The sequence below is a fragment of the Streptomyces lothianensis genome (assembly GCF_047779955.1).
Taxonomy (GTDB): domain Bacteria; phylum Actinomycetota; class Actinomycetes; order Streptomycetales; family Streptomycetaceae; genus Streptomyces.
Window position 1 is genome coordinate 1 of the sequence record NZ_JBLMKT010000030.1, and the last position, 56,054, is coordinate 56,054.

Genomic DNA, 56,054 nt, shown 5'->3' on the forward strand with positions numbered 1-56,054 from the left:
GGATCCGGGTCCGGGGAAGGCGACGGATCCGGGTCCGGGGAAGGCGACGGATCCGTGCAAGTCGGCAGGTCGCCGTTGAACGGATAGGCGTGCAGCTCCTGCCCGCCCCCGCCCCCTTCCCGCGACGTGTGCGTCAGCGAACCGGCCGTGAAGAACCGCCCGTTCACCCCGGGCAGCGACAGCGTCGTCGTACTGCCCGCGTTGCCCACCAGCACGCTGCCCGCGAACTGCCCGGTCCCGGTCAGCTCGACCGCGGTCGCGTCCGGGAAGTTCCACAGCGTCCGCTCACGCAGCCCGTCCGGGAGCCCCGCGATGTAGGTGTTGATCGTCCGTGCCTCGCCGGTGAGGTTGACCAGGACGGTCGCACCCTCCGGGATGTCCTCGAAGGCGAACCCCTGCTGGCCGCCGCTGCCGCTCGCCAGGTCGAAGTCCACGTTGAAGACCTGGATCGCGGAGGTGCCGTCACCGGTGAAGACGGTCGTGTCCCCGTTGTTGACCGCGGTGCCCGTCGCCTTCCTGGGCTCCCCGTTGTCATACGCGTAGCACTGGCTCGCCGCCGTCAGGTCGAGCCGCAGCTGCTGGTACGGATCCACCGCGCCGGGATCCGACACCGGCTCCGGCACCACGGTGCCGGACAGGCTCCCGCCGTACCGGACGACTCCGGAGGCGGAGGCGTCGCTCGCCAGCAGCCGCTGCCCCGACGCGACGCTCAGGTCGTCGCCGACGGTGAGGAAGTCCGTACCGTCGTCCGGCGGAACCCGGGAACCCACCCCCGCGACCCCCACGTTGTACACCTGCGAGGCCGTGGCGGCCTTGTCCATGTCGAAACCGCCGAGCACCACCACCTTCCCCTCGGCCTCGGCGGCGGCCTGCCGGACGAGGAAGTCCCCGCCGACGAACACATTGATGTTGTTGTCCCGGCCGGTGATCGACCCGTTGTTGACGTCCGGATAGGGATCGGGGCAGTTGTCGCCCAGGCATGGCCCGAGCCCGCCCGGCAGCGGGTCCGCGAACCCCCAGGAGGAGGAGAGACCGACGAGTACGGCCGCACAGGCCACGGCAGCCGACGCCGATACGGCTCTTCGGCGCGTGACAGTTCCACGGCGCGTTGAACGCACATTATTCATAGCTGAAAATATGTATAAACCGGACGCCTGTCGACGCCCGGACACGCCACGAACACCTCACCCCACCCGCGACACGCCGCCGAACGGCAGCTCACCCCCGGCCGGCATCACCCCGATGGCGGTCAGCCGACCTCAGTCGGCGGGTCTCAGCGAGGGAAGCGGCCGGTGTCGATGTCGGTGCTCAGCGGCTCGCCCAGCGAGAGCGTCTCCCCGAAGGGAATCCGCTCGGTGTGCTTGTACGCGCCGTTGAGCGGCTCGGTGCACACGGTCGTGGTGGGGCCGTGCTCGTCGAAGCGGTCGATCAGCACGTAGACCGGGACCGGCGCGTGCGCGTACGCCCACAGCTTCTTCGTACGGTCGTCCCTGGCGTTGCCCTTCGAGGTGATCTCGACGACGAGCAGTGCCTCGGCCGCGTCGACCGGGTCGTTGGTGTCCGGGTCGGCGTTCGCGGTCAGCTCCCACGGAACGACGACCAGGTCGGGCACGTAGAGCTTGTCCAGCGGTGCGATGTGCAGCCCGAGGGTCTGGTAGATGCCCAGATCATCGGGGAGGTTCCGGTAGAGCCCACGCTGCACCATCTCCGCGATGTGGTTGTGCAGCGCATGGGGCGGTGGTACCAAGGCGATCTGCCCTTCGTCGATCTCTGCGCGCCAGCCCTCAGGCGCGTCCACCTCGCGCCATGACTGGAGCAGGTAGTCCCACGGGCGACCCTGAGGCGTCTGGTCGGGCTCGACCATCGCAGCGGTCATCGCGAGTCCCTCCTTCACTGGCCTGACGCGGCCGAACGTAGATCGACGCATACGCGGCCCGCAGCCGCACTCCCCAGCGTCCCACGATCGTGTGAGCACCGCACCGAACCTCGCCCTCCGCGCCTCGCCGCCACACCCTGCTCCACTCCCGGCGGGCGCACGCCTCCTTCATGGACGCCCCCTCCGGTTGGCCTCCCGCACCCGCGCCTTCAGCACATCTTCGGGCGCGGCCGCGACGTTCCCCGGCGGACAGTCCCACTCCCTGCCCCCGCCGGGCGGACGCAGTTGCACGTAGCCGCCCTCGCGGCCCATGACCCGGCCGACCGCACCGGTCCGGCTGTCCACGGCATACGCCCCGACGCGGGGCACGGGCGCACCCTCGTTCACCGCGCCCCCTTGAGGACGGCGGTGAGACGGCGCGCCGTGTCGACGTCACACCGCCCCAGGTCGATCAACGGACGCGGGTAGACCGCCGCGAGGCTCGGTCCGTCGAGCCGCAGCGACGGCAGGGTCACGCCCGCCGCCCGCAGCTGCGCCGCGAGTTCGCGTACGGCCTCCTCGGCGGCGCGGGTGGGGTCGGGTCCCGTCATCGTCATGAGCACCTCTCCTCGGTTGCACGGGTTGTTCCGTTCTGCTCACCCAGCGTGGCCGTATGCGGCTACGCTCGGTAGGGACGGCGTCCCAACAAACCGCTCTGCTGGACGGGGGTTGAGCCCATGGGCAAGCCACGAGATCCCGACCCGTCGTCCCGGCGCATCCTGATCGGTGAAGAACTCCGCCACGCCCGTGAAAGGGCACCCCTCACCCAACAAGCTTTGGGTGAGCTGCTGTTCGTCAGCGGCTCGTATGTAGGGCAGATGGAATCGGGCGCGCGGCGCATCCTGCCCGACATGGCTCGGAGGATCGACGAGGCGCTCGACACGGGTGACTTCTTCTTTCGCCACTGCACCAAGGCGAACAAGTCGCCGTACCCCGAGCGATTCGCGGAGGCGGCGGAAGCGGAAGCGCTCGCCATCGAGATCAGGCAGTACGGCGCGATGCTGATCCCCGGCCTTCTCCAGACCTCCGACTACGCGCGCTCACTCTTCCTGGACTACCAGCCCACCGCATCGGATCAGGCCATCGAGGACCTGTTGACCAATCGGCTGGAGCGCACGCGGCTCCTCGACGATCCAACAAAGCCGTTGTTGTGGGCCGTTATCGACGAGGCCGCCCTCCGCAGACCGGTCGGGGGCACGTCCGCCATGGCCGACCAGTTGGATCACGTCGCCCGGCTGATCCGCTCGCGCCGGGTCATCGTTCAGGTCCTGCCGTTCACGGCGGGCAGCCACGCCGCTCAGCACGGCCCCCTGAAGCTGATGTACTTCGACGACGCCCCTCCACTCCTCTTCGTGGAAGCGCCCATGGCAAGTCGGTTGCTGGATGATCCAGCGGCGGTCGCCAGGATGGAGCTGTCCTACGATCTGGTCCGGGCCGCCGCGCTCACCCCGCGCCAATCTCTGGCCTTGATCGACTCGCTGGCGGAGGATTACGCCCATGAACCCCAAGAGCCAACTCTCTGAGCAGAGCACAATCGCTTGGCGCAAGTCCACGTACAGCGACGGCGAGGGCGGCGACTGCCTGGAAGTCGCCGACGATCACCCCGGCCTCGTCCCCGTACGCGACTCGAAGAACCCCGACGGCCCGAAGCTCGTGTTCCGGGCGGCGGCCTGGTCCGCCTTCGTCGACGACCTCAAGTAGGCCCGCCCGGGGCTCAAGCTCCGAGCCCCGAGCCCTGCTTGTTCGGAATGGGTGTGGGCCTCAACCCACCCTCCCTCCCTGCGAGTTGGCAGCCGAGCACACTTTTCGCGTTCGACTTGCCACGCAGTGTGATGACGCTCTAGCGTGCCCAGATAACGAACAACCCCCGCCAGGTGCTGACAACACCTGCGGGGGTTTGACCAACAAGATCGAAAGCGACTCGATCCCATGGCTGACGCCAACTTTAGTGCTGCCGCGCCCTCCGCGCATCCCACCCCGCACCCGATGTCCTCCCCGGGCTACGGAAAACGCTCCGCACCGGACCAACTTCCGCGCGGACGCGAAGATTTCACGCACCTTCCGAAGCGCGAGCGCGCGATCGCCGGGTACATCGACCGGCTGCCCGACGGGTCCGACATCTCCGTGAAGACGCTGGAGAAGCACCTTCCGTACGGGCAGTGCGCGCTGAGGACCGCCCTCAACAACCTCCACCGGGCCGGGCACTTGAGGCGCGGGCGCGAACACGTCCGCGGATCGGGCAGCGCCCAGTGGGTCACCCGTACGTGGTTCTCCCGGACGGCGCGTGACGACGCCTGGTGGACGGCGTTCGTACGAGGCGACGTACCGGCCGGGCCGACCGCGGACGGCGGGTCCGCGTCCGCACGGCAGCCCGACACCACCGCCGAGCGCAACGCTCCCCCCACCCTCAACCGCGCCTACGTCCTCCTCGCCGCCCTCGGCCACACCGCCCCGGCGCTCTCCCTCTCCCACAGCGAGTGCCTGCGCCTCGCACCCCTCGTCACCGAGTGGTTCGAGCGCGGCGCCACGGACGCGGACCTGAACCGGGCGCTCACCGCCGGGCTCCCGTCCCCCGTCCACAGCCCGGCCGGACTGGTCCACCGCCGCCTGACGGACAAGCTGCCGCCCGAGCCCGTACCGCGCCCGGTCCCGCACGTCCTGCGCATGGCGGAATGCGCCAAGTGCACCGCCCCGGCCCGCCCGGAGGCCCTGCGGGGCGGCATGTGCGCGCAGTGCCTCGGCGAGGCCCCACCACCCACCGACACCCCCTCCCCGCTGCCACCCACGGCCGTACGCGCCCACGCGGCGAGGATCCGCGCGGCTGCGGCCACCCCGACACCTGCCAGGAGCCGCACATGAGCCTTCTGCACATCCGTCGCCGCTGCGGGGCACGATGGAGGGGAGGAGGCGATCCGATGACCCCCAGCGCCACTGACCGCCCTGACATGTCGATCGAAGAGTTCGAGGAGCTCGCCCGCAGGGCGCCCGAGACGGTTTCGCTCGAATTCATCAACGGGCGGGTCGTGGTCAAGCACGGCCCGATCGATGTCGACGACTTCGAAGAGCTCGCCCGGAAGGCGCCGGAGACCGTGACGCTGGAACTGATCGACGGAAAGCTGAGGGTCAAGCCCGTGCCCGACCTCCTCCACGGGGCCATCGTCATGTGGCTGATGCGGCAGTGCATGCAGCAGCGTCCCGAACTGGCGCTTTACCCCGAGCAGGGGCTCCACGTGAAGACCTACCGCGCGGGGCGGGCCAGAGCGGACGGTGCGCTCGCACCTCTCGACCTTTTCGTCGGGCAGGAAGGCGAGTGGGGTTCCACCGAAGGCGTCCTCATGATCGTCGAGGTCACCTCCCACGACAGTGACACCGACCGCCGCGACAGGATCGAGAAGCGCCGCGCCTACGCGGAGTCCGGGATCCCCGTCTACCTGCTCATCGACCGCGACGCCGACAGCCTCGTCGTCTTCAGCGAGCCCCGCGACGGCAAGTATCAGAAGCATCCCAAGTACGCGTACGGCGCCACCGTGCGGCTCCCGTCCCCTGTCGCCATCACCCTCGAAACCGAGAAGCTCAAGGACTACGCCGAATGACGCTGACCGGTGCCACCGGCTCGGTGCACCCACCCTTCAGCCGCCGCGACACCGCCCGCACCCGCCCCTAGCCTGGTCTCATGGCCAAGGTTCAGGTCGGAGGCGTGGAGGTCGGCTACGCGTGCGTGGGGGAAGGGCCGCCGCTCGTGTTCGTGCACGGGGCGGGGCTCGACGGGCGGATGTGGGAGCCGCAGCTCGTGGATCTGGCCGACGAGTTCACCGTCGTGGCCTGGGACGAGCCGGGCGCGGGGCGTTCCTCGGATCTGCCGCCCGGTTTCACGCTGGCGGACTTCGCGCACTGCCTGGCCGCCGTGATCGAGTCGCTGCGGCTCGGTCCGGCGCATGTCGCCGGGCTCTCCTGGGGCGGGACGGTCGTGCTGGAGCTGTACCGCCAACATCCGGAGCTGGTCAGGACGCTGATCCTGACCGATACGTACGCCGGGTGGAAGGGTTCGCTGCCGCCGGAGGAAGTGGCGGCCCGGGTCGAGGGGACCGAGCGGATGCTGGCGGTGCCCAGGGGGCAGTTCGATCCGACGGTACCGGGGCTGTTCGCCGGGGATCCGCCCGCCGCGTTCGTGCCGCTGCTGGAGGCGATGGCCCGTGACGTGCGGCCGGAGACCATGGGGGCGCAGCTGTTCATGATGGCCGAGACGGACCTGCACGATCTGCTGCCCGCGGTCACGGTGCCGACGCTGCTCCTGTGGGGCGAGCTCGACGCGCGGTCCCCGTTGGATGTCGCGCATGCCTTCGAGGCGGCGATCCCGGACACCGAGCTCGTGGTGCTCCCTGGTGCGGGGCATATGAGCAACCTCGAAGCGCCGGAGGGGTTCAACGAGACGGTGCGCGCGTTCTGCCGCGCCCACGGGTGAGCGGGGCGGGCCCTCTTGCCCGCCCCGGCCCACCCAGCCCGCCGAGTCCGCCCAGCCCGTCGGCTCCGCCGAGCCCGTCGGCGTATAAGCAGGGGCGGCCCCCCGTCGGGGAGGCCGCCCTTGTGCTGGTGCGAGAGGTCCGTCAGCGCGAGGCCGCCGAGACCTTCTCGTGCGCCGCGTCCGCGGAGTCGGTCGTGGACGCGTCCGCGCCCCAGACCGAGACGCCCCTGAGGCCCGGCACCCGGTCCACGGTGAAGACCGGGTCGAGGCCCGCGCGCCGCTGTGCCTGGTAGTCGTCCAGGAGGCGGAAGGCGATCACCGACAGCGGCAGGATCGCGAGCAGGTTGACCAGGACCATCGCGCCCATGGTGACGTCCGCGAGGCTCCAGACCAGCGGGACGGAGCCGACGGCGCCGAGCACGGCGCAGGCGAGGACGACCATCCGGTACGAGGTCATCGCGGCCTTGCTGCGGGTGATGAACTCGATGTTGGACTCGCCGTAGTAGTAGTTACCGATCATGGAGCTGAAGGCGACCATGAACACGACGAAGGTCAGCAGGTGTCCGGCCCAGTCGCCCAGCGCGCCGCTGAACGCGGACTGGGTGACGTCCGCGCCGCCGCGGGTGCCCAGCTCCGGGTTGGCGGAGAGGATCACGAAGGCGGTGACGGTGCAGATGACCAGGGTGTCGAAGTAGACGCCGAGCGTCTGGACGAGGCCCTGCTTGACCGGGTGGGTGGTCTCGGCGGCGGCGGAGGCGTTCGGGGCGGAGCCCATACCGGCCTCGTTGGAGAACATGCCCCGGCGCACACCCTGCAGGATCGCGGTACCGACCGCGCCACCGGCGATCTCGCGGAAGCCGAAGGCGCCGCCGATGATGTCGGCGAGCATGCCGGGGATGCTGCCGAGGTTGAGCACCACGACGAGCAGGCCCATCACGATGTAGAGGCCCGCCATCGCCGGGATCAGGACCTTGGTGACCTTGGTGAGGTGCTTGACGCCGAAGAAGACGGAGAGCCCGAGCAGTACGGCGAGCACGATGCCGAGGGCCGGGGCGAACCAGGCGGCGTCGGTGTCGAGGGAGCCCTTGGTCGCCACGGTGATCGTGTTCGACTGGACCGCGGTGAGCACGAAGCCGAAGGTCAGCGTGATCAGGACGGCGAAGACGACACCGAGCCAGCGCTTTCCGAGCGCGCGCTCCATGTAGTACGCGGGACCACCGCGGTAGGTGCCGGCCTCACGGCCGCGGACCTTGTACAGCTGCGCCAGGACCGATTCGACGAACGCCGAGGCGCCGCCGATCAGGGCCATCATCCACATCCAGAAGACCGCGCCGGGGCCGCCCATGGTGATGGCGGTGGCCACACCGGCGATGTTGCCGGTGCCGATGCGGGCGGCGGCGGAGATGGTGAAGGCGCCGAAGGGGCTGACGCCGGAGGTCGTCTTGTCCTTGAAGACCCGGAACATGTCCGGGACAAGCCGGAGCTGCGCGCCCTTGGAGCGCAGCGTGAACCAAATGCCGGCCACTGCCACCAGCGGGATCAGGAGATAGGTCCAGAAGACATCGTTGATGTCGATGACCCAGGTTTCCAGCGTGCTCATCATGGGGGGAATCCCGGTTCCTCGTGAGTCGGGGCATCGGCCCGGTGGCACACCCGTGTACGGATCACGTACGGGAGGGGGAGGCGCCGCCGGGCGCGAAGTGAGCGGAAGGCAGGCTTCCGTCGACCGTGAGGACCCTAGACAAGGACTTTGGTCCCTGCCCAGACCTTCAGGCGGTGCAGAATCTCACAATCCGGGCACCTCAGATCCTGCTCAGAACCCCTTGACGTGCGCTTTCACCGGGGTCAGGGCCCGGCGGGGGCGCAGGAGCTGCTCGTGGAGCAGGAGGAGGGCGGCGCAGACCGTGATCAGCCCGCCGGCCAGGAACGTGCCGCGCAGGCCGATCAGGGAGAGCAGCAGACCGCCGCCGAGGGCGCCCGCCGCGACACCCACGTTGTAGGCGGCGGCGTTCGCCGCGAGCGCGGTCTCCGTACGGCCGGGCGCGACCTGCATGACGTGGGACTGCGTCGCCATGAAGACCGGGCCGAGGGAAGCGCCGAAGAGCACCAGCATGAGCACGGCGACGGCCTGGGAGCCGCCCGCCACGTACAGGCCGAGCAGTGCCAGGGCCAGGGTGGTCACGGGGAGGGTGAGGGTCGCCTGCGGGAAGCGGTCGAGCAGCCGCCCGTAGACCGTGACGCCGAGGATGCCGGCGGCTCCGAGGAGCAGCAGCAGGCTGCTGACGGCGGAGGCGGCGAAGCCGCTCTCGTCCACGAGGAAGGAGGCGATGTAGGTGAAGCCGGCGAAGGCGCCGGTGACAGCGAGGCCGGTGACGGCGAGGACCACCACGAAGCGGCGGCCGTCCGGTGCGACACCGTACGCCGCGTGTCCCTCCTCCGGGCGGGAGCTCGGCAGCAGGGTGGCGATGACCACGAGGCAGGGGACGGCCAGCGCACCCACCACCAGGAAGGGCACCTGCCAGCTCGTGTGCTGCCCCAGCCAGGTGCCGCCGGGCACGCCCAGGACGACGGCGAGGGAGCCGCCCACGGTCAGTGCGCCGATGACGCGGCCGCGCTGCTCGGGCGGGAAGAGGGTGGCCGCCGCGGGCCCCATCACCGCCCAGTACAGCGCCTGCGCCATCGCGGTGACCAGGCGGGCGGCCAGCAGCACCCCGTACGAGGGGGCCGCGGCCGCCGCCAGGCTGGACAGCAGGAGCACCGCGAGGAGCACGCACAGGACGAGCCGCCGCGGCACCGACCGGGTCACCCTGGCCAGCGGCACCGAGACGACGGCGATGGTGAGCCCGTACCCGGAGACAAGCAGGCCGACCGCGGTCAGCGACTGGTCCAGATCGTCCGCGATCAGCCCGAGCACGCCGATCGGCAGGCTCTCGGTCGTGTTGAAGGCGAACGCACCCAGCATGAGCGCGCCGACCACGGCGGCGGGGCGTAGGCGGCGTGCTGCGCCGCGTTCGGCCGTAGACATCCGGTGTGTGCGTGTTCCTCGTGGCGACGCGTGGCTACGCGTGGCTTCTCGTAACTCCTCGTGCCTCCGTCAGCTGAGCGTCTGCAGTGAGGCCGCGTCGTAGGCCGCCAGGGCGGAGGTGCGGCCCGTGAGGACCTTCTGCGCCCACTGCGGGTCCTGGAGCAGGGCCCGGCCGACCGCCACCATGTCGAATTCCTCGCGCTCCAGGCGGTCCAGGAGGTCGTCGATGCCGCGCAGCGAGGAGCCCTGGCCCTGGAAGGCGTTGACGAACTCGCCGTCCAGGCCGACCGAGCCGACGGTGATCGTCGGCCTGCCCGTGAGCTTCTTCGTCCAGCCTGCCAGGTTGAGGTCGGAGCCCTCGAACTCCGGCAGCCAGTAGCGGCGCGTGGAGGCGTGGAAGGCGTCCACACCCGCGGCCGCGAGCGGGGCGAGCATCGCCTCCAGGTCCTCGGGTGTCTCGGCCAGCCGGGCGGTGAAGTCCTGCAGCTTCCACTGCGAGAAGCGGAAGAGGACCGGGAAGCTCTCGGAGACGGCCGCGCGCACCGCCGCCACGATCTCTGCGGCGAACCTGGTACGGGCGGTGACGGAGCCGCCGTAGGCGTCCTCGCGGTGGTTGGTGCCCGACCAGAGGAACTGGTCGAGGAGGTAGCCGTGGGCGCCGTGGATCTCGACGCCGTCGAAGCCGAGGCGCTCCGCGGAGGCGGCGGCCTCGGCGAAGGCCGCGATCACGGCGTCCAGGTCGGCCTGCGTCATCGCCTTGCCGGTGGGTTCGGCGCCCGGCTTGTACAGGCCCGAGGGCCCCATCGGCTCGGCGTCGGCGAACGGCGGCTCGCCCGCCTTGCGGACCATGCCGACATGCCACAGCTGCGGAACGATCTTCCCGCCCGCCGCGTGCACCGCGTCGGCCACGCCCTTCCACCCCGCGAGCTGCTCCGCACCGTGGAACCGCGGAACCCTGTCGTTCTCCCCGGCGGACGGATGCCCGACATACGTGCCCTCGGTGATGATCAGCCCGACCCCCGCGGCGGCCCGCCGCGCGTAGTACCCGGCCACGTCCTCGCCCGGGACACCGCCCGGCGAGAACTGCCGTGTCATCGGCGCCATGGCGATCCGGTTCGCGAGGTTCAGACCGTTGAGCGTGACGGGCCGTGCGAGTACGTCCGCCGCACGGGATCCGACGTCGGTCAGGGCTGCGGCTTCGGTATCGGCATCGAGTGTCGTATCGGCATCGAGTGTCACGGGAGCCTCCTGGATGGGGAGCGGATCGGTCACCAAGGTCGCCAACTGCCTTGACCGGTCCGGCATTCCACGGATCCGATGTGATCCCTTGCACGTCCGCTCGCGCCCTCGTCCCGTCCCTGGCCCTCCCTCACCGCCCTGGATAAGATCAGCCGGGCCTTGGCCCGTGCCTCCTTCCGGGCGGGCCCAACTTCGTCAAGGGGGCGGCACGTTGGGGACTCCACTGGAGTCGGACGATCCCGAGCGGATCGGCGGGTACTGGCTGGCCTCGAGGCTCGGCGCCGGCGGTCAGGGAGTCGTCTACGAGGCGTACGACGGCCAGGGGTCGCGGGTCGCGCTGAAGGCGTTGCACCGGGGCGCCGAGGACTGGGTGCGGGAGCGGTTCGGCCGCGAGGCGGCGGCCGCGCGCAAGGTTGCCTCGTTCTGTACGGCCCGGATCCTCGATGTCTCCGCGGGCGACGGCGTTCCGTTCATCGTCAGCGAGTACGTGCCCGGCCCGACCCTCGCCGAGCAGGTCCGCGGCCGCGGCCCCCTCGCCTCCGATGCCGTCCTGCGGCTGGCCACCGGCGCCGCCACCGCACTCGCGGCGATCCACCACGCCGACGTCATCCACCGCGACCTGAAGCCCGGCAACATCCTGCTCGGCCCGGACGGCCCGCGGATCATCGACTTCGGGATCGCCCGCGCCCCCGACATGTCGCTCACCGCGACCGGCGCCCTGCTCGGCACGCTCGGCTACATGGCACCCGAGGTGCTCTCCGGTGCGCGGGCGACCGCCGCATCCGACGTCTTCGCCTGGGGTGCGGTCGTGCTGTACGCGGCGAGCGGCGACGAGCCGTTCCGCGGGGAGCACATCGGGGAGGTCGCACACCGCACGTCCTCCGTGGACCCGGACCTGTCGGCGATACCGGCGCGCATTCGGCCCCTGATCGCGGCGGCCCTCGCCAAGGACCCCGGCCTGCGGCCGACCGCGGCGGAACTGGTGCTCGGGCTGGTCGGAGAGCTGCCGCAGACGGCGGATCCCCGGCAGGCGCTGCTTGAGGCCGGGGCCAGGCGGGCGGCGGGCCCCGGTGAGGACGCGGGCGGCTCGGGGGAAGCAGGCGCATCGGGGGAAGCGGGCGGATCCGGGGAAGCGGGCGGCTCGGGCGAAGCGGGCGGCAACCCCGGCACTGCGGCCCCCGCCGCCGCTGCGGCCCCCGCACTCGGTGAGCGCGCCGAAGCCGCCTTCGCCGCGCTCGCGCCCGACGCCCAGCTCGCCGCCCAGCAGCTCATGCTGCGCATGGTCGTGCCGGGCGAGGCGCCGGACGGCTCGCAGGACTCCGTACGGACGGTGGACCGGGCCGAGCTGTACGAGGGCCGGCCCGACAGCGAGCAGCGCCCCGCGCGCCTCGCGGTCGACCGGCTCCTGGAGTCCGGGGCGCTGACGGGCGCGGACGACGGATCCGTCCGCCCGGTGAGCGCGGCGCTCGTCCCCGCGTGGCGCCGCCTGCACGACTGGGTCGCCGCCGACCGCGCAGGCCTGGTGCTGCACCGCTCGCTGGGCCGGGCGGCGCGCGCGTGGGCCGTGCACGGCGAGCGCGCGGACGACCTGCCGCACGGCACGGCGCTGCAGGACTTCCTGACGTGGCTGCCGACCGCCCCGTTCCAGCTGCGCCCGAACCCGCTGGAGGTCCGCTTCCTCGCGGCGGCCCAGACGGAGTCGGCCCGCGCGGCGCGGCGCAGGCGGCGGCTCCTGTCGGGGCTTGCGGGGCTGACCGCCCTCGCGCTGCTCGGCGGGGTCTTCGGCGTGTTCCAGGCGCGCGAGAGCAGTCGGCAGCGCGAGACGGCGGAGCAGCGCCAGGCGCAGGCGACGGCCCGTTCGGTGGCGCAGGCGGCGGAGAGCCTGCGCAACACCGAGCCGGACACGGCACTGCTGCTGAGCCTGGCGGCGTGGCGGATCGCCGAGGTGCCCGAGGCACGGGCGGCGCTCGCGGCGGGGGCCACGCAGCGGGCGTTCAGCGCGATCCCGCTGCCGGAACAGGCCTTCGGTTCCGCGTCGGGCGAGCTGCTGCTGGGCTCGGCGGACGCTCTGGTGTCCTACCGCCCCGGAGAGGCCAAGGTCTGGGATCTGACGAAGGGCGTGGCGGGCGCGGAGAAGCCGCGGGTCACGTTCCCCAACGGTCTCACCGATCCCCGGAGCGACAATCCGCCGGCGATCAGCCCCGACGGGCGCCTCGTCGCGGAGCCGCAGGAGGGCGCCCGTACCTACCGGCTGGTGTCCACGCGGGACGGCAAGCCCACGGGTGCAAAGTTCACGAGACCGGACGACACCCGGCTCGCCGCGCTCAGCAACAAGGGCCACGCGCTGTTCACCGACAGCGGCGTGCACCAAGGTCCCAAACGGAGTGTGCTCCTGGGACCGGACGGCCGGATACTCGCGGAGTGGAACGCAATCGCCGGCCATGTGCTGTCCCCGGACGGCCGCTACGTGGCGTACTGCGACATCGCAGGCAATGCGCCCTTGGCGGTCTCACGCATCACACCGACCGGCATCCTGCCCGCCTTCGAGGCCGCGAGCGGGCGGAGCGGGTGCGGCGGCGGTGTCTCCTTCAGCGCGGACAGCTCCAGGGTGGTCATGGCCGGTACGCAGGGGGTGCACGAGGTCTGGGACACCGCGGAGGGAACGCGGGTCAACGAGGTCTCGCTGGGCAGTTCCAAGGACCGCGTGGGATGGAACGCCACGCTGTCCTCCGACGGCAGCCGCCTCTTCGCCTACGCGCCGCAGCGCGGCGACATCAAGCTCGTGGATGTGGCCTCGGGCAGCGTTCTGCTGCACATCCCGAGCGGCATCGGCGAGGACTTCGACGGCACGCTGATCCGGCACGCGGTCCTCGACGAGTCCTCGAAGACCCTCGCGTACGTGACCTCGTACGGGAACAGGGTCATACGGCTCGACGTATCGGCGGCTCTCGACGGCGGGGCGCAGCGCACCGGTACGTACGGCGTCGCGGTCTCCCCCGACGGGACCGTCGGCCTGGTGACGACGGAGGAGAACACGTTCCCCGTGTACCACCAGCTGATCGACCTCACCACCGGCGAGGTGAAGGGCGAGCGGATCCCGCTGCACATTCCCGAGATGCAGGTGGCGATTCCCCGCAGCCCGCAGACCCTGTCCACCGGCGGCCGCTTCGCCGCGTTCTTCGACATGGACGCGGACATCAACCAGTTCGTGACCGTCTGGGACACCGAGAACAGCCGCAAGCTGTGGGACGTCCCGGTGCCCCAGGGGCGCGATGTGCTCGACATCGGCCTCTCCCCGGACGGCAGCCATGCCTACGCCCTGCACGAGGCGGCGGGGCAGTCCTCGGGTGAAGGCTCCGACCTCGACGTATGGGACGTCCGGGCGCGGAAGAAGGTGCACAGCTTCCGGAACATCTCCTGGGCGCCCGCGTTCCGCCCGGACAGCCGCAGCCTCGTCACGGACCGTGGCGATGTGCTCGACCTGGACAGCGGGAAGGTCCGCGAAGTCGCCGGGTTCGACCGCGACACCACCGGCGCCCTGCTCTTCTCGCCGGACGGGAAGACCCTCGCCGTGCTGAAGGAGTCCGGCTGGCTGGAACTCTGGGACGGCGAGGTACGCGAGCGACTGGCGCGTGTACCGGGCAGCACCGTGCAGGGCGGAACGCACCACGGCAAGGAGATCCGCCTTCCCGCCTTCTCACCGGACGGCAGGTTCCTCGCGGCCGTCGTCGGCAACAACGGAGGCGCGGTCCAGCTCTGGGACCTGGAGAGCCGCTCCGGCCTGGGCAAGCCCATCGATCCGACCGGCATCGCCATCTCCGCGCTCGGCTTCCGCGGCAGCACCCTCGTCGCCCTCAACGGCAGCCGCGTCCACGCACTCGACCTGGATCCCGGTTCGCTCGCCGAGACGATCTGCGAGAAGGCGGGGCGCGACATCACGCGGGAGGAGTGGCAGCTGTACGCGGCGGACGTGCCGTACCGCAGCGTCTGCTGAGGCCGCACGCGGCCACGGGGGCGGTGGCCCTGTACACCACGGCCACGGCGGCGGTGGCCCTGCGCACCACGGCCACCGCCGCCGCACACGCGCCAGGGCGGCACCCCCGTCATACGGGAAGTGCCGCCCTGGTACTGCGTACTGCTCTGCGACTGCTGCGCGCAGCCGGTGAACGTCCAATCCGCGAGGATCAGAAGTCCATGTCACCGCCCGGCATGCCGCCCGGAGCGGCCGCGGCGGCCTTCTCCGGCTTGTCGGCGATGACGGCCTCGGTGGTGAGGAAGAGCGCGGCGATGGAGGCGGCGTTCTGCAGCGCGGAACGGGTCACCTTCGCCGGGTCGATGATGCCCTCGGCGATCATGTCGACGTACTCACCGGTCGCGGCGTTCAGGCCGTGGCCGACGGAGAGGTTGCGCACCTTCTCCACGACGACGCCGCCCTCGAGACCACCGTTGACGGCGATCTGCTTGAGCGGGGCCTCCAGGGCGAGACGCACGGCGTTGGCGCCGGTGGCCTCGTCACCGTCGAGCTCCAGCTTCTCGAAGACCGAGGAGGCCTGCAGCAGGGCCACGCCACCACCGGCGACGATGCCCTCCTCGACGGCCGCCTTGGCGTTGCGCACGGCGTCCTCGATGCGGTGCTTCCGCTCCTTGAGCTCGACCTCGGTCGCGGCACCGGCCTTGATGACCGCCACGCCGCCGGCGAGCTTCGCGAGGCGCTCCTGGAGCTTCTCGCGGTCGTAGTCGGAGTCCGACTGCTCGATCTCGGCGCGGATCTGGTTCACGCGGCCGTTGACGGCCTCGCTGTCACCGGCACCATCGACGATGGTGGTCTCGTCCTTGGTGATGACGACCTTGCGGGCGCGGCCGAGCAGCTCGACGGAGGCGTTCTCCAGCTTGAGACCGACCTCCTCCGAGATGACCTCGCCGCCGGTGAGGATGGCGATGTCGTTCAGCATCGCCTTGCGGCGGTCGCCGAAGCCCGGGGCCTTGACGGCGACGGACTTGAAGGTGCCCTTGATCTTGTTGACGACCAGGGTGGACAGGGCCTCGCCCTCGACGTCCTCGGCGATGATCAGCAGCGGCTTGCCGGACTGCATGACCTTCTCCAGGAGCGGAAGCAGGTCCTTGACCGAGCCGATCTTGGAGTTGGCGATGAGGATGTACGGGTCCTCGAGGACGGCCTCCATGCGCTCCATGTCGGTCGCGAAGTACGCCGAGATGTAGCCCTTGTCGAAGCGCATGCCCTCGGTGAGCTCCAGCTCCAGACCGAAGGTCTGGGCCTCCTCGACCGTGATGACGCCTTCCTTGCCGACCTTGTCCATGGCCTCGGCGATGAGCTCGCCGATCTGGGTGTCGGCGGCGGAGATGGAGGCGGTCGAAGCGATCTGCTCCTTGGTCTCGACCTCCTTGGCCTGGTCGAGCAGGGCGCCGGAGACGGCCTCGACGGCGGTCTCGATGCCGCGCTTGAGGGCCATCGGGTTGGCGCCGGCGGCCACGTTGCGCAGGCCCTCGCGGACGAGCGCCTGGGCGAGGACGGTGGCGGTGGTCGTACCGTCACCGGCGACGTCGTCCGTCTTCTTGGCGACTTCCTTGACCAGCTCGGCGCCGATCTTCTCGTACGGGTCCTCGAGCTCGATCTCCTTGGCGATGGACACACCATCGTTGGTGATCGTGGGGGCGCCCCACTTCTTCTCGAGGACGACGTTGCGGCCCTTGGGGCCAAGGGTGACCTTGACGGCGTCGGCGAGCTGGTTCATCCCGCGCTCGAGACCGCGCCGTGCCTCCTCGTCGAACGCGATGATCTTGGCCATGTGAAGTGGTCCTCCCGGACAGGGGTGGATTGCTCCGGATCGGGCGCGGTGCCCGCGACGGACGGTCTCCGGCAGCTGGCGGTTCCTTGCCCCGCCAGGTCCGGCGACCTCACCGGCCGATCCAAGTTCGTGTAGCACTCTCACTCGTAGAGTGCTAACGCCAATGATTAGCACTCGGCCTGGTCGAGTGCAAGCGCGTCTCGAAGATCCCCACGTCAGGGCCCTCACGCCGGGCCCCGGACGCAGAAGGGTCCGCACCCCGTTCCCGGGATGCGGACCCTTCATCACGTCGTTGCAGACTTGCTCCGGCGCGATCAGGCAGTCACGCGGACCATGTCCGCCTGCGGCCCCTTCTGACCCTGCGAGATCTCGAACTCGACCCGCTGGCCCTCTTCAAGGGTGCGGTATCCGTCCATCTGAATCGCGCTGTAGTGGACGAAAACATCCGCACCACCGTCGACCGCGATGAAGCCGTAGCCCTTCTCCGCGTTGAACCACTTGACGGTGCCCTGAGCCATGCCTAACTCCCCTATTACTGGCCCTTGCACAGATCCGCACTTCGCGAATCCGGGTCAGACCTCACCCCCCGACAGGTGGGGGTGTGCGCCGGAACGCGTCGACCGCCGCTGAATGTATCTGTCCAACTGCCGTCTGCAACAGGTCAATCGGACGAGAATTCTGGGCACGACCGATCGGGAATGTACGGAGAATTCGCCAGACGTCAGGGCAAGTCGGGCCGGGCGAAAGGGGCTAAATCGTGCATTTGACGCGAGCGCGGATCTGAATTCTTGTCAGCACGCGGGCGAGTTCTCATATGACCGCGGCACACGCTCACCGCATCCGCTCATAAAGGCGAAACAGCATTCCCAACTGTACCGCGCTCAACCATACAGAATTGCCCCCTCCGCTTCCCGCGCGGAGGCGGGGAAGCGGAGGGGGCGGGGAAGCGGAGGGGCAGGAAGAGCGGGAAGAAGCGGAACGGAAGCTTTCAGCCGCCCGCGACGGCCGGGATGATCGAGACGCCGGCGCCGTCCGGGGTGGCCGTCTGAAGGCCCTGCTCGAAGCGCACGTCGTCGTCGTTCACGTACACATTCACGAAGCGGCGCAGCTTGCCCTGGTCGTCGAGGACGCGCGCGGCGATGCCCGTGTGGTTCTTCTCCAGGTCGGCGATGACGTCGGCGAGGGTCGCGCCCTCGGCCGCGACCTCGGCCTTGCCGCCGGTGTAGGTGCGCAGGATGGTGGGGATCCGGACGTTCACGCTCATGGGACTTCGAAGCCTTTCAGGAGGAGGGAGAGGGGATACGGGGGCGCCTCAGCCAGCGAGCCCCGCCGCGCGGAACGCGTCCAGGTCCGGGCGGATGGTCGCGGTGGCGCCGCTGTCGGCGACCGCGTCGAGGGTCTTGAGGCCGTCGCCGGTGTTGAGCACCACGGTGGTCAGCGAGGGATCGAGGACGCCCTGGTCGAACAGCTTGCGCGCGACCCCCACGGTCACACCACCGGCCGTCTCGGCGAAGATTCCCTCGGTCTGCGCGAGCAGCCTGATCGCCTCGACGACCTGCGCGTCGTTCACGTCCTCCACCGCTCCGCCCGTACGGCGCGCGATGTCGAGGACGTACGGGCCGTCGGCCGGGTTGCCGATGGCGAGCGACTTGGCGATGGTGTCGGGCTTCTGCGGGCGCACGACGTCGTGCCCGGCCTTGAAGGCCGCCGAGACCGGCGAGCAGCCCTCCGCCTGCGCGCCGAAGATCTTGTACGGCCTGTCCTCGACGAGCCCCAGCCTGATGAGCTCCTGCAGCCCCTTGTCGATCTTCGTGAGCTGCGATCCGGAGGCGATCGGGATGACCAGCTGGTCGGGCAGCCGCCAGCCGAGCTGCTCGCAGATCTCGTACGCGAGGGTCTTGGAGCCTTCCGCGTAGTACGGGCGCAGATTGACGTTGACGAAGCCCCAGCCCTCGCCCAGCGGGTCGCCGATGAGCTCGGAGCAGAAGCGGTTCACGTCGTCGTAGTTGCCCTCGATGGCTACGAGCTCACCGCCGTAGACGGCGGCCATGACGACCTTGCCCTGCTCCAGGTCGTGCGGGATGAACACACAGGAGCGGAAGCCGGCCCGCGCGGCGGCGGCGCCGACCGCGCCCGCGAGGTTGCCGGTGGAGGAGCAGGACAGGGTGGTGAAGCCGAAGGCGCGGGCGGCCTCGATGGCCTGGGCGACGACGCGGTCCTTGAAGGAGTGCGTGGGGTTGCCGGAGTCGTCCTTGACGAACAGCTTCCCGGGCTCGGCGCCGAGCTCGCGCGCCAGGTTGTCGGCCTTGACGAGCTTGGTCCAGCCCGGGTTCAGGTTGGGCTTCTCGGCCACGTCCGCGGGGACGGGCAGGAGCGGCGCGTAACGCCAGATGTTCGCCGGTCCGGCCTCGATGCGGCGGCGCAGCTCCTCGGTCTCGTACGCCTCGAAGTCGTAGGCGATCTCCAGAGGGCCGAAACACTCCTGGCAGGCGAAGAGCGGGCCGAGCGGTACGCGGTGGCCGCACTCGCGGCAGGAGAGGGCGGCGGCGGGGCCGAGATCCACGGAAGCGGCGGCGGAGGCGGCGGCTTCGGGGGTGGTGGGTTCGACGGTCTGTACAGCCATGGCAGGCGAGGCCCTTTCTCCTCATCTTCCTCATGACGCACTTCGCCATGAGACGGATTTGGCACCTTCCCGAGTCAGGGACCTCGCGTCGCGCGGTGCGAAGACTGACTGGAGGGTTGCCGGGGCTTCAACGGGCCGTATCCCTCTGCCCCTCTGGATGAGCGGTATGACCTGGTGTCTGTCCGTGGACCAGGTGTTTGTGTCCCGCGCGGCGACCCCCGGCATGCGGTGGTCGTACGCGTTGTTCAAGACTGTAACCGAAGGCCCCAGCCGTTGAGATAGTCGTCCGAACGGCGAGATGGATCACAGAGAGACAGGTGTGGGCAGGCGTGCTCGAAGAGGTGGAGCGCTGGCTGGAGCGGCGCTCCTGGTCGGTGAAGGACCGGCCGCTCGATGTCCTCCTGGCCGAGAAGGCCCGGCAGGGCGCGACGGTCTCCGTGGTGCTGCCCGCCCTCGACGAGGAGGCCACGGTCGGGCAGATCGTCACGGTCATCCGGCGTGAGCTGATGAGTCCGGACGCCCCCCTCGTCGACGAGCTCGTGGTGATCGACTCCGGTTCCACCGACCGTACGGCCGAGGTCGCGGCGGCGGCCGGCGCGCGCGTGGTGCACCGGGACGCGATCCTCCCGCGGATCCCGGCCGTGCCCGGCAAGGGCGAGGTGCTGTGGCGTTCGCTGCTCGTGACGAGCGGGGAGATCGTCTGCTTCGTGGACGCGGATCTGCGCGAGTTCTCGCCGGACTTCGTCAGCGGGATCGTCGGGCCGCTGCTCACCGATCCCGAGGTGCAGTTCGTCAAGGCGATGTACGACCGGCCGCTCGGCGAGGGCGCGGGGGCGGGCGGCTCCGGCGGACCGGGCAGCGGACCGGGCGGTTCTCCCGGCGGCTCCGTGCCCAACGACCAGGGCGGCCGGGTCACCGAGCTGGTGGCCCGCCCGCTGCTCAACCTGCACTGGCCCCGGCTGGCCGGATTCGTACAGCCGCTGGGCGGCGAGTACGCGGCCCGGCGCTCGCTCCTGGAGCGGCTGCCGTTCCCCGTCGGATACGGCGTGGAACTCGGCCTCCTCGTCGACGCGCTGCACACGGTGGGCCTCGACGCGCTCGCCCAGGTCGACGTCGGTGTGCGCAAGCACCGCCACCAGGACGGGCGCGCCCTCGGCCAGATGGCCGCGGCCATCTACCGGACCGCGCAGCTACGGCTCGCGCGCGGCCATCTCGTACGGCCGCGGCTGACCCAGTTCGAGCGGGGCAGCGACGGTTTCGAGCCACGGACGCATGCCGTGGACACCGAGGAGCGGCCGCCGATGGCGGAGATCGCGGAGTACCGGGACCGGCGGGTGGCATAGCAGCCTGCCTGTGCGCGTGGCGGTACCTGTCCTGATCATGGTTATTGCCTAAATTTCCCATTTATGTGGTTCAGACACGCTACGCGAAAGACCCTCCGTACCCTGGGCGCCCTCGTCGCCGCCGCGACCGCCGCCACCTCACTCACCCTCCTCGCCCCCGCCACCGTGGCCGTGGCCGTGGGCGCCGAGCCGCCCGCCGCACGCCAGGACACCGCCGTGACCCTCTCCGACCACGGACGCGCGATCGCCCCGGCCGCCGCCGGGGCAGGGGCCGGGGCAGGGGCCGAGGCAGGGGCCGAGGGCAGCCGCGCCGACGGGGAGGCGGTCACGCCGATGATGGCCGAAACCGGCGGCGGCTCGAACACGATGCTGTTCGGCGGGCTGGCGATCGTGCTGTGCGGCCTGGGCGCACTGGCCCTGGCGGCCTCACGCTCCCACCGCGACTGACCGCCGGCCGGTCCCCGGTCGAGCGCCGGCTGACCGGGACCGACTGCCGACCGTGCGGCGCACGCGTACTTTTGAGCGCTCACGGCGTGGGCTAGGTTCGCGTCATGGTCTCCGAGCAGGGCGAGCGCGCCGCACACGTCCTCGTCGCGTCCAATCGCGGCCCCGTCTCCTACTCCCCACGGGAGGACGGGACCCTCGACGCGAAGCGCGGCGGAGGCGGGCTCGTCTCCGGTCTCTCCGCGATCGGCGACGAGACGGACGCGCTCTGGGTCTGCTCGGCGCTGGGCGAAGGCGACCGCGAGGCGGTACGGCGCGGGGTGGGCGAGCCCGGCGTGCGGATGCTCGACATCGACCCGGACGTGCACCAAGCGGCGTACAACGGGGTCGCCAACTCGGTGCTGTGGTTTCTCCACCACATGCTGTACCAGACGCCGATCGAGCCGTCGTTCGGTGCGGAGTTCCGCCGCGAGTGGGAGGCGTACCGCACCTACAACCGGGCCTTCGCCGCCGCGCTCGCCGAGGAGGCGGCGCGGGGCGCGGTGGTGCTCGTGCAGGACTACCACCTGGCCCTCGTGCCCGGGATGCTCCGCTCCCTGCGCCCCGACCTGCGCATCGGCCACTTCTCGCACACGCCGTGGGCTCCGCCGGAGTATTTCAGGATGCTGCCGGAGGACATCCGCGAGGAACTCGTGTGGGGCATGCTCGGCGCGGACCGGCTCGGCTTCCTGACCCGGCGTTGGGCCCACGGCTTCCGGTCCTGCGCCGACTCGGTCGACAGCGCGCGCATCACCTCGTACGCCCGGGTCCCGGGCCGGCCGCAGCACATCGAGCACAGCGCCACCGGCCGACCTCCCCTGTCCACCACCTGGATCGACGTCCACGCCCTGGGCGTCGACGCCGAGTTCCTGCGCACGCGGTCGCACGAACGGGATGTCGAGGAGCGGATCGCGGAGCTGCGGGAGCAGATCGGCGGGGCGGAACGCAAGGTGATCGTCCGCGTGGACCGGACGGAACTGTCGAAGAACATCGTGCGCGGCCTGCACGCGTACCGGGAACTCCTCGACACCCGCCCCGAGTGGCGCGAGCGGGTCGTTCACGTCGCCTTCGCCTACCCGTCGCGGCAGGATCTCGCGGTCTACCGCGCGTACACGGCGGAGGTCTCGCGGCTCGCCGAGGAGATCAACTCGGCCTGCGGAACGCCCGGTTGGACACCGGTGATCCTGCACGTCAAGGACGACTTCGCGCGCTCGCTCGCCGCGTACCGGATCGCGGACGTGGCCCTGGTCAACCCCATCAGGGACGGCATGAACCTGGTCGCCAAGGAAATCCCCGTCGTCTCCGACGCAGGCTGCGCACTGGTCCTCTCCCATGAGGCGGGAGCCTGCGAGGAACTCCGCGAGCACGCACTGACCGTGAACCCGTACGACATCTCGGCGACGGCCGAGGCCCTCCACACCGGCCTCGCCATGCCCGCCGACGAACGCACCGAACGCACGAAGGGCCTGGCTGCGGCGGGCACGGCACTGCCGCCCGCACGGTGGTTCCTGGACCAGGTGGAGGCGCTGCGGGAGTGAGCTCCGAACCCAGCCCGTCCAGGGGACACCTCCCACGCCCTTGAGAGCGTGGGGGAGTTCGAGGACCAGAGGTCCGGGGGCTACGCCCCCGGTTTCGGGAAGGGGCGGGTAGGGGAAAGCTCGGCCGCCACTGCCCGCAGCAGGCCCACCACCCCGGCCGGACCGTCCACCACCATGTCCGCCCGCTCCGAGAGCTCCGACACCTCCGCGCTCCCACTGCAGACGACAAGCCCGGCGACCCCCTCCGAGCGCAGCTTCTCCACCGCCGCGAACGCGGGAAGATCACCGAGATCGTCCCCCGCGTACACCACGCACCCGGCGCCGACCTCGCGTACGTACGAGGCCAGCGCGACCCCCTTGTCCACCCCCGGCGGCCGCAGCTCCAGGACCAGCCGCCCCGGCTCGACGACCAGCCCGTGCCGCGCGGCCAGCTCGGCGAGCGGCACCCGCAGTGCCTCGAAGGCGGCGGCGGGATCCTCGGCCCGCCGGGTGTGGACCGCCACCGCCCGCCCCTTCTCCTCGATCCACGTACCCCGCCAGATCCCCAGCGCGTCGAGGAACCCGGGCAGTTCGGCCCGCACCGCGGCCACCCCGGGATGCGGGCGGGGCGCCCGGACCGTTCCGGAGACGGCGTCCCAGCGCTCGGCGCCGTAGTGCCCGAGTACCACGAGGTGTTCGAGGCCGGGTACGCCCGCGAACCCGCCGTAGCGCACGGCGACCCCGGCGGGCCGCCCGGTGATCACCGCGACGGAGGCCACCCGCGGGGCGAGCGCGGCGAGCGCGGGGACGGCGTCGGGGTGGGCGCGGGCCTGCTCGGGATCGGGCACGATCTCCGCGAGCGTCCCGTCGAAGTCGAGGGCGATCACGGCCCGCCCGGGATGCGCGAGAAGCGCGGCGAGCCCGTCACGGCCGGCCGCGGTGGACGGCGTCGGCAGATCGGACGTGCGGTACGGATGGCTGCCCATGCGACGAGCCTATCGATCCTGTCGATGTCGGTGGGCCTCGCTACCGTGGACGGCATGACCGATCAGGCCGAGGCCGAACCGAACAAGCCCGACCCGCACCGGCCGGACGCGACCCAGCCCGACCCGCACCGGCCCGACCCGCACCGGCCCGACGCGACCCAGCCCGGCCCGGTCGAACCCGCGCTGGGCGCTCGGGAGCGGGCCGTACTCGCGATCGAGCAGCGGAACTGGGTCTCGCCCGGCGCGAAGGAACGAGCGATACGCGAGGAGCTCGCGATGTCGCCCACTCGCTACCATCAGCTGCTCAACGTCCTGCTCGACGACGAGCGCGCCCTCGCGCACGACCCGGTGACGGTCAACCGCCTGCGCCGCATCCGCGCGGAACGCCGAGCCCGCCGCTGAGCCAGGACCGACCGCCCGCCGGTTCCGGGCTGCCCCGCCGGCTCAGGGCTGCCCCCCCCCAGCTCAGGGCTGCCCCGCCGGTTCCGGGCCGCCCGCCGGTTCCGGCCACTCCGCCGACTCCGGCTACTCCGCCGACTCCGCCAGCTTCGCCTTGTTCTGGATGTCCGTGAGGACCGCGCGGGGGCCTGCGCCCGGGGCGAGGGCCTTGCCGATGTTCTCCTTGATGTCGGCGCTGACCTGCGCCCAGGAGGTGTTGCCGACGGGGTAGAGCTGCGAGTTGGGCAGCTCCTCCAGGAAGCTCCACAGCTCCTTGTACTTCTCGTCCCCGGCCATCTCCTCGACCGCCCCGTCGGTCACCGGGAGGATGTTGTATCGCTCGGAGAAGTCCAGGACGTTCTCCTTGCTGTAGACGAAGTCGAGGAACGAGCCGATCTCGTCGCGGTGGCCGTTCTGCTTGAACGCCATCATCCAGTCGGCCACACCCATCGTGGCCTCGGCCTCGCCGTCCCGCCCCGGCAGCGGCACCATCCCGAAGTCGACGCCCTTCTCCTTCGCCTGCCCGATCAGCGTCGGGTGCCCGTTGAGCATGCCGACCTCTCCGGCGGAGAAGGCGTCGAAGGCGTCCTGACGGTTGAGTTCCCCCGGCGGCGTCGGACCGACGAGCTCCTCGTCGACCAGGTTCTCCTTGAGCCATTCGAAGGTCTTGACGTTCGGATCGGAGTCGAGGGTGTACGAGCCGACCTGGTCGGTGTAGCCGTCGCCACCGGCGAGCAGCCACATCAGGGTCTCGGCCTGCGCCTCCTCGCTGCCGAGCGGCAGCGCGAACGGGTACTTGACGCCGCTTGCCTTCAACAGCGCGGCATCGTCGGCGAGTTGCTCCCAGCTCCCCGGGGCCTCGGTGATCCCGGCGGCCTCGAAGAGATCCTTGTTGTAGAACATCAGACGCGTCGACGAGGCGAACGGCATGCCGTACTGGATCCGGTTGACCTCACCGGCCGAGGAGAGCGCGGGCAGGAAGTCGCCCTGGGTGGGGACGGAGAGCAGCTCGTCCGCGGCGTAGAGCTTGCCCTGCGCCGCGTAGTCGGCGTACGCCCCGATCTGGGCCATGTCGGGCGCGTTGCCCTCCTTGACCATCTTGGCGACCTCGGCGTCCACCTTCTCCCAGCTGAGCACGGTCACCTCGACGTCGATGTCGGGGTGCTCGGCCTCGTACTTCTCCACGAGGTCCGCCCAGTACTTCTTCGAGCTGTCCGCATCGGAGGCGCCGTAGTCGGCGGCCACCAGCCTGAGGGTCACCTCGTCCGAGCCGGGGCCACCTCCGCAGCCCGCCAGCGTCACCGTGAGACCCAGTGCGGCGCCTGCCGCCATCAGTATGTTCGTGCGCCGCTGCACAGCTGAATTCCCACCCTCGTCATGTTCCAGTCGGTCCCCCGTGACGTCCTGTTCTCGTCCCTCAGGTCTACACCACTGAGATATCGCTTGTGCAACGGGTGGTCACCTTTGTCGCATCCGCGCTGTCGCATCCGCGTCGTCGTATCCACTTCCGCGGCCCCGGAAATCGGCGTGACGCGGGCACGCACGGGCCCGCAGAATGGAGACATGCCTGCTCCCCACGTCATCCGCGGCTCCGTCTCCCTGCCCGAGGCCGAGCTCATGTGGCGTTTCTCCCGGTCCTCAGGGCCGGGCGGGCAGCATGTCAACACCTCCGACTCGCAGGCCGAGGTGCGCTTCGACCTCGCGAACACGAAGGCTCTGCCCGAGGTCTGGAAGGAGCGGGCGCTGGAACGGCTCGCCTCGCGGCTCGTGGACGGGGTGATCTCCGTACGGGCCTCCGAGCACCGCTCGCAGTGGCGCAACCGGGAAATGGCGGCGACCCGGCTGGCCGCCCTGCTTGCGGAGGCCACCGCGCCGCCACCCCGGCCGCGGCGTCCGACGCGGATCCCGCGGGGGATCAACGAACGCCGCCTCCGCCAGAAGAAGGCCCGCTCGGAGACGAAGCGAGGCCGCTCGGGGCGCGACTGGTCGTGATGGGTCGCGAGGGGTCGTGACTGCGGGCCGGACGCCGCAGGGGCGCGGGGTCGCGGGGTCGCGGGTCTCAGCCCAACTGCCGGTAGCGGCCCCGGAAGTACATCAGCGGTCCGCCCTCCGCGCTCGGCAGCGAGGCCGCCATCACCCGCCCCACCACCAGCGTGTGATCCCCCGCCGCCACCCGTGACTCGGTCTCGCACTCCAGCGTCGCCAACGCCCCGCCCACCAGCGGCGCCCCGGAGAACTCCCCCCGCACGTAGGGGATGTCCTCGAACAGCAGCCGGTCGCTGATCCGGCCCTTCATCGCGAACCGCCCCGCGATATGGCGCTGGGACTCGGCGAGCACCGAGACCGCCCAGCGCGGCTGCTCGGCGAGCAGGTCGTCCATCCGGGAGCCCTCCCGGATGGAGACGAGGACCAGCGGTGGGTCGAGGGAGACGGACATGAAGGCCGTGGCGGTCATCCCGACGTCCTCGCCGGCCGGTCCGCCCTCCCCCAGCTGCTCCTCCTGGGCGGTCACCAGGACCACCCCGGCGGCAAGGCGCGACATGGCGGCCCGGAACTCGTCGTTGCTCACCCCCCCAGGATGCACGGCGGTCGGGTCCGCACGGCGTTCGGCGGTCGGGTCCGCACGGCGTTCGGCGGGCGGGGGCACTGCTGCGGGGAACTTCACTGCTTGCGACACGCCTCGAACGTAATACCGCGACCGGCGCCCGCACATCGGGCGCCCGGCCTAGGACCCCGGCCCGAGTCCGCGCCCCACCACCGCACCCTGCCCCCGCACCTCGCCGCCATACCCGCCTCCATACCCGCCTCGGCACCCCACGATTTGCGTTCAGGAAACAGAAGCGAAACCCGTCCACCACACTCCCAACCCTTCATCACCTGCTGTGACTTGACTCACAGGCTCCATATTTTGCTGACCCTGTGTACCGGGTGGACAGCTCGCTGTGATTCAGTGGCTGAGGCAGAAGGAGAAGAGCTGAGGAAGCGGTTGGTTCTGGATTTGCTGTCGTCTCGGGGAGAGCGAGCATGGAGACCGAGTCGGAGCCCTATGTCCGTCTTGCGACCCTGCGGCAGCTGCATCAGGTCGTCGCCGAGCTGAACACGGCCCGCAGTCTGGCCGACACCCTCCAGGCCGTGGCCGACGGCGTGGTGACCGGGCTCGGTTACGAGCTCGGCTGCGTCAATCTCGTACGCGCCGACGGCGATCTGGTCGTCGCCGCCTTCGCCGGCAACGCCGCCGCCGAGGCCCTCATCACCGGCCGCGTGGGCTCCCGCGCCTCCTGGGAGCGCAGGCTCGCCATGGGCGAGGCCTGGGGGTCACTGCGCTACATCCCGCACACCGAGGGCTGGATGCTGCGCGAGGACGACGTGCCGCAGTGGCACACGGACGGCCCCGAGCCCCGCTTCGAGGACGAGTGGCACCCCTGCGACCGCCTCTACGCGCCGATGTACGCGGCGGGCTCCGCGGGCGGCGAGCTGATCGGCGTCATCTCGGTCGACAAACCGCGCAACGGGCGCCTGCCGGGCGCCTGGGGCCGGGAAGCGCTGCAGATGTACGCATTCCAGGCCGCCATTGCAATCAGCAACGCTCGGCTTCGAGCAAACATGCAGCGCGCCCTGGTCAGACTCGAAAGGGAGCAGCAGGCGCTGCGGGCCAGCGAGGAGTCCTTCCGGCAGGCCTTCGAGTACGCGCCGAGCGGCATGGCCATCGCCGAGATGGGCGGCGACCAGCAGGGCCGGCTCCTGCGGACCAACGACGCCCTGTGCCGGCTGCTCGGCCGCCCGGCCGCAGCGATGCGCCGCTACTCCTTCGCCGACCTCGTCCACCCCGAGGACGTGGGCACCCTGCTGCGCACCTCCGCCGAAGGCGGCCGCGCCGAGCTGCGGCTGGGCCGCCGCGACGGCACGTACATATGGGTCTCACTGCGCAACTCCGTCGTCGCCGACACCACCGACGGCCCCCGCTTCCTCCTCACCCACGTCGAGGACATCGAGGAGCGCAAGCGCCACGAGCTGCACCTCGCCCACCGCGCCTCGCACGATGCCCTGACCGGCCTGCCCAACAGCGCCGAACTGCGCGCGCGGCTCGGCGCCCGGCTGTGCGGGCGCCCCCGGTCCGTGCCGCCGACCGCCGTCGAATCCCTGGACGCGGCCTACGGCTCGCCCGCCCCCTACAACGGCGCCATGGCCTACGACGCCAACGCCTCCCCGTACGACCAGGGCTACGACACCCTCCATGACTCGGGCGGCCATCGCTTCGACTTCGGGGGGCATGCGGTCGCCGACTCCGCATCGCCCACCGCCGGATACGGAAGCTACGACCACCATGTGCACGTCGTAGCCCCGCAGGGCGAACAGGACGACGGGACCAAGGGGCTCGCGGTGCTGTTCTGCGATCTCGACGGCTTCAAGTCGATCAACGACCGCTTCGGGCACCACACCGGCGACGCCGTCCTGATCGAGGTCGCCCGGCGGCTCACCAGCGGGGTGCGCGACGGCGATACGGTCGCGCGGCTCGGCGGCGACGAATTCGTGGTGCTCGCCGACGGGCTCGGCCGCGCGGACGCCGCCGATCTCGCGGTGCGGCTGCGCAGTGCGATCATCCCGCCGATGCGCGTGGACGGCCGTGCGGTCCGGGTCGGTGCGAGCTTCGGCATCGGCTGGGCACAATGCGGGATGTCGGCGGACGAAGTGCTCCAGTCGGCCGACCAGCGGATGTACATCGAGAAAAGATCACGTGCCAAACAGCACAGACGGGCCGGATAGCCCCAGGTCAACTGGTATTCCTCGGCAACATCACCCGTTCGGGTCCTTCGAAGCGGGTACGCTCGGCCGGATACGTACGGACGCCTGTGTTACGTACGGCCGCGTTCCGCCCGACCGACCGACCTGCCTGAGGAGTGACCCGGGATGACCACGCCTGGCGACAACGGCGCGCGCACGCCCGCGGAAGAGGACCCGTTCGGCTACCTGTACGCCGACGGCCAGGCCGCGGGCGCCAATCCGCCGCCCGGCGGCGGTGGCTACGGCTACCCGAACCGCGCCTCCTCGCACCACCAGGTCCGCGCGGTCGGCGAGCGGCAGTACGGGCAGCAGGGACCCGCTCCGCAGGGGTACGCGCAACAGGCGCCCCCGCAGCAGCAGGGCTACGGCCAGGCGCACTACTCGGCCCCGGAGACCTTCCCCGGGCAGGCCCCCCGGACGATCCCGCAGCAGCAGTCCTACGGCGCGGGCCCCGGCCAGGGCGGGCACGGCGGCCCGGGCGGCGGACACGGCGGCCCGGGCGGCGCGCCCCGCGGGCGCGGCCCGAACACCAAGGGCCTGCTGATCGGTGCGATCGCCGTGGTCGCGGCCGTCGTGGTCGGCATCAGCATCGCGGTGCTCGGCGGGGACGACGACAACCCGAAGGCGGGTACGGGCGACGACACCCAGCCCACGGCCCCCGCCTCGAAGGACCCCTCCCCGACCCCGGAGGCCAAGGAGGAAGAGGAGCCGGTCGAGCTCCCGAAGACCGACGCGAAGGTCCTGCGCCTCACGCCCCCGGCCGAGACGGCCTCGGATGTCGAGGGCGCCGACGCCGGTATGTACGTGGCGGGCTTCAACCAGGTGGGCGCCTCGCTGACCTGGCAGATCGACGGCTTCGAGAAGCCTGGCACGTACCGGATCTACGTGAGTTACGGGGTCCCGGGTGAGGACACGACCGGGACCCTGACGGTCAACGGCGACAAGCAGACCCGCCCGCTGAACATGAAGAACTTCGCCAATGCCGAACCGGGCGAGTGGGAGAAGGGCTGGACCCACACCTTCGCGGTGGTGCAGCTCAAGAAGGGCACCAACATCGTCACGCTCTCCTGCGAGCAGAGCGACAAGTGCAATGCCAACATCGACCAGATGTGGCTGGCCGAGAACAAGGATCCCAAGTCCTGACCCGCTCGGGCGGGGCGGATCAGGCCGCGTCCGTGTGGTGTTCCACTCTCACCTCGGCCAGGAAGTCCTCGTAGGCCGAGGCGTCGAACTCGCCTGCCGCCGGGGCCAGTACGGTCGCCGCCGAGAGGGCGACCGCCGAGGCGAGGCGTTGCGGCCAGGGCTCGCCGGCGACGAGCCCGGCCAGGAGGGCCGCGACCGCCGAGTCGCCCGCACCGGTCGGGTTCCCCGGGACACGGGCGGGCGGGGTGGCCTGCCAGGTGCCCTCCGGGGTCGCGGCCAGGAGGCCGGAGGGGCCCAGCGAGGCGACGACCGCGTGGGCGCCGCGACGGCGGGCCGCCCGCGCCGCGGGCAACGGCTCCCAGGAGCCGGTGAGTTCGCCCAGCTCGTCCGCGTTCGGCTTCACGATGTCGGGCCGGGCGGCGATACCGCGGCGCAGCGGCTCCCCGCTCGTGTCGAGCAGCACCGGCACGCCCGCGCCGCGCGCGGCCCGGATGAGCTGCGCGTACGCCCCGACGGGCACCCCGGGCGGCAGGCTGCCGCAGAGCGCCACCGCCGAGGCGGAGGGCAGGAGTTGTTCGTACGAGGCGAGGAAGGCCGACCATTCGGCGGGCCCGATCAGCGGCCCGGGCTCGTTGAACTGGGTGGTGTCGCCGGAGGCCTCGTCCACCACGGCGACGGTGCGCCGCGTCGCCCCCGCCACGGGGAACAGCTCGTCACGTACGCCGGACAGGCCGCCCCGTACGGACTCCCCGGTCGCCCCGCCCACGAACCCCGTGACGGTGACGTCGTGCCCGAGGGCGCCGAGCACACGGGCGACGTTGAGCCCCTTGCCGCCGGGGCGTTCGGTGACCGTGGTGACCCGGTGCGAGGAGTGCCGGACGAGGCGCTCCACGTGATACGTCAGGTCCAGGGCCGTGTTGAGCGTGACCGTGAGGATCACGGGAGGCACCCCCGGAGTGCGATTCGGTGCGTGTGGCGATACGTGTGTCGGTGCGGGTGCACGTGCGTGTGGCGATGCATGTGCGGACGCCCGTACCGGTGCGGGTACGGGCGTCCTGATCATGCCAAACAGGAGGCGGTCGGCCCAGACCTCGGGGCCGACCGCCTCCGCACCGAGCCAAGATCGTTGCGGAGCCGTGTCACCCCGCCTGGGGATCCACCACCCACGTGCCGCGCCGCATCACGCCGACCACCGAGAACGCCTCGTCGAGCACCACCAGGTCCGCGTACTTGCCCGGCTCCAGCGAACCGACCTCGTCGTAGGCGCCGATCAGCTTGGCCGGATTGGCCGAGATGGCCCGGACGACATCCTCGACGGGAAGTTTGTCGACGGTCACCGCGCGCTTGAAGGCGCGGTCCAGGGTCAGCGTCGAACCGGCGATCGAGCCCTCGGAGCCGTCCTGGGTGACCAGGCGCGCCACCGAGTCCCTCACCTCGACGGCGAGCGTGCCGAGCATGTACGCGCCATCGCCGAAGCCGGCCGCGTCCATCGCGTCGGTGATGAACGCGGTCCGCCCGGCACCCGCGTGGTGGAAGGCCATCTCCAGGGCGGCCGGGTGCAGATGCGTCCCGTCGTTGATCAGCTCGACGGTGACCCGCTCGTCCTCCAGGAGCGCGATGACCGGGCCCGGCATCCGGTGGCCGATCGCGGGCATCGCGTTGAAGAGGTGGGTGGCGACGGTGGCGCCCGCGTCGATGGCCTCCTTCGTCTGCTCGTACGTGGCATCGGTGTGGCCGACGGCCGCGATCACCCCGTGCTCGGCGAGCAGGCGTACGGAGTCCACGCCGCCGGGCAGCTCGGTGGCGAGCGTGACCATACGGGCCTGCCCGCGCGCGGCGTCGATCAGCTTGCGCACGTCCGCGGGGTCGGGATCGCGCAGGAGCTCCTCGTCGTGGGCGCCCTTGCGGCAGGGCGAGATGAACGGGCCCTCGAAGTGGATGCCCGCGATCTCGCCCTGCTCGGCCAGTTCGGAGAGCAGCCCGGCGCGCTGCGCCAGGAAGTCGAGGTCGCCGGTGACGGTGGAGGCCACCAGGGTCGTGGTGCCGTGCTCGCGGTGGGTGCGCACCCCCTTGAGCACGTCGTTCACGGTGCCGGACATGAAGGACGCGCCGCCGCCGCCGTGGTTGTGGATGTCCACGAAACCGGGGACCACCCAGTGGCCGGACAGGTCGACGGCCGGGGCGTCCGGCTCGGCGGAGCCGGCGATCCGGCCCCGCTCGTCGACGATGACCCGGCCGCCGGTGACGGTTCCGGTGGGCAGCACCACCCGGGCGCCGGTGAGTACCTTGCGTGCGGCCATCAGGTGGTTACCTCCGGGGTGGGGTCGGGGTTGGTCCGTACGGCGGTGGTGGCGCGGTCCGGGGCGTCGGGGGCGGGGTCCCGGGCGTCGGGGGCGGGGTCCGGGGCGTCGGGGGCGGGGGTACGGTCGGCGGTGGAGGTCGGGTCCGCCGCGGGTCCGGCTTCGAGGAGGTCCCAGGCGAGGAGGCCCGCGCCCAGGCAGCCCGCGGTGTCCCCGAGGGCCGCCGGGACGATCGACGGGAGCTGCTGGAAGGTGATCCGCTCCTCGACGGCCGCTCGCAGCGGTCGGAACAAGGTTTCCCCGGCTTCGGCGAGTCCGCCACCGATGATCAGCGTCCGGGGGTCGAGCAGGGTGACGGCGGTGATCAGCCCGTCGGCGAGCGCACCGATCGCGTGCCGCCAGACCTCGGCCGCCCGCGGGTCACCGGATTCCACGGCCTTCGCGCAGTCCGCGGCGTCCGCCTCCGGATCGCCGCTCGCCGCGGCCCAGGCCTCGGTCACGGCGGAGGCGCTGGCCAGCCGCTCCAGACAGCCGCGCTGACCGCAGCCGCACAAAGGGCCATCCGGGCGTACCACGATATGACCGATCTCGCCCGCACTGCCGTGAGCTCCGGGCTCGATCCGGCCGTCGATGCCGATGGCGCCCGCGATCCCGGTGCCGAGCGGCAGGAACAGGAAGCGGTCCGCGCCCCGGCCCGCCCCGATCCGCCCTTCGGCGAGCCCGCCGGTACGGACGTCGTGGCCGAGCGCGACGGGGACGGAGAGCCGGTCCTGCAGCAGCGCCCTGAGCGGTACGTTCTCCCAGCCCAGATTCGCCGCGAAGACCGCGATGCCGCGCTCGGCGTCCACGATCCCGGGGATCGCCACGCCCGCGGCCTCGGCCCGCCGCCCGTACTTCTGCTCGCCGTACGCGAGGAGGTCGGCGGCGAAGCCGAGGATCGCCTCGACCACCGCCTCGGCGCCGCGCTCGCGTCCGGTACGGCGGCGCGCCTCATGCAGCAGACCGCCGTCCGCCCCGACCAGGGCGGCTTTCATTCCGGTGCCGCCCACGTCGAGGGCGATGACATGTCTCACGGGGACAGTGTGGCGTGAACTCCCGGGAAAGGTCTAGTCCACTCGACGGGCGAGATCCTTATGGTGGCCCTCCCGCTACCAGCCTCGGACCGGCCTCCCTCCGGGCCGCCCGGGCCAGCAGAGTGAACACCATGACGACAACAGAGACAACGAAGACAACTGCGGCGGCAGCAGCAACAACAGCAACAGCAACAGCAACAGCGACAACGGCAATATCCGCGACAGACGCGACCTCTACCCCCCTCAAGCTCGCCGTGATCACCGGCAGCGTCCGCCGGGGCCGCTTCGGCCCGGTGGTGGCGGACTGGTTCGCCGGGCAGGCCAAGGCGCACGGCGGCTTCGAGGTGGAGGTGGTCGACCTGGCGACCGTCGACCTGCCGCTCGCACTGCCCGAGGTCCCGCCGGCGATGGACCCGGACCCCGAACGCCCGGAAGGCATGCTGGCACTGACCCGGGCCCTGGCCGAGGCGGACGCGATCGTGGTGGTGACCCCCGACTACAACCGTTCGATCCCCGGCTCCCTGAAGCAGGCCGTCGACTGGCACTTCACCGAGTGGCAGCGCAAGGCGATCGGCTTCGTCGGCTACAGCGGCGCCTCGGGCGGGCTGCTCGCCATCGAGCACCTGCGGCAGATCTTCAACGAGCTGGGCGCCCACACCGTCCGCGACCACGTGTCCTTCCCGCGCTACTACGAGCACTTCACTGCCGACGGGGGCTGGGCGGCGCCCGAACAGGCCGGACCGGAGGCCGAGGCGATGCTGGCCGAGCTGGTGTGGTGGGGACAGGCCCTGCGTGCGGCCCGGGGGCCTTGGCAACGGCGGTAGGTCGCCGTACGCAGGAAAGCGGACAGAAAACAGACAGACAGAGCGGGAACCGGCACTCGGCCCTCCGCGTTAACCCCTGTGACGGTAGCTTCGTCCAGTCCAGGTCGCGGAGCACCGCACACATCTAGGGGAAAGGGACCTCCATGGCTGTAAGCCTGTCCAAGGGCGGCAATGTCTCGCTGACCAAGGAGGCGCCGGGTCTGACCGCCGTCACCGTGGGACTGGGCTGGGATGTCCGTACCACCACCGGCACCGACTTCGACCTCGACGCCTCTGCGATCGCGGTGAAGGCCGACGGCAAGGTCTTCTCGGAAGGCCACTTCGTCTTCTTCAACAACAAGTCCACGCCGGACCAGACCATCGTCCACACCGGTGACAACCGCACGGGCGAGGGCGCCGGCGACGACGAGGCGATCAACGTCAATCTGGCCGGCCTGCCGGCCGAGATCGACAAGATCGTCTTCCCGGTCTCGATCTACGACGCGGAGACCCGCTCGCAGAACTTCGGCCAGGTCCGCAACGCGTACATCCGCATCATCAACCAGGCCGGCGGCGAGGAGATCGCCCGTTACGACCTCTCCGAGGACGCGGCCACCGAGACCGCCATGGTCTTCGGCGAGCTGTACCGCAACGGTGCGGAGTGGAAGTTCCGCGCGGTCGGCCAGGGCTATGCCTCGGGCCTCGCGGGCATCGCGCAGGACTTCGGCGTCGGCGTCTGAGGTTCGTTCAGCTCACCGGCAGGGGCCCCTGGCGCACGCCGCCCGGGGCCCCTGCCTGTTCCTGTCGCCTGGGCAGGGCGGGGCAGGCAGGACGGCTGGGCGACTGGGCGACTGGGCGACTGGGCCTCAGAACGCCAGATCCTCCCAGGAGATGCTCAGGGCGAAGGGTTCGGGGAACTCGATACCGAGACCGTCCGGCTCCCACTCACCGACGGGTACGTACAGGGCGGGGCGCAGCGGTTTGACCGAGAGCCCGGTCTGGTCGAGCGCGGCCAGCCCGTACGCGCGGACCACCGTGACGTCCCAGCTCCCGCGGGAGTCGAGCTCGACCTCCCAGTACCAAGGGATGCCGCCCTCCGCGTAGCGCTGCATCTTCCACTCCCTGCGCTTGGGAGTATCCGAGCCGGAGAGCACCTCGCCCACCAGGACGGTGTCGCCCACGAAGGTGTCGGCGCCGCGGGGCAGGCAGCGGCGGATCAGGAAGTCGGGGGTGAGGAAAGTGGACTTGTCGGGCGTATAGAAAACGTTGGTCTCCACCCCGACCTGCCAGCAGGGCCGCTCCTCGCCACCGGGCTGATCGTCCATGGCACGGCGGGCGTTGGCCAGGAGTGCGATGCGCATGAGCACGGCGAGCTCCTGGTGCTCCATGGGAGGCCGCTTGTTCCACACGACCCTCCCCTGCCACAGTTCGATGTCCTTGCCGATGTCGCCCGGAAGCCGCCCAAGCTCCTCCCAGGTCAGGCTCTCGGGCAGGTCCGGCTCGGATGATGCGGATGACTCGGTCGCCTTCGTCGGCATGTCGCCTCCACCGCTCGTGTTTCCGCTGTCTTCAACGTAACGGACTTGAGGCGGCCACCGTCACGGCACAGTCCGTCCGCCGGGATGCGCGCTCTCACCCTCCTGACCGGGCAGTGGCGCCGATCCGGACACCCGCCACTCCCGTCTACCCTGCACCTCATGATCCTCGACCGGCTCACCCCCGTGGACGGCGCACTCCCCGGCGCACTGCTGACCGAGATCACCGGTCTCTACGCCGCCAACGGGTACTTCTTCTCCCTCAGCGGGGACTTCCCCGACCCGGACGACATCCGCGTCGACCAGGTCGCCACCGAACTCGCCCGCGAACTGCAGCACCCCGGCACCGAAGTCCTCCTCGCCCGCAGCGAGGGTCGACTCGTCGGCATCGCCATCACCCTCGAACAGCATCCGGACCCCGCCGACCCGGACCCGTGGATCGGGCTCCTGATGGTGGCACCGCAACGCCAGGGCTACGGAAGACAGTTGGCGGAACTCGTCGAGGACCGCTTCCGTGCGCAGGGCCGCAAGGCCGTCAAACTCGCCGTGCTGCAGAACAACCCGCGCGCGATGGCCTTCTGGTCGGCGCTCGGCTACCTCGTCACCGGCCACCGCACGGACCGGGCGATGCAGCGGCCGTGTGCAGTGCTGCGCAAGGAGCTCTGAGGCAGGAGCTCACTTCATGTGGGGGGCTGCGCGTAGGGGCGAGCTAGCCCTTGAGGCCACCAGGTGAGGCGAGCCTGCGGGGGGCGAGGCCGAGGGGCGGGGTGAGCCCGAGGGGCGGGGTGAGGGGGGCCGCGTCAGGTGCGGCCCCCCTGTCCACCCCGTACCGCTTACTTGTTCAGCGCGGCGACGCCGGCCTGGGCGATCTTCTCGTCGATGGCGCCGGACGGGGCACCCGCGATACCGATGCCCGCGATGGGCGCACCCTTGGCGGTGACGGGCGCGCCACCGGCGAGGAAGAGGGTGTTCGGGATGTCCTTCAGGTTCGGGGCCTGCTCGAGGCGCTTGACCAGCTCGGAGGTCGGGGCGTTCCAGGAGACGGCGGTGTAGGCCTTCTTGATGGCCGACTCGTAGGACTGCGGGCCCGCACCGTCGCCACGCATGGTGAGGATGGTGTTGCCGTTGCGGTCGACGATCGCCACGGTGACGCGCTGGTTCTCCTCCTCGGCGGCGTCCAGGGCGGCCTCGGCGGCCTCGGTCGCGGCCTCGATCGTCAGGTGGTTCGACTGCATGACGTTCGAGTTGGCGGCGTCGGCCTTCTTCGGCGCGGCGGCCGGGGCGGCGGAGGCGGAGACGGCGCCGAAGGTGCCGGCGGCCAGGGTGGCGGCGACGGCGGTGCCGGTCAGAACGCGGGTGCGCAGCGAAAGCTTCTTCATGGTGATCTCCTGGGAGTCGGGGTGGCTGACCCGGTGAGAGTCGGTATGACCTGTGAGGGTCGGTGACCCGTGTGAGTGGGTGACCCGTGTGAGTCGGTGACCTGTGTGAGTCGGTGACCTGTGTGAGTCGGTGACCCGTGAGGGTCGGTGTGCCGGACTCGGTGGCCCGGACCGGTATCCATCCTGGGTCCGGAACCCACCCCGGGGCGTCGACGTACCGGCTGCCCTCGGAGCGCGGTACGGGGTACACCCCTGTCAGCCGATCGGTTGATGCCACAGGGGCCCGCCGGGGTCACCATGTACGGGTTGCAAAGGAGTGCGCAGTGCGAGAACGGCAGGTCAGCGGCGATGCCCCGCGCCACCGCAGGGCCCGCGCCCTGCTGTCGCCACCACGGCCCGAGGGAGTCTACGACCCGGATGCCGGCTGGCTGGCGCGCGTCATGCACGTGGCGTTCTTCGCGCTGCTCGGCGCCTCGCTCGCCCGCTTCCTGATCCGGCACCCCGGCGAACCGCGCACCCCGTGGATCATCGCGTTCAGCATCGTCCTCGCGCTCCTGTACGTGCTGGGCCCGACCGTCACCGCCCGCGCCACCCCGCGCGGGCTCGCCTGGCTCGGCGCGGTCGTCGGCGTCTGGGTGGTCCTCGTGGTGCTCGCGCCGAGCTACACGTGGTGTGCGGTGCCGCTGCTCTACACCGGTCTGCGCACCCTTCCCGTACGGCTCGCGCTGGGCCTCGTCCTCGTACTGACCGCGTTCGTGGTGGTCGCGCAGCTCCGGCTGTCCGACGGCTTCGACCCGAACCTCCTCATCGCCCCGCCCGCCGTCGCCGCCCTCGCGGTCGCCGTCTTCGTCCACATGCGGCGCCAGAGCGAACGGATCGCCGCGATCGAACGCCGCGAGGGGACGCTCGCCGAACGGCAGCGGCTCGCCATGGAGATCCACGACTCCCTCGCGCAGGGCCTGTCCTCGCAGCGGATGCTGCTGCAGGCCGCCGACCGCATCTGGGAATCCGATCCGGACAAGGCCCGCACCCATGTGCACACGGCGGCCTCCTTCGCCGAGCGCAACCTCGCCGAGGCCCGCCGCTTCGTCCACGATCTCGCGCCCGCCGACCTCGCCGAAGGCGGCGGCCTCGCGGCCGCGCTGCACGAGGTGGCCGCGCGGTCCACGAGTGAGACGCTCTCGGTGCGCTGCCGGGTCGACGGGACACCGCGGCCGCTGCCCGACCGGGTGGAGTCCGCGCTGCTGCGGATCGCGCAGGGCGCGCTCGCCAACGTCACCGAGCACTCCGGTGCGAGCGCCGCCGCGCTCACCCTGACCTTCCTCGACGACCAGGTCGTACTCGACATCGCGGACAATGGGCGTGGTTTCGACCCTGCGAAGCTCACCCCGACCGGCGTCCGCGGCCACGGACTTCCCGCGATCCGCGCACGCGCCGGGCAGCTCGGCGGCAGGCTGACGGTCGAGTCCGCGCCCGGCGAGGGCACCGTCCTGTCCGCCGCCATTCCCCTGGAGCACCGCCCATGACCCCTGCAGCCGCCTCCCCCGCCCCCGGCACCGGTCCCGATGCCTCAGGGCCGGACGCCTCCGGTCCCGGTGCCTCCGGTCCCGGTGCCTCCGGGCCCGCGCCGATCCGCGTCCTGCTCTGCGACGACCACGTCGTCGTTCGCGCCGGGCTGCTCGCCCTGCTCGACAGCGCGCCCGGGATCGAGGTGGTCGGAGAGGCGGGCAGTGGCGAGGAGGCCGTCGCGCTCTCCCAGAAGCTGCGGCCCGAGGTGGTCCTCATGGACCTCCAGCTCGGTGCCGGCATCGACGGTGTGGAGGCGACCCGGCAGATCGCGCCGACCGGGGTGCACGTGCTCGTCCTGACCACGTACGACACGGACGCGGACATCACCCGGGCGATCGGGGCGGGGGCCACGGGCTACCTCCTGAAGGCCGAACGCCCCGAAGAACTCTTCGCCGCGATCCATGCCGCGGCGCAGGGGCGCACGACGCTCTCGCCGCCGGTCGCGAGCCGGGTCATGGCCCGGATGCGCTCACCGCAGCCGACGCTCACCGAACGCGAGCTGGAGATCCTGGAGCAGCTCGCGCAGGGCCTCGGCAACCGCGACATCGCCCGCGCCCTGTTCATCAGCGAGGCCACGGTCAAGACCCACCTGGGCCGCATCTACGACAAGCTCGGCGTCGACACCAGGGCGGGCGCGGTGGCGGTGGCGAAGGAACAGCGGCTGCTGGGCTGACCCCGCTGCTGGCCTGACCACGCTCCCGGGCGGGCACCGCGCCCCGCATGGGACGATCACGTACGTGCTCGATATCGGCTACGCCCTCTCCACCCGCTTCCCCGACCCCCCGCAGACCGACTACCGGCGCGCGGACGTGCGGACGCTGCGGCACGACCTGTTCTGCGGGGACGTCTACCTCGCCGACACCGACAGGGACGAGGAGCTGTCCACAGCCTGGGGATGGGTGCCGGTACTCGACTTCGCCTGGGCGCTGTGCGACATCGTCGAGCGGCTCGACCGGGACCCGCTCGGCAGCCGCGCCGCCCGCCCCCAGTACGCCGAGCTCGACTTCACCGAGTCCTCCGACCGCCTCCTGTTCGAGCGGCGCTTCGGCCATGTGGACATCGAGGCGGAATGGCTCCCCGCCGACACCCCGCCGCTGGCCTTCCCCCACTCCGTGCTGCGCCGCGAGGCCCGCGACTTCCTCCAGGACGTGATCGCGGACCTGGTGGACCTGCACGAGGACCTCGGCGAGAACCCGGCGATCTGGGACCTCCTGGCCCGCTTCCCCCGCGTCTGAAACCGCCGGTGCCCACCGGCACCACGGGCGCCACACCTCCACCCGCACCACGGGCGCTACACCTCCACCCGTACGCCGATCGCCGCCGCGAACACCGGGGCCAGATCCATCAGCTGGGCGGGAGAGATCGTCGCGCCCGCGAGCCGCTCCGCACCCCGCGCGATCTCCAGCTCGCCGCACCGCCGCAGATCCACATCCGTCATCCGTACGCCGGTGAAATCGGCGGCCTTCAGGGCGCAGTCGACGAACTCGACCCGCTCCAGGCTCGCCCCGCCGAAGTCCGGCTCGGCGAGCACGACCGATTCGAAGACGACGTCGCGCAGCCGCGCCTCGCGCAGATTCAGGTAGTCGATCTTCCCGCCCCGGATCACCACCCGCTCCAGGACCGCCCCGTGCAGCTGCACCCCGCCCAGGCGCGCGTCCAGCAGCTCGGCATCGCGCAGCGAGGCCCGGGCCAGGTCGGTGCCCACGCCCCGCAGCTGTGAGAGGCGGGTGTCGATGAACCGCGCGTGCGTCAGGGAGGTGCCGTCCAGCGCGCAGTCCTCCAGCAGGCAGTCCATGAACCGTGCGCCGGAGGCGTCCTGGCCCGCGAGGTCGCGGCCGTGCAGAAGCAGCCCGTCGTAGTCGCCGTCGGCTTCGAGCCCGGGCTCCCCGAACTCCGCCAGCTCGGGCAGGTGGAACTCGGGGCGCCGGGCCCCGGTCGTCCTCGTCTTGCGTGCCATGTGCCCATGGTGGCCCACGGCACCGACAAAGCCCCGGGGGAAGGTTTGCCCCCGGGGCGAACCTTCCCCCGGGGCGCCCCGGCTGCCGAAGGGCCGCGCTACTGCCCCACGCGTCCGTCCACACACTCCCGCAGCAGATCCGCGTGCCCGCAGTGGCGCGCGTACTCCTCGATGCGGTGGACCATGATCTCGCGGACCGAGTCCTGGTCCTCGCCCACGCGCTGCCCCAGGTCCGGGAAGGCGGCCAGGGCCTCGTCCGTCGCGGCCTGCTCGCGGGCCAGGTCCGCGTACGCCGCGTCGACGACCTCCTGGGAGCCGACGGCGCCGTCGAAGTCGCCGTCGCCAGGCCCATACAGCTTCGGCAGGGGTTCGTCCTGGGTGAGCCAGTTGCGCCAGTCGCGTTCCACCTCGGCGAGGTGGCGGAGCAGGCCGAGCAGGGACATCGTGGACGGCGGGACCGAGCGGCGGGCCAGCTGCTCGGGGGTGAGGCCCTCGCACTTCATCTTCAGGGTCAGCCGGTAGTCGTCGAGGAATTCGAGGAGCGTGGCCAGCTCGCCTTCGGGCGCTTCCCCGTCACGGTCGCGGGGGTCGTCCTCCGGGTCGGTCCACATGTCGGGGTAGACAGTGGCGTCGCTCCAGCGCTCGGGCTGGTCCGTGGTCTCGGTGAGGTCTGCGCTCTCGGTGAGGTCTGCGGTCCCGGGCTGATCCGTGGTCTCGGTCATGGGCGTCATCCTGGGCCGCAACGGGCCGCGCACGCCAGCGGATTACGGTTCCGGCCACCGCTGCCGTCAACGGGTCCGCTCACGGCTCGAGCACCACCTTCCCCACCGTCCGCCGCTCCTCCAGCGCCCGGTGCGCGGCGGCGGCCCGCTCCAGCGGGAAACGCGTCACCGCCGGGCGCAGGACGCCTTCGGCGGCCAGGTCCAGGGCGCGGGTCTCCAGGACCCGTACCGGGTTCTCGCCGCCCGCCTTCTGCAGCATCGCAGGCCCGAGCACCTGCACCGACTCCACACCGCGCGCCTCGAGTTCCCCCTCCGCGAACTCGACGGGCCCGCCGCTCAGGCCCGTTTCCGTCCAGCCGAAGACGATGTGCCGGCCGCCCGCGCCGAGCAGCCCGACGGCCGTGCGGCCGGTGTCGCCGCCCACCCCGTCGAAGACGATGCTCGCCGCGCGCTCCGCGCCCAGGAACTCCCGTACGGCATCGGGCCAGCGCGGGTCGAGATAGTCGACGGCGAGATCGGCGCCGTTCGCCTGCACCAGCTCGGTCTTGCGCGGGCCGCCCGCGAGGCCGACGACGGTGGCGCCGCGGTGCTTCGCGTACTGGACGAGCAGCGTGCCGAGGCCACCGGCCGCGGCCGGTACCAGGACGGTCGATGCGGCGTCCGGCTCGGCGAACTGGACGATGCCCATGGCCGTACGTCCCGTCCCGATCAGCGCGACGGCCTCCGCCTCGTCGAGGCCGGGCGGGACCGCCTGCAGCCGGGCGGCGTCCACGACGGCGAGCTCGGCGTACCCGCCGGGCGCGAATCCGAGGTGGGCGACGGCCCGCCTGCCCAGCCACTCGGCCGGGGCGCCCTCGCCCAGCGCGTCCACCACACCGGCGACCTCGCGGCCCGGGATCGTGGGCAGCTCGGTCGCCGTGGGCGCCGGGCCCTGCATGCCCTCGCGCAGGGCGGTGTCGAGGAGATGCACCCCGGCCGCGCGCACCCTGATCCGTACCTGTCCGGGACCCGGCTCGGGGTCCTCGGCCGTCTCGTACGAGAGGTTCTCGGCGGGGCCGAAGGCGTGAAGGCGGATGGCATGCATGGTGGGCTCCCCTGGGTGCCGGTCGGTCGGGATCCCACTCTTCAACCTCAAGGAAGGTCGAGGTCAAGGTCGGCTGCTTCAGGGCACCACCTCCGTGCCCTCACCCGCCTCCGCATGCTCCTGGGCCAGTGCGTCGTGCCGTGGGGCGCGGGCCGTGACCATGAACGCGGCGATCAGCGCGCCGAGGAACATGATCCCCGCGGCCCACCAGATGGCGACCGTGTAGCCGTGCACCACGCCCTCCGCGGTGATCAGCCGCCGCAGCTGCTCGGTGGGCTGCTGCCCGCTCTCGCGGGCCGCGTCGGCGAGGTGCGAGGTGATGTACGTGGCCGAGGTGCTGGTCGCGATCGTGTTGAGCAGGGCCGTACCGATCGAGCCGCCCACCTGCTGCGAGGTGTTGACGGTCGCGGAGGTGACGCCCGAATCGTGCGGCGCGACGCCCTGCGTGGCGGTCGCCATCACCGGCATGAAGGTGAGGCCCATGCCGAGCCCGAGCACCAGCATCGCGGGCAGGACATGGCTTGCGTACTCGGCCTGCGCGGTCAGGCGGGTCAGCATGAGCAGGCCGGTCGTGGCGAGCAGCATGCCCGGCACCAGCAGGAGCCTCGGGGCGACATGGTGCATGAGGCGGGCCGCGATCTGGGTGGCGCCGACGATGATCGCGGCCGTCATCGGCAGGAAGGCCATCCCGGTCTTGACCGGCGAGTAGCCGAGGATGGTCTGCAGGTAGTAGGTCATGAACAGGAACACGCCGAACAGGCCGATCGTCGCGAACCCCATCGCCAGGAAGCAGCCCGCGCGGTTGCGCTCCTTGATGATGTGCAGCGGCAGCAGCGGCTTCGACGCCTTCGTCTGCCACCACACGAAGGCCACGAGCAGCGCCAGACCGCCCAGCAGCAGGCCGAGGACGCGCCCGTCGCTCCAGCCGCGCGGCTGCGCCTCGCTGAAGCCGTAGACGATCGCGACAAGACCGCCGCAGCCGAGCAGCACGCCGGGCACGTCGAGCCTGGCCGCGTGGTGGCTCTCGCGGTCGTGCAGGAACATAAACGCGCCGATCACCCCGATCGCCGCGATCGGCACGTTCACATACAGGCACCAGCGCCAGTCCAGGTACTCCGTGAGGAGCCCGCCCGCGATCAGTCCGATCGCGCTGCCGCCGCCCGCGATGGCGCCGTAGATACCGAAGGCCTTACCGCGTTCCTTCGGGTCCGTGAACATCGTGGTCAGCAGCGAGAGCGCGGAGGGCGCGAGGACCGCCGCGAACACGCCCTGCAGCGCCCGCGCCGCGAACAGCATCCCCGGGCCGCTCGCCGCACCGCCGAGCGCCGAGGCGATCGCGAAACCGACCAGGCCGATCACGAAGGTGCGCTTGCGGCCGACGAGGTCCGCGATCCGGCCGCCGAGCAGCAGCAGTCCGCCGAAGGCCAGGGTGTACGCGGTGATCACCCACTGGCGGTTCGCGTCCGACATGCCGAGGTCGGCCTGCGCGGAGGGCAGCGCGATGTTCACGATCGTCGCGTCGAGCACCACCATGAGCTGCGCGAGTGCGATGACGACCAGGCCCCACCAGCGGGTGGGATCGGGGGCCTGAGGATCGGGGGCCTGAGGTCCTCGTCCGGTGGCCGGGTCAAGGGAGCTCATATCCTCCAGAACAGCACGAATGGGCCAACCCTGCGCGCGGGCGGCTCGGGGCCGCTCGGACACGGGCGACTTGGCCGTCCCGGGGCGGCCCGGCCCCGCGAACCACGCCGCCGAAGCCGCCCCGCAGGGCGATGTCACATTCCCGTACCCCCCGTCCGTCGGTACCGGTGAAAGCATCCGAGGAGCAGGGAGAGCACAGGTCATGGACCGCATCACCGTCATAGGCGGCGGATTCGCCGGACTGACCGCCGCGATCACGGCCGCCGAGGCCGGGGCGCAGGTCACCGTGCACGAGGCGCACCACACGCTCGGCGGCCGCGCCCGTACGACGGTCACCGGCGCGTTCCGTACGAACGAGGGCCCGCACGCGCTCTACAACGGCGGCCCGCACTGGGCCTGGCTCAAGCAGCGCGGCCTGCTCGGGCCGATGGCCTCGGTGCCGCCGCTCGAAGGCGCACGCTTCCGTTTCCGGCACGCGGGCGCGCTGCGCCGCACGCCGCCGCTCGCGATGCTCAGGCTGCTGCGCCGGAGCGTCGAGCAGGCGCCGGTGGACGCGGACTTCCTCGGCTGGGCCGAAGGGGAGGTCGGCGAGGAGGGCGCGCGGGCCGCCGCGCACTACGCGGCGGTCGCGCTCTTCCACCACGACCCCGGATCGCTCTCCGCGCGCTTCGTGCACGAGCGGCTCCGCCGGGCCGTCAAGCTGCCACCGGAGGCCCACTATCCGCGCGGCGGCTGGTCCTCGGTGATCGACCGGATGGCCGGGCACGCCTGGGACCTGGGCGTACGGGTCGAAACGGCCTGCCGGATCACCGAACTCCCCGAGACCGGCCCGGTGATCGTCGCCACCTCCCTCGACGCGGCCCGCCGCCTCCTCGGCGATGACTCGCTGCGCTGGGACAGCGGCCGTACCGCCCTGATCGACCTCGGCCTGCGGACCCGCCGGGGCGATCCGTTCGTCATCTCGGACCTGGACGGCCCGGGCTGGATCGAACGCTTCACCGCCCAGGACCGCTCGCTCGCGCCCCGCGGCGAACAGCTCGTCCAGGGCCAGATCCCCCTCGCCCCCGACGAACCCCGTGCGAGCGCCATCGCCCGCGCCGAACACCTCCTCGACCTGGGCTTCCCCGACTGGCGCTCCCGCCTCACCTGGCGCCGCGAGGCCCTGGCGGCGGGCCGCACCGGAGCGGTCGACCGCCCGGGCGCCACCTGGCGCGACCGCCCCGCGATCGACCGCGGCGAGGGCGTCTACCTGGCCGGCGACCAGGTGGCGGCCCCCGGAGTCCTCTCGGAGGTCTCCTTCACCAGCGCCCGGGAGGCGGCCCGCCTGGCCCTGGAGACGGCGGGGGTGCGCCGGCTGCGGGTGGCGTAGGGCGACGGGGGCGGGCCGGCCGCGGGTGGCACGGACAGCGGGGGTACGGCGGCCGCGGGTGCCGCAGGTGGCAGGTCACGACGGCCGCGGGTGGCGTCCCCGGGCACCCCGCCATGGGGTGCCCGGCCGGCCTCGCCTCGCCGTCGCCTACGCCCCGATCGCCCGCAGCACGTCCAGCCGTGCGGCCCTGCGGGCCGGCCAGGCCGCCGCCAGGAGGGCGATCACCAGCGCGAGGAGGAGGAAGAGGGATATGCGCGCCCAGGGGAGCACGGTCTCGTAGGTGGTGAGGGAGCCGCCCACCAGGCCGCTGTTGAGCCAGGCCAGGAAGACACCGGAGCCGATGCCCAGCAGGGCGCCGAAGAGGCAGATCACGACCGACTCCAGGCGGACCATCTGCTTGATGCCCGAACGGTCGAGGCCCACGGCCCGCAGCAGACCGATCTCACGCGTGCGTTCGAAGACGGACATCGCGAGGGTGTTCACGACGCCGAGCACCGCGATCAGGACGGCCATGCCGAGCAGTCCGTACATCATCGTGAGGATGGTGTTCACACCGCCGATCTGTTCCGCGACGATCTGGTCCTTGTCCTGCACCTTCAGGAGCGGGCTGTTGCCGAGGGCGTCGCGCAGCGCGCCGTCGAGGTCCTTCGCTCCGGGCTCGGCCTTCAGGAGCACCGAGTCGAGGCTGCCGCGCTCCGCGTGCGGCAGGACCTGGCCGAGTGCGCCGAGCAGGTCGGAGACCGTCTCGTTCTGCTCGTAGATCCCGACGACCTTGAGCCGGACCGGCTCGCCGCCGGTGCCGTCGTAGGACCCCCCGAGCCGCCCCTCGACCGTGGAGCCGACGTCCAGCCCGTGCTCCTCGGCGTACGTGTCGGAGACGGCGACCCGTCCGGGCCGGATGTCGCCGAGCGCCCCGGCGGTGAAGTGCAGGTCGGTGACCTCGGCGAGGGCCGCCGGGTCGGTGCCCGTGAGGTCCGCGTACCCGGTCCGCTCGCCGACCAGGCTCGCCGAGGCGAGCGGTACGGAGGCGGCGACCCCGGGGACCTCGGCGAGGCGTTCGGCGGCATCGGCCTCGATGCCGTGGTACGCGGTGTTGGTGACCCGGTAGTCGGCGGCGAGCCCCTTGGTGAACTCGGCGGCCACGGCCCGCTGCGCCGATCCGGCGGCGACCGTCAGGCCGGTGATCAGGCAGAGCCCGATCATCAGGGCCGATGCGGTGGCGGCGGTGCGGCGCGGGTTGCGCAGGGCGTTCTCCTTGGCGAGCTTGCCGCTCACGCCGAAGAACCGCTCGGTCAGCCGGCCCGTGAGCCCCACCACCGGGCGCGAGAGCAGCGGCGCGAGGACGATCAGGCCGAGGAGGAACAGTCCGGCGCCGAAGAGTGTCAGGAGCAGCTCCGCCTCGTCCGGCTTGTCGAGGGAGGCCACGTATCCCATGATCAGCAGCCCGAGGCCGGTCACCGCGGCGCCGAGTACGTTGCGGATCACCAGGCTCCGTACGGGAGCGGGCGCGTCGATCGTGCTCATCGCCTCGACCGGCGCGATCCGCGCGGCCCTGCGCGAGGGCAGCCAGGCGGCGAGGACGGTGACGCCGACGCCCACGGCCAGGGAGGCGATCAGCGTCGTCGGCATGACCACCAGCGGGCCCGAAGGCAGCCCCGCGCCACCGGCGTTGAGGAGCGTGGGCAGGGCGGCGGCGATACCCAGGCCGAGGACGAACCCGGCGGCGGAGGCCGCGAGGCCGAGCAGGGCGGCTTCGGCGAGCACCGACCGTACGACCTGCTCGCGCGAGGCGCCGACGGCGCGCAGCAGGGCGATCTCCCTGGAGCGCTGGGCGATCAACATGGTGAAGGTGTTGGCGATGATGAACGCGCCCACGAACAGCGCGATCCCCGCGAACACGAGCAGCGCCTTGGTGAACGAGCCGGTCACCTGGTCGAGCATCCGCGTCTGCTGCGCGGCGAGTTCGCTGCCGCTGGTCGCCGAGGCGCCCTCCTCCGGCAGCTTCTCCCGCACCGCCGTGGCCAGCCGCTCCTGGTCGGTGCCGGGCTTCGCGGCGATGACGAACTCGTCGTAGTGGCCGGGCGAGACGAAGAGCTTCTGCGCGGTCGCCGTGTCGAAGAGCGCGAGGGTGCCGCCCGCCGTGACCCTCGGGTCGTCGGTGGAGACCAGGCCGACCAGCTTCTTGGTCAGGGCGGGCCCGTCGACCGCGAGACGGACCGTGTCGCCGATCTTGTATCCGGCCTTCTCGGCGGTCACGTCCGCGAGCGCGATCTCGTCCGGGGCGGCGGGTCCGCGGCCGCTCACGAGCGGATGGCGCGGGTCCTTGCCGTCCTTGCCCGGCGCGTAGTTGACCGCCAGGTTCTGCCAGTTGGTGTCCGCGCCGACCGGCCGGCCGTCCTTCGCGGCGAGCGTGGCGCGCCCGTTCACCGTCGGCCGTACGGATTCGACGCCGGGCACCTGCGCGAGCCGCCCGGCGAGCCCGTCGTCGAGGACGGTCACGCGCTTGCCGGACTCGGGGACCGGATCGCCGGGCAGGTGCTCGGCGTTCACGGAGACGGCGACGCCGTCGAGGCTCTTGCTGTACGCGCCGCGGAAGGCGCCGGCGACGGTGTCGCCGAAGACGAGCGTGCCGGAGACGAAGGCGACGCCGAGCAGCACGGCGAGCGCGGTCATCACAAGCCGGGCTTTGTGCGCCAGAAGGTTGCGTAGGGCTGTTCGCAGCATGGAAGGACGTCCTGGAGAGGTACGGATGGTGGGGCGGAGGAGGCGCCGGCAGGCCGGGCGCGACTCAGTTCGTCCGGGCGCGGCCCTCGAACTGCCGCATCCGGTCGAGGACCGCGTCCGCGCTCGGCGCGTGCAGTTCGTCGACGATCCGGCCGTCGGCGAGGAAGACCACCCGGTCCGCGTACGAGGCGGCCACCGGGTCGTGCGTGACCATGACGACGGTCTGCTCCAGGCTGTGCACCGACTCCCGGAGGAAGCCGAGTATCTCCGCGCCGGTCCGCGAGTCGAGGTTGCCGGTGGGCTCGTCCGCGAAGACGATCTCCGGCCGCCCGGCGAGCGCCCGCGCCACCGCCACCCGCTGCTGCTGGCCGCCGGAGAGCTGTGCGGGCCGGTGGGTCAGCCGGTCGGCGAGGCCGACCGTGCGCACGATCCGGTCGAGCCAGGCCCGCTCCGGGCTGCGGCCCGCGATGGCCATCGGCAGCGTGATGTTCTCGTACGCGGTGAGGGTGGGCAGCAGGTTGAAGGCCTGGAAGACGAAGCCCACCTTGTCCCGCCGCAGCCGGGTCAACTCCCGGTCCCGCAGGGCGGTCAGCTCCACCTCGCCGATCCGTGCCGAGCCGGAGGTGACCGCGTCGAGGCCGGCCATGCAGTGCATCAGCGTCGACTTGCCCGAACCGGACGGGCCCATGATCGCGGTGAACCGCCCGCGCCCGAACTCCACGTCCACGGCGTCGAGCGCCACGACCCGGGTCTCCCCCTCCCCGTACACCTTGCTGAGGCCGGTGGCACGGGCGGCCGCGGTGGCGGCGGGGACGGGGACAGGGGCGTCCGGGGTTCGGGCGGCTGCGTACGGCATGGGAGGGCTCCTGGACCGGGGGGAGGGAGGGACGGTGGCTGTTCATGCCGACCGCGGACGGCGACAACGTGAACCTGAACCCATCGTCGGCCCGCCGGCCTGCCCGGATCGTCGCTCTCAGGGCGTGCTTCGGCGCTCTGCCGAAGGTCAGGGACGTGCCATGCCGTAGTCCTGCGGGAGGAGGCCCGGCGGACCCCGCGGGGACCGCAACTCCATGGCCCGGCGCGAGAGGCGCTGTGTACAGTGAGGGGGTCTGCGCACCGGGCAACCGCCGGGCGCTGCGCCCCCTTAGCTCAGTTGGCCAGAGCGGCTGTCTTGTAAACAGCAGGTCGTCGGTTCGATTCCGACAGGGGGCTCGCATGGGAACGAAGGCCCTGCCACCGTCCGAGGAAACCCTCGGCGAGGCGGGGCCTTCGGCGTTGTCCCGGAGTCCGTCCAAAGACAGAGGCGGACGAGGATCCGTCTCGGCGTGTTCTTGATCCGCCGGGGTCTTCCGGCCGGGGTCTTCCGGGCTTCCGGGCTTCCGGGCTTCCGGGAGCCGGCGATCGGCTTCGGCCCGCGCGGTGGGTCAGCTTTCACCCGCCGTCGCCGAGGGGGCGGAGTGCGTGCTGAGCCAGTCCTGGAGTTCCCGGTGGCGAAACTGGTAGGCCACACCGGAGACCCGCAGGAGTCCTGCCTCGTAGGCCCAGTGCAGGAACGCACCGAGACGCCAAGGCAGCCGGCCCCGGACACAGCACAGGAAGACCAGGTAGCGGCGCCCGGTCACGGCGAGCACGTTCAGCCCGGCCACAACGAGGACAAGACCGACCACAGGACCGACCACAAGACCGGCGACGAGGCCGAACCCGAGGCCGGCCACGAGGCCGGCCACGAGATCGTCCCGCACCGGACGGCGCGGGTCCGTCGGCGGAACAGCGCTCAAGGGTGCCGTGAGTCCGATCACGAGAGCCGCCACGAGCCCGACCACGAGCATGCTCCCGAACCCGACCGTGGGCCCGCTCCCGAGCCCGACCGCGAAACCGGCCACGAGCCTGACCACGAGCCCGCCCACAAGCACGACCACGAGCCCGCCCATGAGAGTCCGGGCGAGGTGGCGGTGGCTTCGCAGCCGCCGGAGCTGGATCGTTCGAGGCTCCGGGATGTCGGAACGGCCGGCCTGCCAGACGAATCCCAGGGCGATCAGCAGGGCCGGTACGGCGCCGAGCAACTGGACGGGTGAGAAGCCGACCGAGACCTGGTCGAGCAGCACAGCGGCGATGGCGAGGGCCAGGGGGACGGCGAGCAGGACATCGGCGGTGCGGACGCGGCGGGGACCGGCCATGGGCCACAGCCGGTGAAGGACGATGTCGGTGCCGCTTGCGGGGGCTGCGGGTGCGGGGGTGGCGAGGTGGGCGGCGAGGGCTGCGAGCCAGTGGTGGACCCGGTCGGAGCGGTAGTGGTCGGGGCGGCTGGGGTGCTGATGGGCGGCGGCGGGCAGGTAGAGGGACAGGAGATGGTCACGGACCACGCCGGGGGAGGCCAGGGTGCACAGGTGGTCGGGTGCGCGGAGGTAGGCGAGGGTGTCGGAGTGGCGTTCTTCGTAGGCGGTGACGGCCAGATTGAGGCGCCACGGAGTGTCGAGAGCGCGGGCCAGAGTGCCGCCGGGCGCGGTCGCGAGCGTCTGGATGACCAGCCGCCAGCGGTCGGGGCGGGTGCTGCGGGCGGTGAGATACGCCGCGGCCTGGCCGGGAGTGACCGGGTCGAGCTGGATGCGGGCGGCCTCACGCATCCGTAGGTCGAGGGCCGCCAGGTCCTCGTACTGGGTGGTGCGGCAGGTGAGGACGACCGGGGCGCTGCCGGTGGGGTGCTGGTAGGCGTTGAGTCCCTGCAGGGCGCGGGCCGCGCGGCGGCGGCCGGCCTCAGTGGCATCGGTGTCCATCTCGTCCAGGCCGTCCAGGACCGGCAGGATGCGGTGCCGGTCCACCAGCGCGGTCGCGTCGGCGAGGGTGATGCCCTGGTCCCGGAACTGCTGGTGGACCTGGTGCGCGAGCCATTCCGGCAACGGCCGGCCGGTGTCCCAGCCGGCCAGGGAGAAGCGGACGGGCACGGGGTCGGTGCCGGTGCGCCCGGGGTGGGTCAGCAGGCCGAGGATGAGGTCCAGGGCAAGCAGGGTCTTCCCGGCGCCCGGCTCACCGGTGATGGCCAGGCGGGCGGGATGCAGGTTCTGGTAGTAGATGACGATGTCGGTGAGACGGCCGTACGGGGCAGCACCGGCGGCGTTGTTTGCGGGTTCGGTACGCCGGTGGAAGGCCAGGTCGATGCGGTGCGCGCCTGGCCCGATCAATTGGGCACGCTGCCGGGTCTCGGCCGCGGCCACCGCGGCGGCCAGTGTCCTGACCTTCATGTCGATGTCCGCCGCGGCCTCGCTGCGGTCGGCGCGGTAGGCGGCCCAGGCCAGGTAGGCACCCGGCACGGTGGGAGCCAGCGCGATCAGCGTGGCCGACAGCCGCGCCACTTCGAACTGCCTGGACAGCCACAGCGCCAGCGCCAGCGCCGCAACCTGCAGGACTGCGTAGACGGCGGCTGGTCGGCGGGTCCGCGATCGGCTCATGGCATGCAGGCTTGCCAGTCCGCCGGGCAGCGGCCGGACGTTCCTGGCCTTCGGTTCCGGATTGTGACAAGGCACGCAGCGCCGGGCACGGTACCGAAGCCGAGTCGGACCCGGCGTCCGCCTCTGTCCTTGGGCATAGGAACGCACCGGCGGGATCACCCGCCGGGTGCACGCGTTCGCCGCCCCCACCGGCCGATACTTGACCCCATGCCCGCCCAGCCCCGGTCCGCCAGCCCGTTCGCCGCGCCCGGCGAGGACGGGCGCCGGCTGTGGCGTGCGGCCGGCGAGGCGACGGGCGGCGGCATCCTCGTCCTGCTCACGTACAGCGCGATGGCGGGGCTCGGCCACGACCTGCCGCCGCGCCACCTCGTCCCGCTCACCCTGCTCGCCCTCGCCCTCCTGGTGACCCGCCGCCGCTTCCCGGTGACGGCCGTGCTCGGCCTCGCGGCGCTGCTCGGCGCCGTCCCGTACTACGGCCTGGTCGCCGCGGCGGCCTCGTACACCGTCACCCGGCAGCTGGCCGATCCGCGGCGCCGCATCCTGCTGCTGCTCGGCGCGACCGCCCTGACCACGGCCGTCTCGGCCGCCGTCACCCCCGCCACACTGCCCGGCGGCTACAGCCCGGCCTACGGCGCCGCACTCGGCCTGGTGCTCGCCGCGACCACGATCGCCGTGCCCGGCCTCGTCGGGATCTCGGCCGGGCAGCAGGACCGCCTGGTCACGGCATTGCGGGAGCGGACCGCGGCGGCCGAGGAGGCGCGCCGGCTCGCCGACGACGCGGGCCGCAGCGAGGAGCGCACCCGGATCGCCGCCGAGATGCACGACCTGGTGGGCCACCGGCTCAGCCTGATCTCGCTGCACACCGGCGGCCTGGAGATGGCGCTGCGCGAGCAGGACCCCGAGCTGCGGGAGAGCGCGGCACAGGTGCGCCGGGCGACCCGGGACGCGATGTACGAGCTGCGTCAGATCCTCGGCGTGCTCGGCCCGTTCAGCCGCGACACCGGCACCGAGGCGCTCACCGACGCGACCGGGACGCGCGCGGACATCGAGGCGCTCGTCGAGGAGTCCGCGGGCGCGGGCCTGACCGTCGGGCTCGACTGGGAAGGCCCCGACCTCGACACGCGCGAGGCGCAGGTACGGCGCGCGGTGCACCGGGTGGTGCGCGAGGCGCTGACGAACGTCCACAAGTACGCGGCGGGCGCGGCCGTCACGGTCGAGGTCGCACACACCGCGCACGAAGTCTCGGTCCGCGTACGCAACGAGTCCACCGAGCAGCCGCCCGCCCCGGTGGTCGGCACCGGCCGCGGACTGACCGGGCTGCGCGAACGCGTGGAGCTGCTCGGCGGACGGCTCGACGCGGGGGTGCGCGCCGAGGGCGGCTTCCAGGTGTACGCGGTGATGCCCGCCGTGCCCGGTCCGGCGGGCCGCCGCCCGGCGCCGGACGCGGGGCCCGGCGGCGGATCGACGGCACTCGCCGGGATCCAGCACCGCCTCGGCACCGGCATCACCGCGCTGCTCGGGCTCGCGGGTGTGGCCGTCACGATGATGCTCGGGGTGATCCTCGTGGAGCAGGCGCGACCCACGCCCGAGTACGGCGAACCCGAGGCGATCCGCCTCGGCATGCCGAAGTCCCGGGTCGGCGAACTCGTCTACGACGCCGACGTGGTCCGCGCCGCGGCGGCGGACCGCGAACCGGCCCGCCCCGCCGGCACCAGCAGCTGCCTGTACTCCTTCGCCGACGACGAGGACGCGTACACCGCACGGGGACGCTTCGGAATCGCCCGCTACTGCTTCGGCCCCGACAACACCCTCACCACGATCGACACGTTCTCGGTCCCCCTGGTCACCGAACCGCCCACGGCGCCCGCGGAACCGACCGCCCCCACTGCCCCGACCGCACCGACTACGCCGCCCGCACCAACCGCACCGACCGCACCGACCGCACCGACCGCACCGACCAGGGAGACCCCATGACTCCGGCCGCCGACCCCTCCGTACGCGCCGAGGCGCACGCCCCCGTACGTGTGCTGCTCGCCGACGACGAGGAGATGATCCGGCGCGGGGTCGAGCTGGTCCTCGGCCATGCCGACGGCATCGAGGTCGTCGCGGAGGCGGCGGACGGCGAGCAGGCGATCGCGCTGGCGGCCGCGCACCGGCCGGATGTGGCCCTCGTCGACATCCGGATGCCGGTCCTCGACGGCCTCGCGGCGGTCCCCCGCCTCGTGGCACTGGACCCGGCCCCGAAGGTCGTCATGCTCACCACCTTCGGCGACGAGCAGAACGTGCTGCGGGCGCTGCGGGACGGAGCGGCGGGCTTCCTGCTCAAGGACGAGGGCCCGCAGGAACTGATCACCGCGGTCCGCGCGGCGGCCACGGGCGACGCGGTCCTCTCCCCCGGCGTCACGGGGACGGTCATCCGGCGCATGCTCACGGGCGGCACGTCCCCCGCACCCCCGCCCGCCGCCGATCCCCGCCTTGCCTCCCTCACGGACCGCGAACGCGAGGTGCTCGGGATGCTCGCTCGCGGCCTGTCCAACGCGGACATCGCGAGCCGCCTGGGCATCGGCGTGGGCACGGTGAAGACGCATGTCGGGGCAATCCTGGACAAGACGGAGACCACGAGCCGCGTCCAGGCGGCCCTCCTCGCCCACCAGGCGGGCATCTAGTGCCGCATCAGGGAACCTTTCGCGGCACTAGCCCCCGGCAGACTTTGCCTGCGGGGGCGCCGGTGTGACGCCGGGCCTACCCAAGCCCACCCCCCACCGGGTACGGTCACCCACAGTCCACCGACTGGACTACACCACTGCGGCCGGGGCGCCCCCAGGGCGGACCCACCGCGCCGGTGCAACCTTTACTCGGATCGTCCGGCACGTTCCTGCCGGTGAAGGGGGCCCATCACCATGGCCACTGTCTCGTTCAACAAGGCGTCCCGCATCTACCCGGGCGGCGACAAGCCCGCGGTCGACCAGCTCGAACTCGAAGTCGCCGACGGTGAGTTCCTCGTCCTCGTCGGCCCGTCCGGCTGCGGAAAGTCCACCTCCCTGCGCATGCTCGCGGGCCTCGAAGACGTCAACGAGGGCTCGATCCACATCGGCGACCGCGATGTCACCCACCTGCCGCCGAAGGACCGGGACATCGCCATGGTGTTCCAGAACTACGCGCTCTACCCGCACATGACCGTCGCGGACAACATGGGCTTCGCCCTGAAGATCGCCGGCGTCCCGAAGGCCGAGATCCGCCAGAAGGTGGAGGACGCCGCGAAGATCCTCGACCTCACCGAGTACCTGAGCCGCAAGCCCAAGGCCCTCTCCGGCGGTCAGCGCCAGCGCGTGGCGATGGGCCGCGCGATCGTCCGCGAACCGCAGGTCTTCCTCATGGACGAGCCGCTGTCGAACCTGGACGCCAAGCTCCGCGTGAGCACCCGCACCCAGATCGCGAGCCTCCAGCGCCGCCTCGGCATCACGACGGTGTACGTCACCCACGACCAGGTCGAGGCGATGACCATGGGCGACCGCGTGGCGGTCCTCAAGGACGGCCTGCTCCAGCAGGTCGACTCGCCGCGCAACATGTACGACAAGCCCGCCAACCTCTTCGTCGCCGGCTTCATCGGCTCCCCCGCCATGAACCTGGTCGAGGTCCCGGTCGCCGACGGCGGCGTGAAGTTCGGCAACTCGCTGATCCCGGTCTCGCGCGCGGCGCTCGACCAGGCCGCCGGCGGTTCGATCACGCTCGGCGTCCGGCCCGAGCACTTCGACGTCGTCGAGCAGAACGGCGAGGCCTCGAAGTCCCTCTCGAAGGAGACCGCCGACGCCCCGGCGGGCCTCGCCGTCACGGTCAACGTCGTCGAGGAGCTCGGCGCCGACGGCTACGTCTACGGCACCGCCGAGGTCGGCGGCGAGCAGAAGGACCTCGTGGTCCGCGTCAGCGGCCGCGCGGTCCCGGAGAAGGGCTCGACGCTGCACGTGGTCCCGCGCCCCGGCGAGACCCACGTCTTCTCCACCGGCACGGGCAAGCGCCTCTCCGACTGACGCCCACCGCACCCCCGACCCCGGAACGGCCCCGCACTCCACCGTGCGGGGCCGTTCCCGTACGCGGCCGAGGCATCGCCCCGCGCAGCCGTCCGACGGATCACCCCACGCAGCCGGCCGACGCGACCTCTCCACGCGGCCGGTCGGCGCAGTGTCTGCCGCACCCGGTCGGCGGATCCCCGCATAGCCCGAAACACCGCCTATTTCGACCCACGACGTCAACACGGGATTCGAAAGGCCGACTCGAACCATCCCTCATTACGGTGACCAAATGTCGCCAAATCATCACTCGCCGCTACTCTCACTCGCGTGACGCACTCCTACACCCACACCTCCCGGCGGCACCGGCAGGGTCCCGCCCGCCGCATCGGCCGCACGCTCGCCCTGGTGCTCCCCGTGGTCCTGGTGCTCTCCGGCACGCTCGCGGTGGCAAGCGTCAACTGGACGGGCGCCACTGGCTCGACGCTGACCACGGCCTCCCAGGACATCTCCGAACCGGCCAAGGCCCGCGCCCCGCAGGATGTACTCCGGGACGCGCTCCTGGTCGAGCTGCAGCAGAAGGATCCGGGCATCGCGCTGACCCATCTCCAGCAGGAGGTGGACCGGCGTCCCTCGCTCACCAAGCACTGCGTCTCGATCGCCCGCGCGCTCGGCCGCGCGG

50 protein-coding genes, 1 tRNA gene and 1 riboswitch (1 of these 52 running past the window's edge) are annotated in these 56,054 nt (G+C 71.7%); of the genes, 25 read left to right on the top strand and 26 right to left on the bottom strand.

Annotated features, from left to right (window positions below):
• The 4 genes from ACLF6P_RS10565 to ACLF6P_RS10580 form a co-directional block, all read right to left on the bottom strand.
• On the bottom strand, window positions 1–1,058 hold a 1,058-nt coding region (locus tag ACLF6P_RS10565; RefSeq protein ID WP_415949725.1), incomplete at its 3' end, for a choice-of-anchor A family protein.
• Between the two features lie 215 nt (window positions 1,059–1,273).
• Window positions 1,274–1,876, bottom strand: a complete 603-nt coding sequence (locus tag ACLF6P_RS10570; RefSeq protein ID WP_415949726.1) for a Uma2 family endonuclease — start codon at window positions 1,874–1,876, stop codon at window positions 1,274–1,276.
• Between the two features lie 168 nt (window positions 1,877–2,044).
• The gene (locus ACLF6P_RS10575) at window positions 2,045–2,263 is read right to left on the bottom strand and encodes a hypothetical protein (RefSeq protein ID WP_415949727.1); all 219 of its coding nucleotides are present in this window, start codon (window positions 2,261–2,263) and stop codon (window positions 2,045–2,047) included.
• Window positions 2,260–2,472, bottom strand: coding sequence for a hypothetical protein (locus ACLF6P_RS10580; RefSeq protein WP_415949729.1), 213 nt, complete (start codon window positions 2,470–2,472; stop codon window positions 2,260–2,262). Before ACLF6P_RS10580 ends, ACLF6P_RS10575 begins: the two co-directional genes overlap by 4 nt.
• Window positions 2,473–2,592: 120 nt before the next feature.
• Here ACLF6P_RS10580 and ACLF6P_RS10585 point away from each other — a divergent pair, with 120 nt between their 5' ends.
• The 5 genes from ACLF6P_RS10585 to ACLF6P_RS10605 all read left to right on the top strand — a co-directional run bounded on the left by ACLF6P_RS10585 (window position 2,593) and on the right by ACLF6P_RS10605 (window position 6,377).
• Window positions 2,593–3,438 (top strand): helix-turn-helix domain-containing protein, encoded by an 846-nt coding sequence (locus ACLF6P_RS10585; protein WP_415949730.1) that lies wholly within the window; start codon window positions 2,593–2,595, stop codon window positions 3,436–3,438.
• Window positions 3,413–3,616: a DUF397 domain-containing protein gene (locus tag ACLF6P_RS10590; protein ID WP_415949731.1), complete on the top strand. Its 204-nt coding sequence runs from the start codon at window positions 3,413–3,415 to the stop codon at window positions 3,614–3,616. The genes ACLF6P_RS10585 and ACLF6P_RS10590 overlap by 26 nt, the downstream gene beginning before the upstream one ends.
• Window positions 3,617–3,844: 228 nt before the next feature.
• Entirely contained in the window at window positions 3,845–4,774 is a 930-nt protein-coding gene (locus tag ACLF6P_RS10595) for a hypothetical protein (protein ID WP_415949732.1), read from the top strand.
• 56 nt (window positions 4,775–4,830) lie between these two features.
• A complete protein-coding gene (locus tag ACLF6P_RS10600) occupies window positions 4,831–5,508 on the top strand; it encodes a Uma2 family endonuclease (protein WP_415949733.1) in 678 nt (225 codons plus the stop codon).
• 80 nt (window positions 5,509–5,588) lie between these two features.
• The gene (locus ACLF6P_RS10605) at window positions 5,589–6,377 is read left to right on the top strand and encodes an alpha/beta fold hydrolase (RefSeq protein ID WP_415949734.1); all 789 of its coding nucleotides are present in this window, start codon (window positions 5,589–5,591) and stop codon (window positions 6,375–6,377) included.
• Between the two features lie 142 nt (window positions 6,378–6,519).
• On the opposite strand, the gene ACLF6P_RS10610 is transcribed toward ACLF6P_RS10605, so the two are convergent.
• From ACLF6P_RS10610 to ACLF6P_RS10620, 3 genes are all read right to left on the bottom strand, one after another.
• Window positions 6,520–7,977 (bottom strand): alanine/glycine:cation symporter family protein, encoded by a 1,458-nt coding sequence (locus ACLF6P_RS10610; protein ID WP_415949735.1) that lies wholly within the window; start codon window positions 7,975–7,977, stop codon window positions 6,520–6,522.
• A gap of 213 nt (window positions 7,978–8,190) precedes the next feature.
• Complete coding sequence (locus ACLF6P_RS10615) at window positions 8,191–9,402, bottom strand: MFS transporter (protein WP_415949736.1); 1,212 nt, start codon at window positions 9,400–9,402, stop codon at window positions 8,191–8,193.
• A 69-nt stretch (window positions 9,403–9,471) separates the two neighbouring features.
• Window positions 9,472–10,641, bottom strand: coding sequence for an NADH:flavin oxidoreductase (locus tag ACLF6P_RS10620; protein WP_415949737.1), 1,170 nt, complete (start codon window positions 10,639–10,641; stop codon window positions 9,472–9,474).
• A 211-nt stretch (window positions 10,642–10,852) separates the two neighbouring features.
• On the opposite strand from ACLF6P_RS10620, the gene ACLF6P_RS10625 reads away from it, so the two are divergent.
• Complete coding sequence (locus ACLF6P_RS10625; RefSeq protein WP_415949738.1) at window positions 10,853–14,635, top strand: WD40 repeat domain-containing serine/threonine protein kinase; 3,783 nt, start codon at window positions 10,853–10,855, stop codon at window positions 14,633–14,635.
• 190 nt (window positions 14,636–14,825) lie between these two features.
• Here the strand turns inward: ACLF6P_RS10625 and groL are convergent, their stop codons facing one another.
• The 4 genes from groL to thrC form a co-directional block, all read right to left on the bottom strand.
• Window positions 14,826–16,448, bottom strand: a complete 1,623-nt coding sequence (gene groL / locus ACLF6P_RS10630; protein ID WP_415949739.1) for a chaperonin GroEL — start codon at window positions 16,446–16,448, stop codon at window positions 14,826–14,828.
• A gap of 314 nt (window positions 16,449–16,762) precedes the next feature.
• Window positions 16,763–16,966, bottom strand: a complete 204-nt coding sequence (locus ACLF6P_RS10635) for a cold-shock protein (protein WP_004986573.1) — start codon at window positions 16,964–16,966, stop codon at window positions 16,763–16,765.
• 470 nt (window positions 16,967–17,436) lie between these two features.
• Window positions 17,437–17,712 carry a ubiquitin-like small modifier protein 1 gene (locus ACLF6P_RS10640; protein ID WP_415949740.1) on the bottom strand — a complete coding sequence of 92 codons (276 nt, stop codon included), beginning with the start codon at window positions 17,710–17,712 and terminating at the stop codon, window positions 17,437–17,439.
• Between the two features lie 48 nt (window positions 17,713–17,760).
• Window positions 17,761–19,071: a threonine synthase gene (gene thrC / locus ACLF6P_RS10645; RefSeq protein WP_415949741.1), complete on the bottom strand. Its 1,311-nt coding sequence runs from the start codon at window positions 19,069–19,071 to the stop codon at window positions 17,761–17,763.
• Window positions 19,072–19,089: 18 nt separating this feature from the next.
• Window positions 19,090–19,235, bottom strand: a riboswitch (SAM riboswitch).
• A gap of 165 nt (window positions 19,236–19,400) precedes the next feature.
• Between thrC and ACLF6P_RS10650 the strand changes: the two genes are divergently transcribed.
• From ACLF6P_RS10650 to ACLF6P_RS10660, 3 genes are all read left to right on the top strand, one after another.
• Window positions 19,401–20,414 (top strand): glucosyl-3-phosphoglycerate synthase, encoded by a 1,014-nt coding sequence (locus ACLF6P_RS10650; protein WP_415949742.1) that lies wholly within the window; start codon window positions 19,401–19,403, stop codon window positions 20,412–20,414.
• Between the two features lie 63 nt (window positions 20,415–20,477).
• A complete protein-coding gene (locus tag ACLF6P_RS10655; RefSeq protein ID WP_415949743.1) occupies window positions 20,478–20,861 on the top strand; it encodes a hypothetical protein in 384 nt (127 codons plus the stop codon).
• Window positions 20,862–20,965: 104 nt separating this feature from the next.
• The gene (locus tag ACLF6P_RS10660; protein WP_415949745.1) at window positions 20,966–22,435 is read left to right on the top strand and encodes an alpha,alpha-trehalose-phosphate synthase (UDP-forming); all 1,470 of its coding nucleotides are present in this window, start codon (window positions 20,966–20,968) and stop codon (window positions 22,433–22,435) included.
• Window positions 22,436–22,515: 80 nt separating this feature from the next.
• Here ACLF6P_RS10660 and otsB read toward each other — a convergent pair whose 3' ends face one another.
• Window positions 22,516–23,400, bottom strand: coding sequence for a trehalose-phosphatase (gene otsB / locus ACLF6P_RS10665; RefSeq protein WP_415949746.1), 885 nt, complete (start codon window positions 23,398–23,400; stop codon window positions 22,516–22,518).
• Window positions 23,401–23,454: 54 nt separating this feature from the next.
• On the opposite strand from otsB, the gene ACLF6P_RS10670 reads away from it, so the two are divergent.
• Window positions 23,455–23,802, top strand: a complete 348-nt coding sequence (locus ACLF6P_RS10670) for a DUF3263 domain-containing protein (RefSeq protein ID WP_415949748.1) — start codon at window positions 23,455–23,457, stop codon at window positions 23,800–23,802.
• 123 nt (window positions 23,803–23,925) lie between these two features.
• Here the strand turns inward: ACLF6P_RS10670 and ACLF6P_RS10675 are convergent, their stop codons facing one another.
• Window positions 23,926–25,170, bottom strand: a complete 1,245-nt coding sequence (locus tag ACLF6P_RS10675; protein ID WP_415949749.1) for an extracellular solute-binding protein — start codon at window positions 25,168–25,170, stop codon at window positions 23,926–23,928.
• 231 nt (window positions 25,171–25,401) lie between these two features.
• On the opposite strand from ACLF6P_RS10675, the gene arfB reads away from it, so the two are divergent.
• The gene (gene arfB, locus ACLF6P_RS10680; protein WP_415949751.1) at window positions 25,402–25,830 is read left to right on the top strand and encodes an alternative ribosome rescue aminoacyl-tRNA hydrolase ArfB; all 429 of its coding nucleotides are present in this window, start codon (window positions 25,402–25,404) and stop codon (window positions 25,828–25,830) included.
• 67 nt (window positions 25,831–25,897) lie between these two features.
• Here arfB and ACLF6P_RS10685 read toward each other — a convergent pair whose 3' ends face one another.
• Window positions 25,898–26,551, bottom strand: a complete 654-nt coding sequence (locus ACLF6P_RS10685; protein WP_415949752.1) for a flavin reductase family protein — start codon at window positions 26,549–26,551, stop codon at window positions 25,898–25,900.
• 311 nt (window positions 26,552–26,862) lie between these two features.
• On the opposite strand from ACLF6P_RS10685, the gene cdgB reads away from it, so the two are divergent.
• Together cdgB and ACLF6P_RS10695 are read left to right on the top strand one after the other, a co-directional pair.
• On the top strand, window positions 26,863–28,602 hold the full coding sequence (gene cdgB / locus ACLF6P_RS10690) for a diguanylate cyclase CdgB (protein ID WP_415949753.1): 1,740 nt from the start codon (window positions 26,863–26,865) through the stop codon (window positions 28,600–28,602).
• Between the two features lie 144 nt (window positions 28,603–28,746).
• Window positions 28,747–29,763, top strand: a complete 1,017-nt coding sequence (locus ACLF6P_RS10695) for a carbohydrate-binding protein (RefSeq protein WP_415949754.1) — start codon at window positions 28,747–28,749, stop codon at window positions 29,761–29,763.
• Between the two features lie 19 nt (window positions 29,764–29,782).
• Here the strand turns inward: ACLF6P_RS10695 and ACLF6P_RS10700 are convergent, their stop codons facing one another.
• The 3 genes from ACLF6P_RS10700 to ACLF6P_RS10710 all read right to left on the bottom strand — a co-directional run bounded on the left by ACLF6P_RS10700 (window position 29,783) and on the right by ACLF6P_RS10710 (window position 33,136).
• Window positions 29,783–30,703 carry a 1-phosphofructokinase family hexose kinase gene (locus ACLF6P_RS10700; protein ID WP_415949755.1) on the bottom strand — a complete coding sequence of 307 codons (921 nt, stop codon included), beginning with the start codon at window positions 30,701–30,703 and terminating at the stop codon, window positions 29,783–29,785.
• A gap of 199 nt (window positions 30,704–30,902) precedes the next feature.
• Window positions 30,903–32,063, bottom strand: a complete 1,161-nt coding sequence (gene nagA, locus ACLF6P_RS10705) for an N-acetylglucosamine-6-phosphate deacetylase (protein WP_415949756.1) — start codon at window positions 32,061–32,063, stop codon at window positions 30,903–30,905.
• Window positions 32,063–33,136: an ROK family protein gene (locus tag ACLF6P_RS10710; protein ID WP_415949757.1), complete on the bottom strand. Its 1,074-nt coding sequence runs from the start codon at window positions 33,134–33,136 to the stop codon at window positions 32,063–32,065. Before ACLF6P_RS10710 ends, nagA begins: the two co-directional genes overlap by 1 nt.
• A 254-nt stretch (window positions 33,137–33,390) precedes the next feature.
• On the opposite strand from ACLF6P_RS10710, the gene ACLF6P_RS10715 reads away from it, so the two are divergent.
• Complete coding sequence (locus ACLF6P_RS10715; protein ID WP_415949758.1) at window positions 33,391–33,960, top strand: NADPH-dependent FMN reductase; 570 nt, start codon at window positions 33,391–33,393, stop codon at window positions 33,958–33,960.
• Between the two features lie 143 nt (window positions 33,961–34,103).
• Window positions 34,104–34,679 carry a TerD family protein gene (locus tag ACLF6P_RS10720; RefSeq protein ID WP_415949760.1) on the top strand — a complete coding sequence of 192 codons (576 nt, stop codon included), beginning with the start codon at window positions 34,104–34,106 and terminating at the stop codon, window positions 34,677–34,679.
• A 126-nt stretch (window positions 34,680–34,805) separates the two neighbouring features.
• Here ACLF6P_RS10720 and ACLF6P_RS10725 read toward each other — a convergent pair whose 3' ends face one another.
• Entirely contained in the window at window positions 34,806–35,477 is a 672-nt protein-coding gene (locus ACLF6P_RS10725; RefSeq protein ID WP_415949761.1) for a Uma2 family endonuclease, read from the bottom strand.
• Window positions 35,478–35,636: 159 nt separating this feature from the next.
• On the opposite strand from ACLF6P_RS10725, the gene ACLF6P_RS10730 reads away from it, so the two are divergent.
• Window positions 35,637–36,140, top strand: a complete 504-nt coding sequence (locus ACLF6P_RS10730) for a GNAT family N-acetyltransferase (RefSeq protein WP_415949762.1) — start codon at window positions 35,637–35,639, stop codon at window positions 36,138–36,140.
• 167 nt (window positions 36,141–36,307) lie between these two features.
• On the opposite strand, the gene ACLF6P_RS10735 is transcribed toward ACLF6P_RS10730, so the two are convergent.
• Window positions 36,308–36,853 carry a GlcG/HbpS family heme-binding protein gene (locus ACLF6P_RS10735; RefSeq protein WP_415949763.1) on the bottom strand — a complete coding sequence of 182 codons (546 nt, stop codon included), beginning with the start codon at window positions 36,851–36,853 and terminating at the stop codon, window positions 36,308–36,310.
• Between the two features lie 440 nt (window positions 36,854–37,293).
• Here ACLF6P_RS10735 and ACLF6P_RS10740 point away from each other — a divergent pair, with 440 nt between their 5' ends.
• The 3 genes from ACLF6P_RS10740 to ACLF6P_RS10750 all read left to right on the top strand — a co-directional run bounded on the left by ACLF6P_RS10740 (window position 37,294) and on the right by ACLF6P_RS10750 (window position 39,657).
• Complete coding sequence (locus tag ACLF6P_RS10740; protein WP_415949793.1) at window positions 37,294–38,379, top strand: sensor histidine kinase; 1,086 nt, start codon at window positions 37,294–37,296, stop codon at window positions 38,377–38,379.
• On the top strand, window positions 38,376–39,095 hold the full coding sequence (locus ACLF6P_RS10745) for a response regulator (protein ID WP_415949764.1): 720 nt from the start codon (window positions 38,376–38,378) through the stop codon (window positions 39,093–39,095). Before ACLF6P_RS10740 ends, ACLF6P_RS10745 begins: the two co-directional genes overlap by 4 nt.
• A gap of 64 nt (window positions 39,096–39,159) precedes the next feature.
• Window positions 39,160–39,657: a hypothetical protein gene (locus tag ACLF6P_RS10750; protein ID WP_415949765.1), complete on the top strand. Its 498-nt coding sequence runs from the start codon at window positions 39,160–39,162 to the stop codon at window positions 39,655–39,657.
• Between the two features lie 56 nt (window positions 39,658–39,713).
• On the opposite strand, the gene ACLF6P_RS10755 is transcribed toward ACLF6P_RS10750, so the two are convergent.
• The 4 genes from ACLF6P_RS10755 to ACLF6P_RS10770 form a co-directional block, all read right to left on the bottom strand.
• On the bottom strand, window positions 39,714–40,379 hold the full coding sequence (locus ACLF6P_RS10755; RefSeq protein WP_415949766.1) for a pentapeptide repeat-containing protein: 666 nt from the start codon (window positions 40,377–40,379) through the stop codon (window positions 39,714–39,716).
• Between the two features lie 98 nt (window positions 40,380–40,477).
• Window positions 40,478–40,990 (bottom strand): DinB family protein, encoded by a 513-nt coding sequence (locus ACLF6P_RS10760; RefSeq protein WP_415949794.1) that lies wholly within the window; start codon window positions 40,988–40,990, stop codon window positions 40,478–40,480.
• A gap of 190 nt (window positions 40,991–41,180) precedes the next feature.
• Entirely contained in the window at window positions 41,181–42,185 is a 1,005-nt protein-coding gene (locus ACLF6P_RS10765; protein WP_415949767.1) for a zinc-binding dehydrogenase, read from the bottom strand.
• Window positions 42,186–42,263: 78 nt separating this feature from the next.
• Complete coding sequence (locus tag ACLF6P_RS10770; RefSeq protein ID WP_415949768.1) at window positions 42,264–43,826, bottom strand: MFS transporter; 1,563 nt, start codon at window positions 43,824–43,826, stop codon at window positions 42,264–42,266.
• 202 nt (window positions 43,827–44,028) lie between these two features.
• Between ACLF6P_RS10770 and ACLF6P_RS10775 the strand changes: the two genes are divergently transcribed.
• Complete coding sequence (locus tag ACLF6P_RS10775) at window positions 44,029–45,195, top strand: FAD-dependent oxidoreductase (RefSeq protein ID WP_415949770.1); 1,167 nt, start codon at window positions 44,029–44,031, stop codon at window positions 45,193–45,195.
• A 147-nt stretch (window positions 45,196–45,342) separates the two neighbouring features.
• Here ACLF6P_RS10775 and ACLF6P_RS10780 read toward each other — a convergent pair whose 3' ends face one another.
• On the bottom strand, window positions 45,343–47,919 hold the full coding sequence (locus tag ACLF6P_RS10780; protein ID WP_415949772.1) for an ABC transporter permease: 2,577 nt from the start codon (window positions 47,917–47,919) through the stop codon (window positions 45,343–45,345).
• A 64-nt stretch (window positions 47,920–47,983) separates the two neighbouring features.
• Entirely contained in the window at window positions 47,984–48,775 is a 792-nt protein-coding gene (locus tag ACLF6P_RS10785; RefSeq protein WP_415949773.1) for an ABC transporter ATP-binding protein, read from the bottom strand.
• Window positions 48,776–49,057: 282 nt separating this feature from the next.
• Here ACLF6P_RS10785 and ACLF6P_RS10790 point away from each other — a divergent pair.
• A tRNA-Thr gene (locus ACLF6P_RS10790) sits at window positions 49,058–49,131 on the top strand.
• A 212-nt stretch (window positions 49,132–49,343) separates the two neighbouring features.
• Here ACLF6P_RS10790 and ACLF6P_RS10795 read toward each other — a convergent pair.
• The gene (locus tag ACLF6P_RS10795; protein ID WP_415949775.1) at window positions 49,344–51,365 is read right to left on the bottom strand and encodes an NACHT domain-containing protein; all 2,022 of its coding nucleotides are present in this window, start codon (window positions 51,363–51,365) and stop codon (window positions 49,344–49,346) included.
• Window positions 51,366–51,572: 207 nt separating this feature from the next.
• Here ACLF6P_RS10795 and ACLF6P_RS10800 point away from each other — a divergent pair, with 207 nt between their 5' ends.
• The 4 genes from ACLF6P_RS10800 to ACLF6P_RS10815 all read left to right on the top strand — a co-directional run.
• Window positions 51,573–53,339: a sensor histidine kinase gene (locus ACLF6P_RS10800; RefSeq protein ID WP_415949776.1), complete on the top strand. Its 1,767-nt coding sequence runs from the start codon at window positions 51,573–51,575 to the stop codon at window positions 53,337–53,339.
• Window positions 53,336–54,031 (top strand): response regulator, encoded by a 696-nt coding sequence (locus ACLF6P_RS10805; RefSeq protein ID WP_415949777.1) that lies wholly within the window; start codon window positions 53,336–53,338, stop codon window positions 54,029–54,031. Before ACLF6P_RS10800 ends, ACLF6P_RS10805 begins: the two co-directional genes overlap by 4 nt.
• A 234-nt stretch (window positions 54,032–54,265) precedes the next feature.
• Window positions 54,266–55,393: an ABC transporter ATP-binding protein gene (locus ACLF6P_RS10810; RefSeq protein ID WP_415949778.1), complete on the top strand. Its 1,128-nt coding sequence runs from the start codon at window positions 54,266–54,268 to the stop codon at window positions 55,391–55,393.
• 309 nt (window positions 55,394–55,702) lie between these two features.
• A protein-coding gene (locus tag ACLF6P_RS10815) for a hypothetical protein (RefSeq protein WP_415949779.1) crosses the window boundary here: on the top strand, window positions 55,703–56,054 show its 5' portion. Its footprint extends 92 nt past the window's final position; 352 of the gene's 444 nt are visible here — the first part of the coding sequence; its start codon is at window positions 55,703–55,705; the stop codon falls past the right edge of the window.

Bases quoted from the DNA above. Each gene is read 5' to 3' on its own strand.
- ACLF6P_RS10570 (WP_415949726.1), bottom strand. From the start codon at position 1,876: ATGACCGCTGCGATGGTCGAGCCCGACCAGACGCCTCAGGGTCGCCCG.
- ACLF6P_RS10580 (WP_415949729.1), bottom strand. From the start codon at position 2,472: ATGACGATGACGGGACCCGACCCCACCCGCGCCGCCGAGGAGGCCGTA.
- ACLF6P_RS10585 (WP_415949730.1), top strand. From the start codon at position 2,593: ATGGGCAAGCCACGAGATCCCGACCCGTCGTCCCGGCGCATCCTGATC.
- ACLF6P_RS10590 (WP_415949731.1), top strand. From the start codon at position 3,413: ATGAACCCCAAGAGCCAACTCTCTGAGCAGAGCACAATCGCTTGGCGC.
- ACLF6P_RS10595 (WP_415949732.1), top strand. From the start codon at position 3,845: ATGGCTGACGCCAACTTTAGTGCTGCCGCGCCCTCCGCGCATCCCACC.
- ACLF6P_RS10600 (WP_415949733.1), top strand. From the start codon at position 4,831: ATGACCCCCAGCGCCACTGACCGCCCTGACATGTCGATCGAAGAGTTC.
- ACLF6P_RS10605 (WP_415949734.1), top strand. From the start codon at position 5,589: ATGGCCAAGGTTCAGGTCGGAGGCGTGGAGGTCGGCTACGCGTGCGTG.
- ACLF6P_RS10610 (WP_415949735.1), bottom strand. From the start codon at position 7,977: ATGAGCACGCTGGAAACCTGGGTCATCGACATCAACGATGTCTTCTGG.
- ACLF6P_RS10615 (WP_415949736.1), bottom strand. From the start codon at position 9,402: ATGTCTACGGCCGAACGCGGCGCAGCACGCCGCCTACGCCCCGCCGCC.
- groL (WP_415949739.1), bottom strand. From the start codon at position 16,448: ATGGCCAAGATCATCGCGTTCGACGAGGAGGCACGGCGCGGTCTCGAG.
- ACLF6P_RS10635 (WP_004986573.1), bottom strand. From the start codon at position 16,966: ATGGCTCAGGGCACCGTCAAGTGGTTCAACGCGGAGAAGGGCTACGGC.
- ACLF6P_RS10640 (WP_415949740.1), bottom strand. From the start codon at position 17,712: ATGAGCGTGAACGTCCGGATCCCCACCATCCTGCGCACCTACACCGGC.
- thrC (WP_415949741.1), bottom strand. From the start codon at position 19,071: ATGGCTGTACAGACCGTCGAACCCACCACCCCCGAAGCCGCCGCCTCC.
- ACLF6P_RS10655 (WP_415949743.1), top strand. From the start codon at position 20,478: ATGTGGTTCAGACACGCTACGCGAAAGACCCTCCGTACCCTGGGCGCC.
- ACLF6P_RS10660 (WP_415949745.1), top strand. From the start codon at position 20,966: ATGGTCTCCGAGCAGGGCGAGCGCGCCGCACACGTCCTCGTCGCGTCC.
- otsB (WP_415949746.1), bottom strand. From the start codon at position 23,400: ATGGGCAGCCATCCGTACCGCACGTCCGATCTGCCGACGCCGTCCACC.
- ACLF6P_RS10670 (WP_415949748.1), top strand. From the start codon at position 23,455: ATGACCGATCAGGCCGAGGCCGAACCGAACAAGCCCGACCCGCACCGG.
- ACLF6P_RS10675 (WP_415949749.1), bottom strand. From the start codon at position 25,170: ATGGCGGCAGGCGCCGCACTGGGTCTCACGGTGACGCTGGCGGGCTGC.
- arfB (WP_415949751.1), top strand. From the start codon at position 25,402: ATGCCTGCTCCCCACGTCATCCGCGGCTCCGTCTCCCTGCCCGAGGCC.
- ACLF6P_RS10685 (WP_415949752.1), bottom strand. From the start codon at position 26,551: ATGTGCGGGCGCCGGTCGCGGTATTACGTTCGAGGCGTGTCGCAAGCA.
- cdgB (WP_415949753.1), top strand. From the start codon at position 26,863: ATGGAGACCGAGTCGGAGCCCTATGTCCGTCTTGCGACCCTGCGGCAG.
- ACLF6P_RS10695 (WP_415949754.1), top strand. From the start codon at position 28,747: ATGACCACGCCTGGCGACAACGGCGCGCGCACGCCCGCGGAAGAGGAC.
- nagA (WP_415949756.1), bottom strand. From the start codon at position 32,063: ATGGCCGCACGCAAGGTACTCACCGGCGCCCGGGTGGTGCTGCCCACC.
- ACLF6P_RS10720 (WP_415949760.1), top strand. From the start codon at position 34,104: ATGGCTGTAAGCCTGTCCAAGGGCGGCAATGTCTCGCTGACCAAGGAG.
- ACLF6P_RS10725 (WP_415949761.1), bottom strand. From the start codon at position 35,477: ATGCCGACGAAGGCGACCGAGTCATCCGCATCATCCGAGCCGGACCTG.
- ACLF6P_RS10730 (WP_415949762.1), top strand. From the start codon at position 35,637: ATGATCCTCGACCGGCTCACCCCCGTGGACGGCGCACTCCCCGGCGCA.
- ACLF6P_RS10735 (WP_415949763.1), bottom strand. From the start codon at position 36,853: ATGAAGAAGCTTTCGCTGCGCACCCGCGTTCTGACCGGCACCGCCGTC.
- ACLF6P_RS10740 (WP_415949793.1), top strand. From the start codon at position 37,294: ATGCACGTGGCGTTCTTCGCGCTGCTCGGCGCCTCGCTCGCCCGCTTC.
- ACLF6P_RS10745 (WP_415949764.1), top strand. From the start codon at position 38,376: ATGACCCCTGCAGCCGCCTCCCCCGCCCCCGGCACCGGTCCCGATGCC.
- ACLF6P_RS10755 (WP_415949766.1), bottom strand. From the start codon at position 40,379: ATGGCACGCAAGACGAGGACGACCGGGGCCCGGCGCCCCGAGTTCCAC.
- ACLF6P_RS10760 (WP_415949794.1), bottom strand. From the start codon at position 40,990: ATGTGGACCGACCCGGAGGACGACCCCCGCGACCGTGACGGGGAAGCG.
- ACLF6P_RS10765 (WP_415949767.1), bottom strand. From the start codon at position 42,185: ATGCATGCCATCCGCCTTCACGCCTTCGGCCCCGCCGAGAACCTCTCG.
- ACLF6P_RS10770 (WP_415949768.1), bottom strand. From the start codon at position 43,826: ATGAGCTCCCTTGACCCGGCCACCGGACGAGGACCTCAGGCCCCCGAT.
- ACLF6P_RS10775 (WP_415949770.1), top strand. From the start codon at position 44,029: ATGGACCGCATCACCGTCATAGGCGGCGGATTCGCCGGACTGACCGCC.
- ACLF6P_RS10780 (WP_415949772.1), bottom strand. From the start codon at position 47,919: ATGCTGCGAACAGCCCTACGCAACCTTCTGGCGCACAAAGCCCGGCTT.
- ACLF6P_RS10785 (WP_415949773.1), bottom strand. From the start codon at position 48,775: ATGCCGTACGCAGCCGCCCGAACCCCGGACGCCCCTGTCCCCGTCCCC.
- ACLF6P_RS10795 (WP_415949775.1), bottom strand. From the start codon at position 51,365: ATGAGCCGATCGCGGACCCGCCGACCAGCCGCCGTCTACGCAGTCCTG.
- ACLF6P_RS10800 (WP_415949776.1), top strand. From the start codon at position 51,573: ATGCCCGCCCAGCCCCGGTCCGCCAGCCCGTTCGCCGCGCCCGGCGAG.
- ACLF6P_RS10805 (WP_415949777.1), top strand. From the start codon at position 53,336: ATGACTCCGGCCGCCGACCCCTCCGTACGCGCCGAGGCGCACGCCCCC.
- ACLF6P_RS10810 (WP_415949778.1), top strand. From the start codon at position 54,266: ATGGCCACTGTCTCGTTCAACAAGGCGTCCCGCATCTACCCGGGCGGC.